At 67.0% G+C, this 57,286-nt stretch carries 48 protein-coding genes, 7 pseudogenes and 1 riboswitch (1 of these 56 cut by a window edge); of the genes and pseudogenes, 25 read left to right on the top strand and 30 right to left on the bottom strand.

Annotated features, from left to right (window positions below):
- Together FHU13_RS18255 and FHU13_RS18250 are read right to left on the bottom strand one after the other, a co-directional pair.
- Positions 1 to 79, bottom strand: a pseudogene (locus FHU13_RS18255) (transposase); its annotated part reaches 218 nt to the left of the window's first position; the annotation flags it as partial.
- Positions 80 to 253: 174 nt separating this feature from the next.
- Entirely contained in the window at positions 254 to 1,051 is a 798-nt protein-coding gene (locus FHU13_RS18250; protein ID WP_183437285.1) for an AraC family transcriptional regulator, read from the bottom strand.
- A 151-nt stretch (positions 1,052 to 1,202) separates the two neighbouring features.
- On the opposite strand from FHU13_RS18250, the gene FHU13_RS18245 reads away from it, so the two are divergent.
- Complete coding sequence (locus tag FHU13_RS18245; protein WP_183437284.1) at positions 1,203 to 2,375, top strand: MFS transporter; 1,173 nt, start codon at positions 1,203 to 1,205, stop codon at positions 2,373 to 2,375.
- A gap of 109 nt (positions 2,376 to 2,484) precedes the next feature.
- Here FHU13_RS18245 and FHU13_RS18240 read toward each other — a convergent pair whose 3' ends face one another.
- The 3 genes from FHU13_RS18240 to FHU13_RS18230 form a co-directional block, all read right to left on the bottom strand.
- A complete protein-coding gene (locus FHU13_RS18240) occupies positions 2,485 to 3,660 on the bottom strand; it encodes a tyrosine-type recombinase/integrase (RefSeq protein ID WP_183437283.1) in 1,176 nt (391 codons plus the stop codon).
- Between the two features lie 117 nt (positions 3,661 to 3,777).
- On the bottom strand, positions 3,778 to 3,921 hold the full coding sequence (locus FHU13_RS18235) for a hypothetical protein (protein ID WP_183437282.1): 144 nt from the start codon (positions 3,919 to 3,921) through the stop codon (positions 3,778 to 3,780).
- Positions 3,922 to 3,943: 22 nt separating this feature from the next.
- On the bottom strand, positions 3,944 to 4,441 hold the full coding sequence (locus FHU13_RS18230; protein WP_183437281.1) for a DUF417 family protein: 498 nt from the start codon (positions 4,439 to 4,441) through the stop codon (positions 3,944 to 3,946).
- 101 nt (positions 4,442 to 4,542) lie between these two features.
- Between FHU13_RS18230 and FHU13_RS18225 the strand changes: the two genes are divergently transcribed.
- The gene (locus tag FHU13_RS18225; protein ID WP_183437280.1) at positions 4,543 to 5,049 is read left to right on the top strand and encodes a MarR family transcriptional regulator; all 507 of its coding nucleotides are present in this window, start codon (positions 4,543 to 4,545) and stop codon (positions 5,047 to 5,049) included.
- A gap of 520 nt (positions 5,050 to 5,569) precedes the next feature.
- Here FHU13_RS18225 and FHU13_RS18220 read toward each other — a convergent pair.
- Together FHU13_RS18220 and FHU13_RS18215 are read right to left on the bottom strand one after the other, a co-directional pair.
- A pseudogene (locus FHU13_RS18220) lies at positions 5,570 to 5,803 on the bottom strand (transposase family protein); the annotation flags it as partial.
- A gap of 216 nt (positions 5,804 to 6,019) precedes the next feature.
- On the bottom strand, positions 6,020 to 6,652 hold the full coding sequence (locus FHU13_RS18215; protein WP_183437279.1) for a plasmid pRiA4b ORF-3 family protein: 633 nt from the start codon (positions 6,650 to 6,652) through the stop codon (positions 6,020 to 6,022).
- 846 nt (positions 6,653 to 7,498) lie between these two features.
- Positions 7,499 to 7,709, top strand: a riboswitch (cobalamin riboswitch).
- Between the two features lie 234 nt (positions 7,710 to 7,943).
- Between FHU13_RS18215 and FHU13_RS18210 the strand changes: the two genes are divergently transcribed.
- From FHU13_RS18210 to FHU13_RS18190, 5 genes and pseudogenes are all read left to right on the top strand, one after another.
- Positions 7,944 to 8,594, top strand: coding sequence for a hypothetical protein (locus FHU13_RS18210; protein WP_210287721.1), 651 nt, complete (start codon positions 7,944 to 7,946; stop codon positions 8,592 to 8,594).
- Positions 8,594 to 10,780, top strand: a complete 2,187-nt coding sequence (locus FHU13_RS18205; RefSeq protein WP_183437277.1) for a TonB-dependent receptor — start codon at positions 8,594 to 8,596, stop codon at positions 10,778 to 10,780. The genes FHU13_RS18210 and FHU13_RS18205 overlap by 1 nt, the downstream gene beginning before the upstream one ends.
- A complete protein-coding gene (locus FHU13_RS18200) occupies positions 10,781 to 11,665 on the top strand; it encodes an ABC transporter substrate-binding protein (protein ID WP_183437276.1) in 885 nt (294 codons plus the stop codon).
- On the top strand, positions 11,662 to 12,642 hold the full coding sequence (locus FHU13_RS18195; protein ID WP_183437275.1) for an iron ABC transporter permease: 981 nt from the start codon (positions 11,662 to 11,664) through the stop codon (positions 12,640 to 12,642). The genes FHU13_RS18200 and FHU13_RS18195 overlap by 4 nt, the downstream gene beginning before the upstream one ends.
- A 56-nt stretch (positions 12,643 to 12,698) precedes the next feature.
- A pseudogene (locus tag FHU13_RS18190) lies at positions 12,699 to 13,391 on the top strand (ABC transporter ATP-binding protein); the annotation flags it as partial.
- A gap of 101 nt (positions 13,392 to 13,492) precedes the next feature.
- Here the strand turns inward: FHU13_RS18190 and FHU13_RS18185 are convergent.
- From FHU13_RS18185 to FHU13_RS18170, 4 genes are all read right to left on the bottom strand, one after another.
- Positions 13,493 to 13,786: a DUF2149 domain-containing protein gene (locus FHU13_RS18185; protein WP_183437273.1), complete on the bottom strand. Its 294-nt coding sequence runs from the start codon at positions 13,784 to 13,786 to the stop codon at positions 13,493 to 13,495.
- Entirely contained in the window at positions 13,786 to 14,262 is a 477-nt protein-coding gene (locus tag FHU13_RS18180; RefSeq protein WP_183437272.1) for a MotA/TolQ/ExbB proton channel family protein, read from the bottom strand. Before FHU13_RS18180 ends, FHU13_RS18185 begins: the two co-directional genes overlap by 1 nt.
- Positions 14,259 to 18,176 (bottom strand): cobaltochelatase subunit CobN, encoded by a 3,918-nt coding sequence (gene cobN / locus FHU13_RS18175; protein ID WP_183437271.1) that lies wholly within the window; start codon positions 18,174 to 18,176, stop codon positions 14,259 to 14,261. The genes FHU13_RS18180 and cobN overlap by 4 nt, the downstream gene beginning before the upstream one ends.
- 141 nt (positions 18,177 to 18,317) lie before the next feature.
- Positions 18,318 to 20,615, bottom strand: coding sequence for a TonB-dependent receptor domain-containing protein (locus FHU13_RS18170; protein ID WP_183437270.1), 2,298 nt, complete (start codon positions 20,613 to 20,615; stop codon positions 18,318 to 18,320).
- Between the two features lie 262 nt (positions 20,616 to 20,877).
- Between FHU13_RS18170 and FHU13_RS18165 the strand changes: the two are divergent.
- From FHU13_RS18165 to FHU13_RS18155, 3 genes and pseudogenes are all read left to right on the top strand, one after another.
- Positions 20,878 to 21,099, top strand: a pseudogene (locus tag FHU13_RS18165) (helix-turn-helix domain-containing protein); the annotation flags it as partial.
- Between the two features lie 66 nt (positions 21,100 to 21,165).
- Complete coding sequence (locus FHU13_RS18160; RefSeq protein ID WP_056114814.1) at positions 21,166 to 21,333, top strand: hypothetical protein; 168 nt, start codon at positions 21,166 to 21,168, stop codon at positions 21,331 to 21,333.
- Positions 21,285 to 21,476, top strand: a pseudogene (locus tag FHU13_RS18155) (integrase core domain-containing protein); the annotation flags it as partial. The gene FHU13_RS18160 and the pseudogene FHU13_RS18155, both read left to right, overlap by 49 nt.
- Before the next feature lie 811 nt (positions 21,477 to 22,287).
- On the opposite strand, the gene FHU13_RS18150 reads toward FHU13_RS18155, so the two are convergent.
- Positions 22,288 to 22,503, bottom strand: coding sequence for a hypothetical protein (locus FHU13_RS18150; RefSeq protein ID WP_183437269.1), 216 nt, complete (start codon positions 22,501 to 22,503; stop codon positions 22,288 to 22,290).
- Positions 22,504 to 22,585: 82 nt separating this feature from the next.
- Positions 22,586 to 23,077: a hypothetical protein gene (locus tag FHU13_RS18145; RefSeq protein ID WP_183437268.1), complete on the bottom strand. Its 492-nt coding sequence runs from the start codon at positions 23,075 to 23,077 to the stop codon at positions 22,586 to 22,588.
- Positions 23,078 to 23,200: 123 nt separating this feature from the next.
- Between FHU13_RS18145 and FHU13_RS18140 the strand changes: the two genes are divergently transcribed.
- The 10 genes from FHU13_RS18140 to FHU13_RS18095 all read left to right on the top strand — a co-directional run bounded on the left by FHU13_RS18140 (position 23,201) and on the right by FHU13_RS18095 (position 34,986).
- Positions 23,201 to 23,383 carry a hypothetical protein gene (locus FHU13_RS18140; RefSeq protein WP_183437267.1) on the top strand — a complete coding sequence of 61 codons (183 nt, stop codon included), beginning with the start codon at positions 23,201 to 23,203 and terminating at the stop codon, positions 23,381 to 23,383.
- 1,039 nt (positions 23,384 to 24,422) lie between these two features.
- Positions 24,423 to 25,118: a hypothetical protein gene (locus FHU13_RS18135; protein WP_183437266.1), complete on the top strand. Its 696-nt coding sequence runs from the start codon at positions 24,423 to 24,425 to the stop codon at positions 25,116 to 25,118.
- A 205-nt stretch (positions 25,119 to 25,323) separates the two neighbouring features.
- The gene (locus FHU13_RS18130; protein WP_183437265.1) at positions 25,324 to 26,175 is read left to right on the top strand and encodes a helix-turn-helix domain-containing protein; all 852 of its coding nucleotides are present in this window, start codon (positions 25,324 to 25,326) and stop codon (positions 26,173 to 26,175) included.
- A gap of 134 nt (positions 26,176 to 26,309) precedes the next feature.
- Positions 26,310 to 29,291: a xanthine dehydrogenase family protein molybdopterin-binding subunit gene (locus tag FHU13_RS18125; RefSeq protein WP_183437264.1), complete on the top strand. Its 2,982-nt coding sequence runs from the start codon at positions 26,310 to 26,312 to the stop codon at positions 29,289 to 29,291.
- A complete protein-coding gene (locus FHU13_RS18120; protein WP_183437263.1) occupies positions 29,288 to 30,127 on the top strand; it encodes an FAD binding domain-containing protein in 840 nt (279 codons plus the stop codon). Before FHU13_RS18125 ends, FHU13_RS18120 begins: the two co-directional genes overlap by 4 nt.
- A complete protein-coding gene (locus FHU13_RS18115) occupies positions 30,115 to 30,678 on the top strand; it encodes a (2Fe-2S)-binding protein (protein ID WP_183437262.1) in 564 nt (187 codons plus the stop codon). The genes FHU13_RS18120 and FHU13_RS18115 overlap by 13 nt, the downstream gene beginning before the upstream one ends.
- A complete protein-coding gene (locus FHU13_RS18110) occupies positions 30,671 to 32,221 on the top strand; it encodes an AMP-binding protein (protein ID WP_183437261.1) in 1,551 nt (516 codons plus the stop codon). The genes FHU13_RS18115 and FHU13_RS18110 overlap by 8 nt, the downstream gene beginning before the upstream one ends.
- Positions 32,222 to 32,264: 43 nt before the next feature.
- Positions 32,265 to 33,056, top strand: a complete 792-nt coding sequence (locus FHU13_RS18105) for an enoyl-CoA hydratase/isomerase family protein (RefSeq protein ID WP_183437260.1) — start codon at positions 32,265 to 32,267, stop codon at positions 33,054 to 33,056.
- A 96-nt stretch (positions 33,057 to 33,152) separates the two neighbouring features.
- Positions 33,153 to 34,499 (top strand): MFS transporter, encoded by a 1,347-nt coding sequence (locus tag FHU13_RS18100; protein ID WP_183437259.1) that lies wholly within the window; start codon positions 33,153 to 33,155, stop codon positions 34,497 to 34,499.
- Between the two features lie 7 nt (positions 34,500 to 34,506).
- Positions 34,507 to 34,986, top strand: coding sequence for a TIGR02444 family protein (locus FHU13_RS18095; protein ID WP_183437258.1), 480 nt, complete (start codon positions 34,507 to 34,509; stop codon positions 34,984 to 34,986).
- A 5-nt stretch (positions 34,987 to 34,991) separates the two neighbouring features.
- Here FHU13_RS18095 and FHU13_RS18090 read toward each other — a convergent pair whose 3' ends face one another.
- The 7 genes from FHU13_RS18090 to FHU13_RS18060 all read right to left on the bottom strand — a co-directional run bounded on the left by FHU13_RS18090 (position 34,992) and on the right by FHU13_RS18060 (position 44,343).
- On the bottom strand, positions 34,992 to 36,425 hold the full coding sequence (locus tag FHU13_RS18090) for an FAD-binding oxidoreductase (RefSeq protein WP_210287720.1): 1,434 nt from the start codon (positions 36,423 to 36,425) through the stop codon (positions 34,992 to 34,994).
- A gap of 11 nt (positions 36,426 to 36,436) precedes the next feature.
- Complete coding sequence (locus FHU13_RS18085; RefSeq protein WP_183437257.1) at positions 36,437 to 37,906, bottom strand: sodium:solute symporter family protein; 1,470 nt, start codon at positions 37,904 to 37,906, stop codon at positions 36,437 to 36,439.
- A 168-nt stretch (positions 37,907 to 38,074) separates the two neighbouring features.
- Entirely contained in the window at positions 38,075 to 39,328 is a 1,254-nt protein-coding gene (locus FHU13_RS18080) for an alpha-hydroxy acid oxidase (protein WP_183437256.1), read from the bottom strand.
- Between the two features lies 1 nt (position 39,329).
- Positions 39,330 to 41,030 (bottom strand): thiamine pyrophosphate-requiring protein, encoded by a 1,701-nt coding sequence (locus FHU13_RS18075; RefSeq protein WP_183437255.1) that lies wholly within the window; start codon positions 41,028 to 41,030, stop codon positions 39,330 to 39,332.
- Between the two features lie 195 nt (positions 41,031 to 41,225).
- Entirely contained in the window at positions 41,226 to 41,801 is a 576-nt protein-coding gene (locus FHU13_RS18070; protein ID WP_183437254.1) for a UbiX family flavin prenyltransferase, read from the bottom strand.
- Positions 41,798 to 43,246 (bottom strand): aldehyde dehydrogenase family protein, encoded by a 1,449-nt coding sequence (locus tag FHU13_RS18065; RefSeq protein WP_183437253.1) that lies wholly within the window; start codon positions 43,244 to 43,246, stop codon positions 41,798 to 41,800. The genes FHU13_RS18070 and FHU13_RS18065 overlap by 4 nt, the downstream gene beginning before the upstream one ends.
- Before the next feature lie 170 nt (positions 43,247 to 43,416).
- Entirely contained in the window at positions 43,417 to 44,343 is a 927-nt protein-coding gene (locus FHU13_RS18060; RefSeq protein ID WP_183437252.1) for a LysR family transcriptional regulator, read from the bottom strand.
- A gap of 182 nt (positions 44,344 to 44,525) precedes the next feature.
- Between FHU13_RS18060 and FHU13_RS18055 the strand changes: the two genes are divergently transcribed.
- From FHU13_RS18055 to FHU13_RS18045, 3 genes are all read left to right on the top strand, one after another.
- Positions 44,526 to 45,914: a UbiD family decarboxylase gene (locus FHU13_RS18055; RefSeq protein WP_183437251.1), complete on the top strand. Its 1,389-nt coding sequence runs from the start codon at positions 44,526 to 44,528 to the stop codon at positions 45,912 to 45,914.
- 84 nt (positions 45,915 to 45,998) lie between these two features.
- The gene (locus FHU13_RS18050; protein ID WP_312889610.1) at positions 45,999 to 46,442 is read left to right on the top strand and encodes a GMC oxidoreductase; all 444 of its coding nucleotides are present in this window, start codon (positions 45,999 to 46,001) and stop codon (positions 46,440 to 46,442) included.
- Positions 46,423 to 47,232: an alpha/beta fold hydrolase gene (locus FHU13_RS18045; RefSeq protein ID WP_183437249.1), complete on the top strand. Its 810-nt coding sequence runs from the start codon at positions 46,423 to 46,425 to the stop codon at positions 47,230 to 47,232. Before FHU13_RS18050 ends, FHU13_RS18045 begins: the two co-directional genes overlap by 20 nt.
- A 336-nt stretch (positions 47,233 to 47,568) precedes the next feature.
- Here the strand turns inward: FHU13_RS18045 and FHU13_RS18040 are convergent, their stop codons facing one another.
- The 8 genes from FHU13_RS18040 to FHU13_RS18005 all read right to left on the bottom strand — a co-directional run bounded on the left by FHU13_RS18040 (position 47,569) and on the right by FHU13_RS18005 (position 52,970).
- Entirely contained in the window at positions 47,569 to 48,129 is a 561-nt protein-coding gene (locus tag FHU13_RS18040) for a phosphate-starvation-inducible PsiE family protein (RefSeq protein ID WP_312889609.1), read from the bottom strand.
- Positions 48,130 to 48,367: 238 nt separating this feature from the next.
- Positions 48,368 to 49,528: an efflux RND transporter periplasmic adaptor subunit gene (locus FHU13_RS18035; protein ID WP_409518515.1), complete on the bottom strand. Its 1,161-nt coding sequence runs from the start codon at positions 49,526 to 49,528 to the stop codon at positions 48,368 to 48,370.
- A gap of 143 nt (positions 49,529 to 49,671) precedes the next feature.
- Positions 49,672 to 50,076, bottom strand: coding sequence for an SPW repeat protein (locus tag FHU13_RS18030; protein ID WP_246714732.1), 405 nt, complete (start codon positions 50,074 to 50,076; stop codon positions 49,672 to 49,674).
- 142 nt (positions 50,077 to 50,218) lie between these two features.
- A complete protein-coding gene (locus FHU13_RS18025) occupies positions 50,219 to 50,971 on the bottom strand; it encodes an NADH dehydrogenase ubiquinone Fe-S protein 4 (protein WP_183437246.1) in 753 nt (250 codons plus the stop codon).
- A 26-nt stretch (positions 50,972 to 50,997) separates the two neighbouring features.
- Positions 50,998 to 51,342 (bottom strand): hypothetical protein, encoded by a 345-nt coding sequence (locus FHU13_RS18020; RefSeq protein ID WP_183437245.1) that lies wholly within the window; start codon positions 51,340 to 51,342, stop codon positions 50,998 to 51,000.
- Between the two features lie 16 nt (positions 51,343 to 51,358).
- The gene (locus FHU13_RS18015; protein WP_183437244.1) at positions 51,359 to 51,760 is read right to left on the bottom strand and encodes a hypothetical protein; all 402 of its coding nucleotides are present in this window, start codon (positions 51,758 to 51,760) and stop codon (positions 51,359 to 51,361) included.
- A 112-nt stretch (positions 51,761 to 51,872) separates the two neighbouring features.
- A complete protein-coding gene (locus FHU13_RS18010; RefSeq protein ID WP_183437243.1) occupies positions 51,873 to 52,397 on the bottom strand; it encodes an Hsp20/alpha crystallin family protein in 525 nt (174 codons plus the stop codon).
- Positions 52,398 to 52,487: 90 nt separating this feature from the next.
- Positions 52,488 to 52,970: an Hsp20 family protein gene (locus FHU13_RS18005; RefSeq protein WP_183437242.1), complete on the bottom strand. Its 483-nt coding sequence runs from the start codon at positions 52,968 to 52,970 to the stop codon at positions 52,488 to 52,490.
- 421 nt (positions 52,971 to 53,391) lie between these two features.
- Between FHU13_RS18005 and FHU13_RS18000 the strand changes: the two are divergent.
- Both FHU13_RS18000 and FHU13_RS17995 read left to right on the top strand, forming a co-directional pair.
- A pseudogene (locus FHU13_RS18000) lies at positions 53,392 to 53,676 on the top strand (helix-turn-helix domain-containing protein); the annotation flags it as partial.
- Positions 53,663 to 54,153 (top strand): annotated as a pseudogene (locus FHU13_RS17995) (IS3 family transposase); the annotation flags it as partial. The pseudogenes FHU13_RS18000 and FHU13_RS17995, both read left to right, overlap by 14 nt.
- Positions 54,154 to 54,268: 115 nt before the next feature.
- On the opposite strand, the gene FHU13_RS17990 reads toward FHU13_RS17995, so the two are convergent.
- The gene (locus FHU13_RS17990) at positions 54,269 to 56,041 is read right to left on the bottom strand and encodes an ABC transporter ATP-binding protein (protein ID WP_183437241.1); all 1,773 of its coding nucleotides are present in this window, start codon (positions 56,039 to 56,041) and stop codon (positions 54,269 to 54,271) included.
- Between the two features lie 61 nt (positions 56,042 to 56,102).
- Positions 56,103 to 57,286 (bottom strand): ABC transporter ATP-binding protein (locus FHU13_RS17985; protein WP_183437240.1); only part of this gene is annotated, 1,184 nt, incomplete at its 5' end.

Raw genomic sequence — 57,286 nt, 5'->3', positions numbered from 1 at the left:
TCTTGGTCAGCCTCCGGCGGCCGGCCGCGTCAGCCTCGCCATGACGCGCTCGACCCGGAGCAAGATAGCCCGTGATGCCCCCGATAGGTCGCATGCCTCCCGCACCGTGTCGCGCACGAAGTGCGCCATGTGCCCGGGCGGCACGAACCCGTACAGCGAGGGCGGCAGAAGCCAGCCCTGATCGACATCCCAGGAGCGAAACACCTTGGCCATGAGCCGAGTGAATCGCCCTCCGTCCCCGCCGTCGAGAGAATTACTCGGACGGGCTCCTAGGCGCCTTATCATCGAAATAGCGTGCCGGCGTCGTCCCGAGCGCCCCTTTGAACATGATGATGAAGGAGGTCGGCGACTCGTACCCCAGTGCTTCGGAAACTCGCTGCACCGATGCACCTCCGGCGAGCTGTGATAACGCGATCAGCAGATGCAATTGCTGGCGCCAGCGGCCGAAGGTCATGCCGGTCTCCTTCACGACGAGCCGCGCCAAGGTGCGCTCGCTCATCGCGAGCTGTCCTGCCCACTCACCTATCGTGCGGCGATCCGCGGGATCGGCGGAGAGCCCGTCAAGAAACTGCCTGAGCTTCGGATGCGAAGAGACCGGGAGTTCGAGTCCGCCCGTTGGCATTCGCTCGAGCTGGCTCAACAATACCTGCATCAAGAGCAAGGTATCATCGTCGGGCAATTGGTCCGCGTTGGAATTATCGGCCAGATGCAGGATCATCTCCCGGATCATCGGCGTGATTTGCAGAGTGCAACATTGTGCCGGAAGTCGCGCCGCATGCGTGTCGACAAACAAGAAGCACATACGTGCATTAGGGGTTGCCGGACTGCGGTGCTCTAGGCCGGCCGGGATCCATACCGCCTGCCCGGGCGGGACCATCCACATCGCTGCCGGCACATGACAGGTGACCGCCCCCCGCAGTGCCAGGATGAGTTGGCCATGGTCATGAGCGTGCGAAGGGATCTCGATCTGATAGTTGGCCCCTTCGACGTGAAGCGCTGCCACGGGATGCCGGACGGGATCGAGCGGGAGCGAGTCGAGCGGCAGTACCATCGGTAGCAACTTGTCCGGATTTGAATATCGAGTGACCTGGTAGGCAAGATACAGCCACCTTGGGGTACGCTAGTAAAGCGCGGAGGCAATGCGGCGTCTCCCTTGAAGGGAAGCGCAGCCAACGACCGCCTCACCAACCCGAGGAACGATCGTGCCGACGCGTAACAGGCCACCCGGCCCAGCTCTCTCCATCCTGCCCTTCTTGCTGTTGGCGGCGAACCTACGCCCGGCGCTGACCAGCGTTGGACCGCTGATCGAACCGATCCGCCAGACGACGGGCCTGTCGCTGACCGCGGCCGGATTGCTGAACAGCCTTCCGCTCCTCGCGCTCGCCGCATTCGCGCCGCTCGCGCACTTCGGACGGCGCTTTGGGGCAGAGAGAACGCTGGTCGCCGCTCTCCTGTTATTGGCGGCCGGCATCCTGATCCGGTCTTCAGGATCGACCATGGCGTTGTTCGCCGGATCGGCTTGCCTCGCCGGCGGCATTGCGATCGGGAACGTGCTCGTTCCCGGCATCATCAAGCGCGACTATCCCGATCGCGTAAAGGGCCTCACCACGCTCTATGCGGTGACGCTCGGCCTCACCGCAGCCGTGGCGTCCGCGCTTGCTGTTCCCCTCGCCACCTGGCTTCCGGGTGGCTGGCAGACGGCGTTGGCCATCTGGGCGGTGCCCGCGTTCGTCGCGGCGCTCGCATGGTCGCCGATTGCCCTTCGCACGGGCGGGGATGCCCACAGACATTGTGCCTCGAAGCGTATGCCGGTTTGGCGCTCAGGCGTGGCATGGCTGGTCACCGGCTTCATGGGGCTGCAGTCGCTCTATTTCTACGTAGCGGTCGCCTGGCTCCCCACGATTTTCCAGCACGATGGCTATGCCCCCGCCGAGGCGGGCCTGCTCATCACGCTCTTCCAACTCGTCGCGCTCGCGGTGAGCGCAATGATGCCGCTGATCCTCGGGCGCGCGAAGGACCAAAGCCGGGTCGCGTGCGTGGCCGCCCTGCTGGTCGCGGTCGCGATGGGCGGGGTGCTGCTGTTCCCTGCCGGGGCCTATCTCTGGATGATCGTCGCGGGATTGGGCGGGGGCGCCTGTCTTCCGCTTGCGCTGGCCTTCATCAGCCTGCGCGCGGCCGACCACCATCAGGCGGCCTCATTGTCGATGATGTCGCAATCGGTCGGCTACCTGCTGGCGGCGTTCGGACCCTTCACCTTCGGGCTGCTGCACGATCTCACCGGCACATGGTCTCTGCCGCTCGCTGTCCTGGTGGCGTTCGGGCTGTTGTTCGCCGCCGTCGGATACGGCGCGGGCCGCGATCGAACGCTCGCCTGAGGCGCCAACCATCCCGCGATACTCCTCGAAGGTAACCGGGGGTGCTAAAATCTAATGTACGACAGTCACTTATTAACGGGCGCTCGCAAACTCCCGCATTTTTCTCACGTCAAAGAGCGGGCTGCGAGACGATTTCTAGCGCCATCCGCTCGACTGCATCGGCCTTGTCTGTGTCGGACATCAGCTCGTGCAGGTAGTGCTGCAACGTCACGTCGAGGTGCTTGTGACCGAACATGCGCGGCAGGTCCGTGATCGGGACGTGTCTCGACGCCATGGAGACAGCGAAGCCGCGGAGGGCATGGAAGTGGTATTCGTCGCCCGGGTTGCCGAGCCCGAGGTCGTGCAGAAGCGGCTTCCAGTGGTCCTCATGGAACGATTGGAGCTTGGTCGGCGTGCCGTCCTTCGTGGTGATGAGTAGGCCCGCCTCGTTTGGGACGTGCCATTCAGCGAGCCACGCCCGCAACACTGCGGCGAGGGGCGACGAGATGGGGAAGGTCCGATAACCCACCTCACTCTTCGGCCCCTTGTGTCCGTCGTACCGCGACATGCTGTTGACAATGCGCAGCACGCCCGCTTCCAGATCCACGTTCTCGACCTTGAGCCCGGTGATCTCCCCAAAGCGCAGTCCCGCGAGCGCTGCGAGGTGGATCATCAGGGATGCTTGCGCGCAGGATCGCGGCCAGCAACGGCGCCGACGCTTCTTCGAGGCCTCAAGGATGCGCAGCACATTGGCGCGGCTCAGCCGGCGGATTGGTTTCACGCCGACGCCCCGGAGATCTTCGAGCACCTGATCTACCGGCTTGGCCTTCATATAGCCGCGGCGCACGGCAAAATCTTGGATCATCTTAAGCGTGCCGATCCGCTGCCGGGCGGTGCGCGGCGAGAGCGTCTTCGCCTGCACCGCCTCGGCGTAGATCCTCTCAATATCAGTGGCGCGCAGCTTCGACACCGCGATGGCCCCGATGACAGGAACGATGGTCTTGCGGACGTGAATGTCTACGTTGACCAACCGGCCGCGCCCGATACGACCGTCATCCGCACGCTGTTGCTGATCCTGCATGAACAGATCCGCCACTTCCTTGACGGTGAGGGCGCACGCCTCGGGCACATGCTCGCCGCGCGCTACCTCTGCCTCAATCTTGATGCGCAAGGCTTCGGCGTCGCGCTTCAATCCCGACTTCGGGGTCTCCTGCCGACGCACGCCTCCTTGGTCCACATAGTCGACGTACCAAGCCTTCTTGCCGGTCTTTTTGCTCGGCTCTTTCCTCTGACGAACCGTCGCCATGATCAGGCACTCCTCTCTGCGGTGGTGGGAAGGGCTTCGTAGGTGAAGCCGAAATCGGATTGACGCCGGCCCTCCCGCATTTCGGGGACGACGGGCAGGCCGAGGGCGAGCCAGAGGCTACCGGCAGCGCGGGTGCCGAAGGTTTGGCGGGTCGAAGACGATCGCGGTGGCCCCGGCAGCGAGGCCCACGGTGACGCCGGCGATGGCGAGCGTCACGGTCGCGACCACCGAGACGCGTAGGATCCGCTGTTCGTCGTTCACGGCTTTCACTACCTCTCGCTACTCAGGCGTTCGCGCGCAGCCGTGGAAGGCTTTCGCCGAGCACGACGAGACTGACGCCGAGCAGCGCCACGTCCTTTATGAGGAATGAGCCCAGCGCGTTGAGCCAGGGGAAGCCACCCGATCCCTCCTCCCAGATCGGAAGGGCGAGAAGCGTCGAGGATGTGACTGCGAAGGTAAGCGACCCGATCGCGCCGGCGACGGTTCCAGCGCGCGCCGACCACGGCGAAGCCACGAACAGCAAAGCCGTAATAACTTCGACGGTGCCGAGCAGATAGGAGGCGCCTGACTCACCGAAGGCGGAGTAAAGCCAAACGAGCCACGGCGTGCCGCTGATGACGGGCTTGAGCGCCTCGACCTCGACCGCGGTGAACTTGAGGATACCGATCATAAACAGCGGTAGGACGACACCTGTAAGCGCGAGAACACGGCCGACGCCGGTGACGGCGATCGCACGGTCCTGCGCCATGCGCGTCAGGCTCTGAAAGGACAGCGTTTGCATCGTGGCACTCCAATGTATGCGTCACGCATATAATCGCATCCCGCCTTGCTGTCTATGCGTGGCGCATATATTTACGTGAAATGGTCAGTCGAAGCGAAAACGTGATCGGCGCGCTGGCGCTAGGTCTCTCGGATGCGATGCTGCGCGAGGCGCAGGCACAGGCACCAGAACTCGGGCCCGCAGCAGCGGCGTTAGCACTCTTGGGTCACGATCCCGGCATGACGATCGAGCGGCTGCGCCGGTCCCTCGGGCTGTCGCATCCGGGCACTGTCCGCTTGGTCGACCGCCTGGTTGATGACGGGCTTGTGATCCGGACACCATCCGCCAAAGATCGGCGGACCGTCGCGCTACAACTGACCGCCGCCGGTCAAGTGACATGTCAGGCCGTGATCGCCTCCAGAGATCATACGGTCACACAAGCGCTGACAGTTCTGACGGTTGAGGAGCGGAAGACCTTTGGAATTTTGGCAGAGAAGGTTCTGCGCGGCTTCGTCACCGATCTCGATCGCGCCTACGCGGTCTGCCGGCTATGTGATTACGAGGCCTGCGTCGGCTGCCCCGTCGACGCCGAACTGACCTGTCGCGCGGTGGAGCCCCCAGCGGGCTGATCTTCGCCGGTGCGTCCTTTGTTCCTACCTCGACGAAGAGCGCGCGCAGGGCCGTGAGCACCTCGTCCGTTCGATAGCGGAACGCCACGTGGTAGATGTTCGCGCCGTCAGTTCGACCACTCCGTCATCGACAGCGCCCAGGGCCGCGAGCGCGGTGTGTATCACCATGTTCGAGGGCGGCGGTGAGCAGTTGCTCGGGAATGCCCGTCTTCCAGCCAAACTTCGTCTGTGAGGTCCGGGCAGTTTGCCGGTAAGCGGACCTTCCGATTGCCTGCGAAGGGTAAGAAGCCGCTGTTCAGCATCTGCGCGCTGACTGACGGCCTCGCGCCATCAGCAGACCTTCGCTCTTGTGCGGCGGCAGGTCCGCTGTTGCTTCGTAAGCAGACTTGCCTGCGGAAGTGTGGCTTCCAAACGTTCAAACTCGCGGCTGAACGATAGGCCGGCGACAGGATCTGCGGCCTGGATGAGGCTGCTTTGTGGCTCCGCTCGACCTGGGTCGAGACGACGTCAGCAATTTGATTGGGTCGCAGCAGTAGAAGCGCCGAACCTCCAACTGCAGCCGAACGGCCTTGCCGCTGGCCGGCAAATCGGCAGGCCGTCGCCGATACCGGCTATGGACCGACGTGCTGATGGCTCGGCACGTCGGGCAGCGGGCGTGGTCGGGCTTCGCTTCGGCGACGAGGGTGAGGGCGGTGGGGCCGTCCCGCGCGACGCGGACGAGGCGGCAGCCAGGCAAAGGGAAGAGCTGGGTCATGCCCCGATCTGCGAGGCTGAACCGACCACGCCAAGACCCCAACCGTCACGCACCTCGATCCACCAAACTCGGCGATGAACCACTTCGATGGGGGCGGATCAGAAGGAGGCGCAGCCGACTCCGCAGTGGGACGAGGGTCTCTGCATCCGGAGGTTCGGCCCCCGATGGGTGCACCAAGGCGGTGCGACGACCATATCGATGCCCAACCGGCGTCGGTTACGATGGGTGTCCAAGTCGCTTCGGTTTGGGCTGATGGAGGCGTCGACGGACATTGGGCTTGAGGGCGCTCTTTAGGTCCTTGTCGACGAGCGCGCGGTCGAACCATTCGGGCGCGAAGTGGCCACCGCACCAGCGCCGGATCCCGGCATGCTCGGGATCGCCGGGGTCGGCCATGACAGCCAGGAAGCGCTCGTAGCCCCTGATCCCGCCGACGTCTTCGGGCGGCCGTGCCCGCGCCCCGTCGAGGCAGGTGGCATGGCGGGGCCGCGCGCCGAAAACGAGAGGTCCCTCGATCGTGACGGTATGGTGCCAGTCGTCGCCGAAGTCGTAGAGGTAGGTGAAGGCCAGCCCAGGCTCGCGGTCGAAGTCGAGCAGGCGCACCGTGCGCTCGTCGAACACGCGGGGATCGTCGACACCGCTCCAATCAACCGTGTCGGGATCGCCGTAGCGTAGGCCGCCGATGCGGAACTCGTGCAGGTGGTAGTTCCACCAGTTGAATGCGGCTTGGATGGCCAGGTGCAACTCGCCCAGATGCCAACTGCAGGGCACCGCGAGGCGCCGCCAGACGGCAGGCTCGACGCCGTCCAGCACGACGTGGATCTGCAGGGCGTTGGGTTGTTCGAACAGCATGAGGGCGAAAGCATTCCGACTCGCCTACCAGCGTCAACTATCCGCAGCTCCGGCGGCGAAATTGCGGGATCGAGACCCGGGCTGCAGTCCGGCCTTGGGCGGGAAGGCTAAGTTTCAGGATGCGGGATGGTGGACGTCGCAGTCGATCCCCTCCACAGCCATGGCCGGATCAACAGTAGGGTCGACCCATATCTCGCTCCTCGTCCGGAACGAGCACTGAATCAGCCCGCAAAAGCCCTGTGAACCCCATCAGGCCGAATCAGATCAAACCGAAAACGCTCTAATAGAACAAAAACTTAGACCCCGAGTCAGACTTGCAGAGGTACATGTGCGAGGGCACGGCGCAAACTCTGCCAAGGTGCTTGGTGCTTGATCCCGCGCTGCGGCAGTCGATGTGCCCATCCTGCTACAAGGAATTGGCCGTGGAGTGCATTGGCACGGCACTGTACCTGTGCGAGCGGCAGCTGGGCATCGGATTCGGAGCTTGACAAGAACGTCACGTTATAATGTTACATGCAAATGAACAAAGCCCGAGCGTGCTATCCCGCATTCGGTCGAGAGACACGTGCCGCGGCGATGTCCAAGCCGGCTCGACACCTGTGTGCGAGGTATCCAGGGGTGCTATTGCCGTTCTCGAGAGTGCACATGCTGCCTCTTCCGCTTGAAGCGCCTCCATGCACAAAGATTGCCATCTGGCGCTCAGAAGGTGAGCTTCGCTTTTTCTGTGTTGCCGGCCACATTTGCTCATGAGTGGAGCTGCCGCAAACGATATCAAGCAAATTAGCTCGGCGAATTAAGTCAAAATGAGATAGTTTTCTGGCGGTTGACAACCTCAACGCCGCTTGGTCTACGAGCTGCGGTCAAGGTTCTCGCCATCCGACATGGCGAGCTAAGAGGGAATCCGGTGCGGCGCTTGCGCCCAAACCGGAGCTGCCCCCGCAACTGTAAGCGGCGAGTCATCCGTCGATCTGCGTCACTGGTGAGAGATCACCGGGAAGGCCAGACGGGTGGCGGCGACCCGTGAGCCAGGAGACCTGCCATGACCGTGAAATGTCTCGTGGGCGGGGTGTCCCAACGGGCCGCATGAACGCACGTTGCGGCAACCGCGACGTCGGCTTGCGCCCACGGTCCCCCGTCAAGGTTCGGGGAAGGACCGATGAAACAAAGTTGCACAACCATACGACCCTTCAACGTTGCGCCGCCTCAGGCGAGCGAGATCGAAGTCGATCCTCTCGAACTCTACGCGGCCGGCATCGACACATCCGACTACGTCGCGCATGTCGCTCCGCTCGTGCGTGCGGCAGTGCCGCGCATTGGCGACCTGCTTGATGTCGGCGCCGGGGGCGGGCAACTCGGCCAGGCCGTGCGCGATCCGCTTGCAGCCTGGATCGCCGTAGAGCCGAACATTGGGATGCAGCAGCGCCTGCGCGCGCTCGTGCCGCCGCCCCACCTTCTACCAGTGGGGTGGCAACAAGCCGATCTGCCGGCAGGATCCGCAGACACCGTGCTAGCCGCCAACATCGCTGCCCCGCTCACGGATGCGGGCGTCTTCTTGCGTCAGTGCCGCGCTTGGGCCCGCAACAATGTCATCTGGCTGGTTCCGGCCCAGCGCGGCCCGCGAGGCCTTTGCCTCGCCGGCTGTCTGCCGTCTGCCTGGCACGGTGAAGACGAGACGCCGGGCATCGACGTCGTCCTGCGCAACCTGCCGCCATGTGATCAGCCATCCATCGCGGCGCAAACAGAGTGGACCTTCAGCGCAGTCGTTCGAGACGTGGAACGGACTTCCGGCTTCCTTGCCGACCGCCTCGGTTGGGCCCTCGATGACGGCCGCCGACGCAAGCTTTACGAACATCTTGCCGCCCAAGCCGTGCCCGTTCCTGGCGGACACCGCCTGTCCGTTCCCCGAGCTTCCGCCCTCCTCGTGTGGAGGACCGCCTCGTGATGCCTCGCGCCTTTTTCCCTCTCGTGCTTCTCCTTGTCGGCAGCACGCACTCAGTCGCCGCGATGGCACAGGAAGGCACCACCGTCGCCGGCAGCGCCGCGGTGAGCCTCGATGAGCTCGTGGTGACCGCTACCGGCCGACCCGAGCCGCGCTCCGAGATCGCCGGCACCGTCCAGGTTATCGATCGTACGATGATCGAGAACACAACCGCCAAATCGGTGACCGATCTGCTGGCCGAGAACGCCGTCGGCTTTTTCTCGGAATGGACGCCGGGCCAGACCTCGATCAACATCCGCGGCGGTGCCACCGACGGCCAAGGCAAGGACTTCCGCAGCCAAGTCCTTGTCCTCATGAACGGCCGCCGGGCTGGTACGGCGAACCTTTCCAAGCTCTCCATAGCCGATGTCGAGCGGATCGAGATCGTGCGCGGGCCTTCCTCGGTGATCTACGGCAGCCAGAACATCGGCGGCGTCATCAACATCATCCTGAAGACCGGCCGCACTGCGCCTGGTACCCTTGCCGAGGGCATCGGCGGCGTCTGGGGGTTGGCACAGGGACGCGCGCAGACCGGTGGGGTCGTCGGCCCGTTCGACTATTATCTCGGCCTGTCGGGCGCCAAGCGCGACGACTACTATGCTGGCTCCGGCGATCGCATGGCCAACACCCAGTGGAACCGGATGGGCATCACTGGCGCGCTCGGCTTCCAGATCGATCCCAATCAGCGGCTCGACTTTACGCTTCGCACGGACGGCATCTACGGGGTCGGCTTCCGCGGTTCCGGTGGCAACCTCTACAGCCGGGACAACCGTATCAACGGATCGTTTGATGCGAGCTATACCGGGCGCACCGATGACGGGCGCGCGAGCCTGTTTGCGCAGTTCTACAGCGTCACTGACGAGGACCATTTCAAATGGGCCTCGCCGGTCCAGCGCGGCGGCACTGGGCAGCCGGTGCCAGGCACGCAGGCGGACTTCAACACGCGCAACCTCGACATCCTCGGCACCCGCTTCCAGCCGAGGGTGAGCCTGTTTGCGGGCAACGACCTGCTTCTCGGTTGGGATTGGGAGACGAGCCGGCTGCGCTCCGATCGCTTCCGCGTGGGTCTGCCCGGCAACCCGTTGGCTCAGGTCTCGCCGCAGGATAACAACCAGACCGACCAGTTCCACGCCCTCTACGTCGAGGACACCCAGCGCCTGTTCGACGATCGGGTGACGCTGCGGGCTGGCATCCGCCAGACCTACGGCACCACGAGCTTCGATCCGACCCCGTTCCTAGCCGGGCAGATCACTGGCTCGCGCCCCTACGAAGCCACGACCTACTCCGCCGGCGCGACCTACCGGGCAACTGACTGGGCCGCCTTCCGCGTCGGTGCCTCGTCGGGCTTCCGAGCGCCGACCGCAACAGAAATCGCGGCGGACTACAACACGCTCGGCGGCGGACGCATCTTCGGCAACGCAAACATTCGGCCCGAGACGAGCGAGCAGATCGAGATCGGCACCACCTTGACGAACGGGGTCTCGCGCCTCGACGTGGCGCTGTTCCAGAACATCATCTCGGACCGCATCATCACCCGCTCGCGCGGGCCCAACAGCAACACCTCGGACTACGTGAACAACGCCGGCGACGTGCTCATTCGCGGCATCGAGGTCCAGTACGAGACGGACATGATCCGCACCCTCGGCTGGGAACCCGGCAGCTGGCGCTGGCGGGCTTACGCCAACGGCAACTACAACTTCGACATGAAGGACGAGGGCGCCGTCAGCGTCGCCAGCGCCAACACGCGCCGGGTCGAGCGCGTCTACGAGTACCAGCTTGCCCTCGGCACCCGCTTCGGTCAGGCCGATATCCCCTATCCCTGGGCGATCCAGGTCCAGGGTGTGCTCAACGGTCCGGTCTGGTACAACACGGAGGAGAACCTGCTCGTGCCTACGGCCGAGCCCTACCGCGAGTACATCTGGCGCAAGGATCCGTTCTTCCTCGTCAACATACGCGGTGAGGTGGACCTGATGCCGGGGGTGAAGCTGTTCGCGCAGGTGCGCAACCTGTTCGACGTGAACTACCACCCGCTCTTCATCGCCATCGCCGGGCAGCAGTCGACCCTGGCCGACCTGCGCCTCTACAACGGCGGAGGCGGCACCTCCGCACCCGGTCGGGATTTGCAACTCGGCCTGCAGGCGCGCTTCTGAATGCGCGTGGCGATCATCGGGGCTCTCACCGGACTGACTGCGGCCAGTCCGGCTATGGCCCAGCCAATCCGCCTGACCGATACCCTCGGTCGGGCCGTGGAGCTGCCGGCAGCCCCGCGGCGGGTCGTGACGATCTTCTCCTCGAACACGGAGTTGGTGGCGGTCCTTGGTCTCACGGACCGCATCGTCGGCATCGACGCCTTCACCCGCTACCCGCCCGAAGCCGCAAACAAACCCGTCGTCGGCGGTCGCCTCGGCTTCTCGGTCGATGCCGTTGTGGCGCAAAACCCGGACCTCGTGCTCGTCACGCCGGCCCGGCAGGCGGTGCATCAACTCCTCGCACCGATGGAGCGGCTGGGCCTGCCGGTGATCGTGCTGACGAGCCGCAGCCTCGATGAGGTGCTCGGCAACATTCGCCTCGTCGGGCGGGCTCTCGGAGAGGCGGAGCGCGGGGAGGCGGTCGCGGCGGGGCTGGAGGCACGCCTCGCAGCAGTAGCCCGCAGGCTCGCAGGCACGGTTTGCCCCCGCACGATCCTCGTGACCGGACGCCTCGGCAATGGGCTGCTGCTGGTTGCGCGTCAGGATACCTACACCGGTGATGCCCTCGTCCGCGCCGGCACTTGTCCGGCGCTCGCCATTCGCGGAATCGCCCAAGTCTCGCCGGAGGCGGTCCTCGCCGCCGATCCGGATGTGCTTCTTCTCGCTGGACAGGAGTGGGAGCTGGCAGAGCTCACCGCCCGTCCAGGCTTTCGTGAGATGCGCGCCGTGCGAGCTGGCCGCGCCTACACTCTGCCGCGCGCCGAGTTCCTGATTCCGGGACCGCGTACGGTTGGCGGGATCGAGCGCCTTGCCGCCCTTCTCCATCCGGCGCAGGCCATGCCGTGAGGCTTATCCCTCTCATTGCTGCCATCCTCCTTCTCGCTCTGACTTTCGGTCTCGCGGCCGGACACGACTGGGCCGGGCCGCTAGAGATCGTCCACGTCCTCGGCGGAGCCGATGACCTGCGGGCGCGCCTGCTCCGTGACTGGCGCCTGCCGCGCGTGCTCGCTGCCGGTCTCGTCGGAGCCATGCTCGGCCTGGGCGGCGCGATCTTCCAGGGGGTGTTCCGCAATCCCCTCGCCGAGCCCTACCTGCTCGGCGCCTCCGGCGGTGCGGCGATCGGAGCGACCGTTGCCCTGCTCGTGCCGCTCGGCCTTCCTTCCAGCCTCGCTCTTGGCGGCCTCGCCTTCTTGGGGGCTTGGGCCGCAGCCGTGCTGGTGCTCGCCGTAGCGCGAGGCTCGGGTGCGGCGGATGCCGCTGGCCTGCTGCTGGCAGGTGTCGCGGTGGCGGCGATGCTGGGCGCAGCTCGCTCGTTCCTGATGCTCGCTCTTTCGGATGAAAGCGTCAGCCTACAGGTCGTTCTGAGCTGGACGCTCGGTGGCATCCAGACCCCGGACTGGACTGGCCTCGCCCTGCTCGCCGGCCTAGCGGCTTGCGCCCTGTGTGTGAGCCTTCCTTTGTCCCGCGGCCTCGACCTCCTCGGTCTGGGTGAGGATCAGGCTCGTGCCTTCGGACTTGTTGCCGACCGCTTCACTGCCCGCGCCGTACTGGTCGGCGCCGCCGTTGTGGCGCTCGCCGTCGCCTATGGCGGTCTCGTCGCCTTCGTCGGTCTTGTCGCCCCCCACATCGCCCGCTGGTGGGTCGGCCCGCGCCACAGCGCGCTGCTACCAATTTCGGCCGCGACGGGCGCCGCCCTGGTCATCGTCTGCGACGGGCTCGCCCGCGCCGTTCTGCCGCCGGCCGAGTTGCCGCTCGGCCTCGTCACCGCCGCGGCGGGCGGACCATTCTTCCTCGTCCTGCTGCGCCGCAGGCTTCACGCATGACCCACCTTATCGCCAAAGGCATCACTGTGACGGCAGGCGCTCACCGTCTGCTCGATGCGGTCGATCTCGACATCAAGCCCGGCGCCCTGATCGGATTGATCGGCCCGAATGGGGCGGGCAAATCGACCCTTTTGCGCACGCTGGCCGGCCTTTCACGCCCGCAAGCCGGCGTCGCGATGCTCGATGGCCGACCCGTCGTGGACCTGCCGCCCCGGGAGCGCGCCCGCCGCATCGGGTATTTGCCGCAGTCGTTCCAGCCGGCCTGGGACTACAGCGTGCGCACGATCGTCGAACTCGGCGCGAGCCGGATGCCGGGTGCCGAGCGCCGTCTCGACGAGATCCTATGCACCCATGATCTCGTCGATCTTGCCGAGCGCCCCTGGTCGCGCATCTCCGGCGGCGAACGGGCGCGGGCGCTGCTCGCCGCAACCATGATCGCCGAACCGGAGGTGCTGCTTGCCGATGAACCAGGAGCGAGCCTCGACATTGGCCACCGCATCGACCTGATACGGCGACTTCACGCTTATGCCCGCGACCGGATCGTCGTCCTCGTCTTACATGACATCGAGCAGGCCGTGCGCGATTGCGATCGGCTCGTGCTGCTGGGGCGAGGGCGCATAATGGGAGACGGACCAGTCGCGGAGATCGCTCGCGGGAACGATCTGGACCACTTGTTCGGCGTTCGCTTCGCTCGCACCTATCTCGATGGAGCCGTCGACGCCGTGCTGCTGCTCAAATCGGAGGCCTAGATCAGAGTTAGATCGGAGCCGCATCATCGAATCGACGGCGCAAATTTCTTCTTGCGGAACCCTCAGCAACGCGAGGAATCCAGCATATCGCTAAGTTAAGATTAGTCAGGGACGTAGATCATTCGGCCATCGGGAAGGCGGTAGGTTGTTCCGGCTCGAACTCCTTTGCCCTCTCCCATTTCGGAGCTGGTCTGATAACGTGTCAAATCCTTGCTGTTCTGGATTGTCATATTCTGTTCCGATGCCTGGCCACTCGAGGCTTGCGAAGCAAATCGGTTGCTCGGGTTTTGAAGAATGGCGATCATCAGCATCGCAATGACGACCAGGAAAACGTCGATGAGATTGATGACCGACAGCAAGGGATCATCGGCTTCGTCATCCTGTAAGAACCTCATCAGACGATCCCCTTTGCCCGCTCGAACGACCGCAGTTCCTCCAGCAGCCAGCGCCGCCGAACGGTGAGGACAAAGAAACTGATGGATGCACTCACGAGGGCGAGGATCACGGACGAAAAAGCGACGGCTAGGTTGGCGCCTACGGCGCTGGCATCGTTGCCGGTCAAGGCCAGCAAGGCCGGCCCCATCGGGATCATCGTCGCGACGAGGCCCAGCATTGGAGCCGAGCGAGAGACGATGCGCAGCCATTCGAGCCGGCGCATGATCCACAGCTCCAGATCGTCGCTGCCGACATTCGCCTCGGCCTGGAAGGCCAGCAGACTGGACCTGTAGGTGCCGCGCCGTCGCTGGAACGCTTCGACCACGAACGCCCCCAGAGTCGCGAAGGCATAGGCCAGAGACACCATGATGAGGAGCGTCACCGGCACGAGGAAGATCCGCGCGAGGTCGTAGAGGGTCGTCTCGAATGTATTCATGCCGTGGATCCGAAGGCAGTTCGCCGGTTTGTGATGGCTTGAAGAACCATGCCCGCTGCGAAGAGGAGCAGTGGGAGCAGAGCGATGAGGCGGCGGTACCAAGCCTGCGGTTCCGCAGGGGCGGCCTTCATGACCTGGCCACGAACGGTTTGTGGCTCGCCCACTATCGCCGTGGATGGGTTCGGCTCAGGCGCCCCGCCCTGCGCCTCGGACGCTGCCGCTTGGAGCCCGAAGCCGGCAGCCATCTCGCCGACGAACGCCTGCGTTGTCTCTGGTGCGGTCGGTAGGCCGTCAAGCGCCGTGAGTTCCTGCCACCGTTCAACGATCTCGCGTCGGGTGCGATCAGGGGCGTCCCAGTAGCCTTTCCGGATTGCCTCCACGAGCCGCTCAAGGAGCTGCTTTTGGGCTGTTGGATTGGTGTTTGCGAACCACTGATTCAGGCCGAGTTCGCGGGCGTCTCGCACAAAGGTGTCATGGATCGACTGCCACTGGTCGGCACGAACAGTCGAAGGATCGACGACTTGCCAACCCCAGAGGTTGTTGACCGCGTTCAGGATCTCCAGCGTCCCGGCGTAGCCTTCCCGCTTCATCCCCTCGATCCAGTGCGGGTTGAGATAGCGGGCACGGAGTTCATCGGAGAGGAACTGCCCAGCCGTCGCCACACGCGCATCGGGCCGACGCAGATCTGAGACGTAGAGGGCCGGCGCCTGCCCATCGAGGCGGCGGACCGCCAGAGAGAGGCCACCCAGGAACTCATAGGGATGATCGGTCGACAGCAGTCCGTGCAGGTTCGAGCTGCGGGACAGCGTCGCCGCGCTGACACCCCGAAGCTGCTCTGCCAAAAGGTTGCCCGCCTCGGCACGGATGCCCCAGCCCTTGGAGCCGTAGGCGTATTGCGTTCGGGCGAGGAAGGCATCGGCGAGGCCATCGTCCTTCTCCCAGGAGGTGGAATCCAGCACCGAAGCCGAGAGGCCTGTTGTGTAATCACCCGGCGCGTTCGAGAAGATGCGCATCGAAGCGAACCCCTCTGCCGCTTCCTGCGAGTTGCCAGCAGCGAGAAGCCGGGCGAGCGCGCTGCGGGAGTTGGCGGCGATCGGGTTGCCGGGCTCGTCGAGCCGGGAAAGCCGCTCGATTCCATCCGCAAGCAGTCGCAGGAACCCATCGAACTGGTCCCGGTAGAGCCCTGTCACTTGAATCACCGCGTCGATGCGCGGCCGACCGAGTTCGGCGGCGGGGATGATATCGAGCCGTGCGACGCGGCCTCCATCCTTCCAGACTGGACGCAGTCCCAGCGCGTGAAGGATCTGCGACTCGAGCGTGCCGAGGTGGCGCATCGTCTCGGAGGACCAAAGGCTGAAAGCAAGCTTCGTCGGCGCTGTGCCGCCATGACTCGCCTGATAGCTTTCGATGATCTGCCGGAGTGCCGCGTCGCCGGCCTCATAAGCAGCCTGCGTCGGCACCTTGTCGGCCTCGAAAGGATAGAGGTTCCGGCCGTTCGGGACCTCGGGATTGCGTATGGGGTCGCCCCCTGGTCCCGGCGCGACGAAGCGGCCGGCGAGCCCTGCGAGCAAGGCGTCGCTCTCATCGACCTGAGCCAAATGCCCGTCGAGTTTCCGGGCCCGCTCGATCAACGCGGCGAGCTTCGGCTCGGTGATCGGAGGGGGGCTGTCTCCGTTCCGCAGGTGCGTCTGGAGGAGGCGGTAGGCCGGGGTCTCGGCGAATGTCCTCGCCTCTGCCGCATACGCTTCCTCCGGGTCCGTGCCTGCCTGGCGCTGAAACTCCGGTCCAAGCTGCTGAAGCACCGTCATGAGCCGGTGATCCGGCGCGGCGGCCTCTCCGAAGGTATGCAGGCCGAGCGGCGTCACCGAGGCGGCGAGGCCGTGCAGATGATCGTGCAGCTTGGACAGGAAAGCAGGGACGTCGCGCCGCATGGTTTCCACGTTCAGGCCGAGATCGCGGTCGATGTGGCTTGCAGCCGCCGCCTCTTGGATCCGTTCGGCCGTTCGGTCGCGGGCGGCGCCCGGCTCAAGCTGCTGATACTCGTGGATCAGGACGTGAAGATCCCGCAGCTCGTCATAGAGCCCAGAGGGAGCGAAGGGCGGTGTCTGATGACTGATCGTGACCGCCCGCCCGCGCCGCTTGGCTTGGACGGCCTCGCCGACATTGTCCTGGATGTAGGGGTAGAAGACCGGCAGGTCGCCGGGAAGCAGATAGGGGTAGTCGTCCACTGACAAGCCGCGGTCCTTGCCCGGCGTCCACTCCTGGGTGCCATGAGTTCCGAAGTGGATGAGAGCGTCGGCGCCAGAGACCTCACGAAGGTAGAGGTACTGCGCAAGGTAGAGGTGACCGGGCGGCACCGCCGTATCGTGATAGGCCTCGCCCGGTCTTTCTCCGCGCGGCAGCTGCGGCATGATCACGAGCTTGCCGGCACGGATCAGCGGCAGGACGAACGATGGTTCGCCGTGCACCTGACGCAGCAGCGCGCTGTCCTCGGGCTTGCCCCAGGCTTTGACGATCTCGGTCTGATGGCCCTTGGGCAGGCTCGCAAACCAGGCTTGGTAGCGCGCCAGCGGCAGCGCAACGGCCATGTTTCGCGCCAACAGGTCCGTAACCCGGTCGGGATGGTAGACGGCACCGAGCAGCGCCTGCATGTCCGTGATCAAACTTTTCTCTCGCAGGGCAGGGACGTCGTAACCCGCTTCTGCAAGGGTACGGCTCAGCCGTTCGAGGCTTCGCGGCAGGTTGAGGTTGGACGCCCCGAGGTTCTTCTCGCCGGGGGGATAGTTCCAGAACATCAGCGCGATTTGCTTTTCCGCCGCCGGCTTCTGTTTCAGGGCGGCAAGGCGTCCTGCCTTGGCGACCAGGGCGTCGATCTGGCGGGTGAGCGGCACGAGTTCGCCGCTCGCCACGGCCTCGATCACCATCGGGTCGGTCGCTCCCCAAGTCTCAGGGACGATCAGAAAGGGGGCAACCAGCGGCGTCGGGATGCCGCTCGCCGCGCTTGCCCAGGCGGCCGGATCCCCCGCTCGGTACCCGACCGTTTGAATGACCGGGATCCCGAGCTTGAGGAACTCGGCCGCACGGGCGGCGCCGTTCTGGAGATGGGTCGCAACGATGAGGATGTCGGTCCGAATCGGCCCGAGCGTCCGCTCAAGTCCGGACGGATCGGCCTGGTCGAACCAGAAGGGAACGGGCGCCAAGCCCGCGGTTTCGCTGCGTCGGACGATCTCATCGACCACCCGTGTTTCCATGTTGGACACAAGGCTGCTCGGGATCGCCACCGCGATGCGCGGCGCCCCCTCCTTCCAGCGCGACCGAGCCCAGTCCTGATAGGCTTGCGCGTCCGCAAAAACTTTCTCGGCCTCAGGATGATACAGGCCGGACGCCGGCAGCGGGACGGCGGGAGGGATGGCCGATGGATCGCGGCCATCGGCCCAGCTGCGCAGATAGGTTGCGAGCAGGGCGAAGTTCGCTTGCCCCCCTGACGCATAGTAGGCCGCGATCCGGCGAGCTGCACCGGCAGCGATGTTGGCAAACGCCGGTGGGCCGCCGCCGACCCTCACCCATGGGCGCGTCGTCTTCGCCAGGGTATCCGCCATCGACGCCTGCATCGCCGCGACATCGCCCGGGCGCGGCGTATCGATGATGACGATGTCATTCTCCGCGAACGGATCCGGCGCACCACCGTTCGTGCCGAGCCGCGTTTCCTCGACCGCAACGCCCTCGGCCTCGGCGATACGGCGGATGCTCGCAATCTTACCCGGCAGCACGAGGTCCGTTGCGACGATGCGCAGCCGGACAGGCCTCGACCCGGCCGGTGCATCCTCGGCGCCAGCCGGAATTGTCGAAAGCAGAACAGCAGCAAGCCACAGTAAGCCGGCGCCGACGATGGCCTGCACACGCGTCGCCGACATCCGGCACGACGCTCTCCGCCTCCCTCGTTGGACCTCACCCGAACGGCCGCCTTGCGGGATGGGTGATGCACTCTCCGACGAGATCGCGCGGCGCCGTGCACCCTGGCCTTCCGGCTGAACAAGCATGATGTCGCGAGCCGGTCAGAAGCGGTGGGTGATGCCGGCATAGACGGCGCGGCCGTCTCCCGGACGGACCTGGGGCGTCACGCGCGGTACTACACGCGGGCCTTGCTGCACGACCGGGATCGTCGGCGTTGCGGAAAACTCCGAGACATAAACCTCGTCAGTTAGGTTGCGTCCTTCCAAGAATACGCTCCACGACGCATCCGCCGAGCGCCAGCCTGCCCGAGCCCCCAGCAACGCGTAGGAGGGCACGATGAACGCCTCTCCCCCCGTTCCGTCGAAGGTCGTGCGGCGTTCGCTCAGCGCCCGCACATTCACCGACACGAACCAGCCGGCCGGATGCCGGTAGCCGCCCTCGGCAAAGAGCTGATGACGCGGGATGACGGGTAGGCGACCGCTTCCGAAAAGCGGATCCCCGTCGAAGCGGAAGTCGGTGAGATTGTAGACGAGGTTTACAAAGATGCGATCAGCCGGCAGCAGGACATCGACGAACGGTTCCGTGTTGAGACCGAGCTCGATCCCGTTGTGGACGGTATTGCGGGCGTTGAACGCGACTGTCGTCGCGCAACTCGGATCGACCTCGTCGGCACACCGCGTCAAAATCTCGTTACGCAGGCGCATGTGGTAGAACGTGACGTCGTAGGAGAAACGATCCCATCCGCCACGCGTGCCGGCCTCCGCCGTCCAGGCGCTCTGCGCTTCGAGTGGGGAAAGGCTGCGGCCCGTACGAGCCTGCACGCTCAGGAGGTCGGTCAGGTCAGCGCCTGAGGGGACTTCGTAGCTCCGCGCGATATTGGCGTAGATGAACTGGCCGGGCGTGTATTCCCAGTTTGCTCCAAACTTCGGGTTGATGGCACCGAAATCCCGATCGTACTCTTGACGCGCCGCTGTGCGCCCAGGTTGGGGGCCGCCCGGTGCTGTTGGGCCAAGGGCCGGGACTACGCCGCCACGATAGAGATCATTGAGCGTGCGCGTTGTGTAGACAGCCTGCAGGCCGAGGAAGGTCCTGACGCCCGGCAGGACCTCAATGGCAGCCTCGCCGTAGCTCTCGGCGAGCCACGAGCCAAAGCTGTTGTCGAAGATCAGCCGTCCCTTGTCGCGACCGTTGTTTCGGTGTTGGAACCGATCAAAATCAGCATCGGTGTAGTTGATCCGTGCGCCGGCCACGAACTCCGTCGGGAAATCTGCAAGCGTCGATTTGTGCTCTACGCGACCGGAGGCTCCGAAATCGCGCCACCCGTAATCAATGACGCCGGCAAAGGGGGAGGGCAGATGGTCGAGCCGCGTGTTCAGGAAGTAGGTCCCGATTTCATAGTTGGTGTCCCCATCGCGGATCGTGGTGCGATTGGCGATGCGCTGGTAATCGAGATTCAGCCGCTCATTGAAGAGATAGGAGTTGGGCGGCGCCGTGCGTCGCTGCGTGCGCAGGGTATTGAGCGGCAGCGGCTCGGCCAGATCCTGCAGGAGATGACCAGCGGCAAAGAAGGTCCGGCTCTCGATGTTCGGCGCCAGTCGCACGCCGACATTTCCGCTGAAGCGAAAATTGCGCTCGCGCGTATGATCCTGAAAGCCCTGATTGTTGAAAATATTGCCTTGTAGGTACCAGTCGACGTTTTCGTCCTGCCCGCCCGTTTCAGCCTGGGTCAGCAGGTTGCCGAAGCTGCCGCCGGAGATCGTGACAGCGTTCCACGGGGCGGTCAGCCCCGTCTTTGAGACGAAGTTGAGCGCGCCGCCCGTGGCGATGCTGCCGTATCGGAGGCTGTTGGCCCCTCGGTAGACTTCGACAAAATCGGTCGCGAGCGGATCGATTAGGGCGCTGGTCAGGCCCGCATCGGTCCGGCCGAGGGGAATCCCATCGATGTAGCCGCGAATGCCGCGACCGTTGCGTGAGCCCTCAGCAGCGATGTCGCTGCCACGAATGGAGATGAAGCCGAGTGATCCAGCACCGCGCTCCGTCACAAACACGCCCGGCGTTCTGATGAGCGTATCATTGAGATTCGTTCTCCGGCCCGGCTCGGCGTCCTTGACCGTGACCACGACCTCCGCTCCTGGGCGGCGCAAAAACCGCTCCTTCTGGCGTTCGAAGGTTGTACCGCCAAGGCCTCCGCCCGACGCGTCTCCAGTAACGCTCAAGGTTTCGAGGAGTACGTGCTGTTCCGGTCCAGTGCTGGCGGAAACACCACCACCAGCTTGAGCGACAGCTTCTTTGGGGTCGATCAGACAGACTCCTAGAAGCAGGCCCGTAAAGACGCAGAAGTCGACATTCCTGCCGAACACAACGTGAGGGTGCCGACGTTCGGCGTCTGACTCAACCATGACCCTACCGACGAGAACGCGAAAATCGCAGCTGTTACGTTATGACATTGCAGAACCTAGAACGACCACGCCTGTCAAGCTTGCTTATGCGCCGGACGCTGGTGTCAGCGTTGTAGCCAGGCTTGTCAGTCGGTGAGGTCTACCCTTCAGAGACCGGTGGCACACTCGACCTGCGCACTGGCCCGCTCGGACTGCTAGAGCTGTTCCCGGCGGTGTTGCGACGGGACGGTGGTTGGGGCGTTGACTGGTGAAGGAGCCAGCGATGCCTTTACCGTTGTCTGTCGATCTGCGCGAACGCGTCGTAGCGGCCGTGGCCGGGGGCGCTTCCTTCCATCGGGCGGCGGCGCGGTTCGGGGTGAGCGTGTCGAGCGCCAGCCGCTGGTCGCAGCGGTTTGCGCAGAAGGGTCACGTCGCGCCCAAACCGATTCACGCCGACGACAGCCTGCCGGCGATCGAGGCGCATGCGGATCTGATCCTCTCCCTCTGACCTGACCGGCTGGCTTTGGACCGGGCTGATTGAGAGGATCAGCGTGGATCAGAGGAGTTGGGAATGAAGCGAGGACAGAGGCCGAGCGCGGAGCAGGTCGTGCTGATGCTGCGCCAAATCGAGGTACAGACGGCGCAAGGCAAGAGTATCACCGTCGCGTGCAAGGAGGCGGATGTCTCCGAGCAAAGCTTCGTGACGAGTGCCTACGCCAGGAGATCTTCTACTCGCTGAGAGAAGCACAGGTCGTGATTGGCCTATGGCAGAACACCTACAACCGTGTCCGGCCGCATTCGTCGCTGGGCTACCGGCCGCCGGCGCCCGTCACCTTCCCGGATCTGGCCTTCCGGCTACCCATGGCCACGACCATGCAGTAGCCTCACAACTGGCCCGGTCCGAAATACCGGTCAGGTCACGCACCGCGCGTGGATATGGCCGTTGCCGGCGTCCTTGATCCACCGGACCTGGCCGGCGCACTTGAGGTGTGTCTCCTCACCGTCTGCAGCTGAGTTCCGCGCGATACGACCCACCATGGCAGGCCTAGAGTCATCCGGCGGGCGGTCTGTTGTGGCGGCTGTTAAGCCTGTCCACCAATCGGTCGGATCACCCTCTGCGCAGAGACGTTGTCTCAGGGCGGTGGAGGAAAGATCAAAATTGGGTTGTGACGTGTATCCTGGGGCAACTGTAAATATATCGCTCGGCTCTATCAAGTTGCAGGGCACTATCCGCGCAATCGGAGCGTCTGTGTCGATGCCGAAGCCCGGAACGATGACCGAGGCAAGCTTCAGGCAAGTCGTGGTGGACCTTGAGGGCCATGCCGCGCCGCTTGAGCTTTGGTTGTCCGACGAGGAGATCGGCCGACAGCGGCAGCAAGAGGATTCCGGCGCTCTCACTTTGCGTCCCCGGCCATCCTGGGATCGGAGAGTGGTTTCCAGTTCCGGCAGGCTGGTGCGGACGCGAGCACGCCGGTGCCCTTCTCGCCCTTCCAGTACGGACGCATGAGTTCGCACTTCCGATAGACCTTGGAGAGGTGCTTCCACACGAGGTGCTCGCAGGTGCTGCGGGTCTCGCTCTCTGGTCCGGTACCAAGCAGTGCTGCGTACCTCTTCGCATGGGTGCCTCCGCGTAGCCGACTGCGCCCGCTCGGCGTCAGGGCGCGGTCGAGATTGAGGAGGTCCCCCATCCCGGTCACTCCGCTGCGACGGTGAAGAGGGGTATGTTGGCGGCGGCGATCCGCCGACCGACCCAGGCGAGCACAGGGCGCGGGTAGGCGTTGCCGAGGGCGCAGTAGCGCAGGCCGTCGAGGCATTCCTCGGCCAGGCGGCCGGGCGCAGCGGCAGGACATCGCGCAGGAACGCCTCGATCTCGGAGACGAGCACCGGCCGCCAGCGGAGCGACACCCATGCGAGCGCGGCAACCTCGATGCCGGAGCAGACGGAGAGGTAGGACGTTGCGGGATGCTCCCATCGCTCTGTCGCTAAGGCGGTCACGCGGAGGCTCCATTAACCGTGCCGCAGAATGCAGCTGCATCATCGAAACCACAGGTGGAATTGTGTGATTGACCGCTTGTGCGGATTGACAGCTTCAACTCTGGCAGGAGGCGCGCAATGCCCAACGAGTGCAGGAGGATCACGGACTTAAGCGCTTCAAGAATTGGCAGTCTCATCCTTCCCGGCAGTTCCGATTGGAAGGAATGCTTGGTATGGGAACATGCCGAATCCCGATCTATCGTGTGGGTTGATTTTACTTCGAGGCTTCCAGCAAATTTGATACTGAGCGTTGGCAGTATTGGACTTGCAAGAGCCTGCAGCGTAGTCTGGTCGAAGCGCCATATCCACGTCCTGGAATTCATCCCGTAAGCTTTTCGGCCGAGCACGGCCCAGATGTCCTGGGACGTGCAGCCGCCGCCGGCAAGGCTATCGATATCGGCGGCGTGGCAGATACCGGCGCGGAAGATGGCGAGATCGCGCGCGTTCATTCGGCACATGACCGGCGTTGAGCTGCGCGCGCCTGATGACAGTCGTATGAAGGACAGTTCTTAAAAAGGAAGTATTATACGGACAGTCTCGGGCTCATTGTCCCGCACTACGATTATGGCATCGTGCCTGAAGAAAAATTCGATCAGGACGGCAACCAGATTGAAGATTTCAGCGGAGGAAAAAAGATCAGAATCACAGACCTAATGATGGGCCCATCTCGGCATCAGGAGCTGAACATCAAAGCTCTTGAGACAATGCGCCTAGGCCTGACCATAGAAGCATCGGAGATCCCCTACAGAGCTTGATTTCCCCATCTTCAGCCAAATGTGGCCGAGCCCGTGAAGCTCGACGGAGCCGATGAGGTCGCGGCTCGTGGCACCGGCGAGGGCACGGTTGGATGCCTTCGCTTCTCGTCGGCGCGTTTGGCTTCGTCCTCTCCCCCGCGGGGTAAAGGTCAACGAACCACGTCCGCACGCTGGCGAGGCGCACGGCGCGCGCCTCGGCGCCCCCGTTGCCGAAGGGCCATGCGCGGATGCCGCCACTTCCGAGCTGTCGAAGAGGACCTGACGGAAGACGCGGAGTGAGGCAGGCCAGCACTGCCGCGTCAGCACGGCCGGTTTGGGCGCGCGGTCCACACGCAAGGCATGGACAGCATCTTCCGCCCGCCCGAGAAACCCAGTGTCCTCGTGCGTCCACAGCACGTGGAAGCCGATCCCGAGTTCGAACGCCTCATGGAGCGCCACCGCGGCGACCGCCTCCTCGTCTCGGGTCAGGACGGCGGACGCGACCTTCCTCGGCGGAAATCTAGTGGGCTGAGTCTAACGCTTGGTGCCCACGTTGTTCGACGAGCGTACGGTGTGGCGCCAAACCCGCGGGTCGCGCAGCAAGCCTGGACCGAACAGCGCGGCAAACCACAGGGTGCCTGCCATGGCACCCATCGCGACTGCGCCCGGGACCAAGCCTGGTTCAGGAGGCGCAGGGCGCACCTCGACCGCGACGGGTAGGGAGCGGCAGCGCAAGCGGGACGTCGGCCAACAGGGCGGAGGTCATCCGAGCCCACGGCTCGATCGGCTCGGTGCGTTACCAACGAAACGACACGTTTCCATGCCGGGAGCCAATTCACGAAACTGGCTCTATCTTTGTCGTGTCTTCAGAAGACGCGGGTCGATCTTGCGACTCGAGACCTGATCCGAGTTCCGATGAGTGATCCAGAAATCGAAGAGATCGGTTTCATCGTCGAGTTGGTCGAGTTGTCCTACTTGCTCAGTTTCGCCTTGCTTGAACGGCGCTTCAAGGCCAATGACGGATGAGGCATCACCAGCCACGACATAGGTGAATCGCCGCATGTCCTCCTCTGCCACGCTGATGTTTCGCCCTCGGTGTCACCACGAGGCAGGACACGCGCTGGCACGATGGTCCTTCGGCCACAGGCAGGACTCCGTCACGATCCTGTCGGTGGACGAGTTGCTCGCCGGCGTGCGGATCGAGGATCGGGCCGGCCAACAGTTGCTCTGCGAGGGCCATGTCGATGCCTACGACATCTGTGGTTGGCCATATGACCCGATGCGTGTCGCGGGGGATGCCCGCGCCCAGGAGCGGAGCGACCGTCTGCGAGGTATCGCACGCGACATCGCTCTCATCGATTGCGTCTCGGGCATCATCGCGGAGGCACGCTTCCGGAAAGTGGCCGTGGCGACCTGCACGTTGGCCGGTGGCGATGCGGACATGCAGCACGCGTCCATGCTCCTCGATGCCTGGAACTTGCACGGGGTCGAGCGCCGGGCCGCGAGCGTTCTTGCGGCCTGGCGGGCGACCACCCTCATCCGGTCGCGGCCAGGCGAGGCGGCAATCCGAACCATTGCCGACGCGCTCCTGGAGCGAGGCAGGCTCACCGGAACCGAGACTGCTGACTTGTGCCGCCGCGCCTACGGTGGATGCGCAACCCAACTCCCGCATCGTGCCGCGGGATACCGTCGATTGACACAGTGCGCGACCCTTACCATGGCAGGCCCACGAACGATCGGCTGCAGCGGAGCATGACCGGAAGCTGCTGGTCCACTTCGGTGGTTTCGTCGCAGCACAGGTGAAGCGCTTGACGTGCCCCCTGCCGGACCTTCCGCCCTGCCGAATCTGGATGCCCGCTCCGAAGGAGAAGAGCGGCGGCACGTCGTGCTCCTCGTCCGCCGCGGCCCTTGACCGGCGCCCGCGATTGGCCGCCCCTCGGGCGGTGTGTTATTCGGGACGGATGTCCGAAGCTCTCGAGATTGCCCACGGCGATTTCGGCCGGGTGGCCCTGCTCGACATGGACCGCGGCCTCGTCCGGCACGCGCATCATCACTGCCACGTTCTGCTGAAGGTCGAGGGCGACGATACGCAGTTTCTGGTCGGCGAGCGCGTCGTCCGCCTCACCGACGAGCAGGCTGTCCTCGTCAACGCCTGGGAGACGCACGCCTACCTGCACGACCCGGCGCGCGACAAGGCGATGATCCTCGCGCTCTACATCGAGCCGGCCTGGCTCGGATCGTTCCGCAACAACTGGGCGGCCAGCGGCGCTCCAGGCTTCTTCGAGCAGCCGGTCGGCCTGATCACGGCTCAGATCCGGCGGCTCGCCCAGGATCTCGCGGCCGAGATGGTCTACACGCCGGAATCACACTACATCCGCGAGACCCTGCTGCCCGGGCTGATGATCGCCCTGATCGAGCGGTTCACCGCGTGGCGCGAGGCCAGGGCCTCCCTGCGGGCGGCGAGCCGGAGCCGGGACTGGCGCGTACAGCGGGCCATCGCCCGGATCCAGGCCGAGCCGGGGACGGAGACTGGCATCGACACGCTCGCGCGCGAGGTCGGGCTCTCGCGGGCCCATTTCTACCGCCTGTTCGAGCAGACGACCGGCGCCTCGCCGAACGTCTTCAAGAACGCCATCCGGGTCGAGCGCGCGGTCCGGACCATCGTCGGCACCGACCAGGGCCTGACGGATCTCTCGCTCGACCTCGGCTTCTCCACGCCCGCGCATTTCTCGCGCTTCTTCCGCGATCATGTCGGCGTCCCGCCGAGCGTTTTCCGCAACATCGTGCGCCGCGGCGCCCTGCCGCTCGCCTGAGCGTCTCCGCGCGCCTCGGCGCTTTATGAGACGTTTGGGTAAGTCGTGAGACGCGGCGGGATCCACCGCCGCGCGCGACGCTGTGCATCCTCGTGGAACCGGGCCGGCAAGAGCCCCGGGCGAGGAAGCGAACGTTGGGCATCGAGCACATCCCGTTCGTCGGGCAGTCGGTCGAGCGCGTCGAGGACGCGGGCCTGCTGTCGGGGCGCGGGCGCTACATCGACGATCTGGGCACGAAGCCGGGCACGCTGCACGCGGCGATCGTGCGCTCGCCCCACGCGCACGCGGACATCGTCGCGATCGACGTTGTGGCGGCGCTGGCGCTTCCCGGCGTGGCGGCCGTCGTCACCGGACGCGATCTTCTCGACATCACGGCGGGCCTCGTTCCCGCGGTGCGCGCGGCCGTGGATGCCCGCGCCATCGCGGTCGACCGGGTCCGCTACGTCGGCGAGCCGGTCGCCATCGTCCTGGGCCGCGACCGCTACGTCGCGGAGGACGGCTGCGACCTGATCGAGGTCGAGTACCGGCCGCGCCCGGCCGTGGTCGATCCGCTCGCGGCCCTGGAAGCCGGGGCACCCGTCCTGCACGAGGGCGTCGGCGCCAATCAGGTCAGCGACCGCTCCTTCCGCTACGGCGACCCCGAGGCGGCCTTCGCGCGGGCGCGGCGCACCCTCGTGGTGACGGTCCGCTACCCGCGCAACACCGGCTCCCCGATGGAGACATACGGCGTCGTCGCCGAGTACGACCCCACCGACGACAGCTACGACGTGTTGGCCAATTTCCAGGGGCCGTTCAGCATCCACGCCGTGGTCTCCCGCGCTCTGAAGGTGCCGGGCAACCGCCTGCGCCTGCGCACGCCGCCCGATTCTGGCGGCAGCTTCGGCGTGAAGCAGGGTGTCGCGCCCTACGCTGTCCTGATGGCCGCCGCGTCGCGCAAGGCCGGCCGGCCGGTGAAATGGGTGGAGGACCGGCTGGAGCACCTCGCGGCCTCGGTCTCGGCCACCAACCGCATCACCACGCTCCGAGCCGCCTTCGACGACGAGGGACGGGTCGAGGCCCTCGACTGGGATCAGGTCGAGGATTGCGGGGCGTATCTGCGCGCGCCCGAGCCCGCCACGCTCTACCGGATGCACGGCAACATGACCGGCGCCTACGCGATCCGGAACCTGCGGATGCGCAACCGCGTGGTGCTGACCAACAAGACGCCGACGGGGCTGGTGCGCGGCTTCGGCGGCCCGCAGGTCTACTATCCCCTGGAGCGGCTGATGCAGCGCATCGCCGTGACGCTCGGCCTCGACCCTCTCGCGGTGATCCGGCGCAACCTGATCCCGGGCGACGCCTTCCCCTACCGCACCGCGACCGGGGCGCTCTACGATTCCGGCAACTACCAGCACGCTCTCGACGTGGCAGCCCGCGACGGCGGGCTCGAAGACCTCGTCCGCCGCCGCGCCGAGGCCCGTGCCGCGGGCCGCCTCTACGGGATCGGCTACACCGCGGCGGTCGAGCCCAGCGTCTCGAACATGGGTTACATCACCACCGTCCTCACCGTGGCCGAGCGCGCCAACGCCGGCCCGAAGAACGGGGCGCAGGCCACCGCCACCATCACCCTCGATCCGGTCGGCGCGGTGACTGTGCAGGTCGCCTCCGTGCCGCAGGGCCAGGGCCACCGCACCGTGCTGGCGCAGGTGGTGGCGGACGTCTTCGGCATCGCCCTCGACCAGGTCCGGGTCATGGTCGACCTCGACACCGCCAAGGATGCGTGGTCGATCGCCTCAGGCAATTATTCGAGCCGCTTCGCCGCCGCGGTGGCGGGTGTCGCGCATCAGGCGGCCGTGCGGCTTCGCGAGAAGCTCGCGGCGGTGGCGGCGGCCCAGCTCAACGTGCGCGCCGACGACCTCGTCTTCGCCGGGGGTCGCGTCGGCTCGCGCACGAACCCCGACGCCTCCTTGCCCTTCGCCCGGGTCGCGGCGACCGCCCACTGGTCGCCCGGATTGCTGCCGGACATGGACGGCGCGCCGATCCGCGAGACGGCCTTCTGGACGCCGCCGCAGCTCACGGCGCCGGACGAGGCCGATGCGGTCAACTCCTCGCTCTGCCACGGCTTCATCTTCGATTTCTGCGGGGTCGAGATCGACCGGATCACCGGCAAGCTGCGCATCGACCGCTACGTCACCATGCACGATTGCGGGCGCATCCTGCATCCCGGCATGGTCGAGGGGCAGGTGCGCGGCGGCTTCGCTCAGGCGCTCGGCGCGGCGGTCTACGAGGAACTTGCCTACGGCGAGGACGGCGCCTTCCTGTCCGGCACGCTCGCCGACTACCTCCTCCCGACCGCGACCGAGATGCCGGAGCTCACGGTCCTCCACGTCGAGAGCCCGTCCCCGTTCACGCCGCTCGGCGCCAAGGGCGTCGGCGAGGGCAACTGCATGTCGACGCCGGTCTGCCTCGCCAACGCGGTTGCCGACGCGCTCGGGCTCGACGCGATCGACCTGCCGCTGACCCCGGCCAAGCTCGCCGCACTCGCCGCCGGCCGCGACGAGCCGGCACCGCCCGCCGGGCTCGCCGGGAAGGGCTCGCCCTCCCGCGTCTCGAAGCCCGGCGACCGCACGATGCGCGGCGAGGGCTCGGCGAGCGTCGCGGCACCGCCCGAGACCGTCTGGGCGATGCTGCTCGATCCCGAGGTGCTGGCCTCCGTGATCCCGGGCGCGCACGGGGTGCGCAAGCGCTCGGACACGCATTTCACCGCCGAGGTCACCCTCGGCGTCGGGCCGGTGAAGGGCCGCTACAAGGCCGACATCCGCCTATCCGACCTCGACGCGCCGCGCGCGGCGACGCTCGCCGGCACGGTGACCGGCGCGCTCGGAAACGGCGGCGGATCCGGCCGCATCACCCTGACCCCTGAAGGAGGCGGGACGCGGATCGGCTACGCGTACGAGGCCGCGGTCGGCGGCAAGGTCGCGGCGGTGGGCGGCCGCCTGCTCGACGGCGCCGCCCGCGTGATCATCGGCGGCTTCTTCGCGGCGCTGGCGCGCAGAGCCGGGCAATCTGCGGGCGGGCGCGCGAATGCCCCGGGCCTGCTGCGCCGCCTCCTCGCCCGCCTGGGGATCTCGCCATGAAGCCCGCCCCCTTCGGCTACCTGCGCGCGACGAGCCTCGACGAGGCGCTCGACGCGCTCGGGCAACATGGCGACGAGGCCCGCATCGTGGCGGGCGGCCAGTCCCTCTTGCCCATGCTGAACATGCGGCTGACGAAGCCCGCGATCCTCGTCGACGTGATGCGGATCGAGGCCCTGCGCGAGCCGAGGCCGGAGCGCGGCGCCCTCGTGATCCCGGCGGGCGTGCGCCAGGCCATCCTGCTCGACCGGCCGGGGCTTGCGGACGACCTGCCGCTCCTCGCCGCAGCACTGCCCTGGGTCGGCCATGTCCAGACCCGGGCGCGGGGCACGCTCTGCGGCTCGGTCGCCCATGCCGACCCGAGCGCGGAGATCCCGCTCTGCCTCGTGGCGCTGGAGGGCGAGGTGCGGCTGCGCTCGCGCAAGCGGCGCCGCAGCCTGCGCGCCGAGGACTTCTTCACCGGCATGATGGTGACGGAGCGCGGCGACGACGAGCTGATCGAGGCCATCGCCTACCCGACTCGGGTCGCGGATACCGGCTACGCCTTCGCCGAGGTGGGGCGCCGCCAAGGCGACTTCGCCATCGTGGCCTGCGCAGCCGTGGTCGATGCCCGGCGCATGCGGCTCGCGGTCGGCGGCGTCGCCGACCGGCCGACGGCGCGGGACTTTCCTCTTCTTGACGGCTCCGCCCTCGACGACGCCCTCAACGCCTTCGCCTGGGACCTCGGCGCGGGCGAGGATCTCCATGCCACCGCCCGCTACCGCCGCGACCTCGTGCGCCAGCTCGGCCGCCACGTGCTGAGCCAAGCGCGACAGGACAGTATCCGATGCCGCAGCTAGACGTCGGCGCGCGCCATCGCGTGCGCTTCACCCTGAACGGCGCGCCCGCCGACGTCGAGGTCGAGGCGCGCACGCTCCTGACCGACGCCCTGCGCCACGGGCTCGGGCTTACCGGCACGCATGTCGGCTGCGAGCACGGCGTCTGCGGCGCTTGCACGGTCGCGATCGACGGCGTGCCGGCCCGCGCCTGCCTGACGCTGGCGGTCGGCGTCGAGGGCTGCGACCTGCGCACCGTCGAAGGTCTGTCGCCCGAGCCCGGCCGCCTCGGCGTGCTGCAGGCGGCCTTCCGCCGCCGCCACGCCCTGCAATGCGGCTTCTGCACCGCCGGGATCCTGATGTCGCTGGACGCCTACCTGCGCCTGCGGCCGCGTGCGAGCCGCACGGAACTCACCGAGGTCATCGGTGGCCATCTCTGCCGCTGCACCGGCTACGCCCCGATCGTCGCGGCGGCGCTCGAGGCCGCCGCCATCCTGCGCGGCGAGGACCCGTCCGAACCCACGGCCCAAGGGGTGATCGAAGGGGCGATCGAAGGGGAGAAGGCCCATGCTTGACCTCGGCACCAGCTTCCTCGCGAGCGTCTCGCGCGATCCGCACGCACTCGCCATCGTGGACGGCGAGACACGACTGACCTACGCGGCCTGGTACGAGCGGGTCTCCGACACCGTGGCCGGGCTCGATCGTCTTGGTTTGAACCCAGGCGACCACCTCGTCACCGTGCTGCAGAACCGGCTGGAGGCGGCGACGCTGCACTGGGCCTGCCAGTTCGCCGGCGTCGTGCTGACGCCGATCAACTGGCGCGCGAAGCCCGACGAGATCGATTTCGCGATCGAGAATTCCGACGCCCGGGCGCTCGCCTACGAGGAGGTCTCCGCCGCCGCGGTGCGGGCCAGCACCGCCGCCCGGGCGCTGCCGCGCATCGCGGTCGGCCACGCCACGGCGTCCGGAGCGATGGCCTTCGCGGATCTCGCGCAGCCCGGAGCGGTGCCGGCCAAGCCTCGCGTCGGCGCGGACGCCACCTCGCTGATGCTCTACACCTCGGGCACCACAGCCAAGCCCAAGGGTGTGCCCCGCCGCCATCGCGCCGAGCGCGCCGCCGCAATCGCCCATGTGGCGCAGAACCTCTACGCGCGCGGCGAGCGAACGCTGGGCGTCATGCCGCTCTACCACACGATGGGCGTGCGCTCGCTCATCGCCATGTCGCTGATCGGTGGCGCCTTCGTGTGCCTGCCGCGCTTCGACGTCTCAGGGGCGCTCCGCCTGATCGCCGCCGAGCGCGTGACGAACCTCTACCTCGTGCCGACCCTCTACCACGACCTCGTGCACCACCCGGATTTTGCGCGGACGGACACCGCCTCGGTGCGCAAGCTCGGATTCGCCGGCGCGCCGATGACCGACGGCCTGCTCGCCAAGCTGACCGAGGCGTTCCGGCCCGACCTCTTCGTCAACCATTACGGCTCGTCGGAGGTCTACACCTTCACGATCAATCAGGACGCCGCCACGAAGCCCGGCTCCGCCGGCCGGGCGGGCCTCAACACCATGGTGCGCGTGGTGCCGCTCAGCGCCTCGGACCCGGAAGCTGTCGCCGCCCCAGGCGAGGAGGGCGAGATCGCCGTGATCGCCAGCGGCGACGAGGTCTTCGAGGGCTACTGGAGTCGCCCAGAGGCGGACGCGAAGGCTTTTCGAGGCGGCTGGTACTTCACCGGCGACACGGGCTTCGCGGATCCGGACGGCGACATCTTCGTCACGGGTCGCGTCGACGACATGATCATCACCGGCGGCGAGAATGTCTCCCCGGTCGAGATCGAGAGCTGCCTCTCGCTCCACCCGGCCGTCTCGGAGGTGGCGGTGGTGGGCCTGCCCGACGAGCGCTGGGGCAAGCTCGTCACCGCCTTCGTCAAGCGCCGCGACGCCACCGGCGGACCCGCCCTCGACGCCCATTGCCGCGCGGCCGGCCTGCCGAGCCACAAGCTGCCCCGCTCCTACGTTTTCGTCACCGAGATCCCGAAATCGCCGGTCGGCAAGCTCCTGCGCCGCCAACTCGTGGCGGGCGAGTACCAGCCCGAAGCGGCGGGCGAGCCGCCGGCCGCCGCCTGACCCAGCTCAACCCTCCCCAACCTGTTTCCTAAAGAGAGAGCCGATGACCGACGATCCCCGCTTGACGAACCTCGACGGCTTCCGCGTCGAAATCGATCCCGCCCGCGAGCGCGCCGATGTGATCCTGAACCGGCCGCCGATGAACGTGATCTCGATGCCCCAGCGCGACGAGATCCGGAAGGTGTTCGAGGCGCTAGACGAGGATCCGCACGTTCGCGTGATCGTGCTGCGGGCCGAGGGCGAGCATTTCTCCTCCGGCGGCTACATCAAGGGTTTCCTGGAAGCCTCGCCCGAGCACGTCTCGAAGCTCGCCTGGAACATCGCCGCGCCGGCCCGATGCGCAAAGCCGGTAATCGCGGCCAACCGTGGCTACACCTTCGGCGTCGGCTTCGAGATCTCGCTCGCCTGCGACTTCCGCATCGTCTCGGAGACCTGCCGCTATGCGCTGCCCGAGCAGAAGCTCGGCCAGATTCCCGGATCCGGCGGCTCGGCCCGTCTACAAAAGATCGTCGGCATCACCCGCACCAAGGACATCGTTATGCGCTCCAAGCGCATCCCGGGCCGGCAGGCGCTGGACTGGGGCATCGCCACCGAATGCGTGGCCGATACGGACCTCGAGAAGGCAGTCGACGCCCTCGTCGACGAGTTGCGTGCCTTCTCTCCGATCGCCCAGCGTACCGCCAAGAAGCTCCTCAACGACACCGAGGATTCGAGCCTCGCGATCGCTATTGAGCTTGAGGGACACTGTTACAGCCGCCTGCGCCAGTCGGACGATTTCCGGGAGGGCGTCGAGGCCTTCCACGAGAAGCGGCAGCCGAAATTCCGCGGCAGCTAGGGCTCGGACGGCCACCTGCGAGAGTCCGCCGCGCCGGCACAAAGACCGGCGGGCGGATCCGGAGCGGGCTCGTTCGAGCCCGGAGGGAGGCGAAACATGGACGCCACCACGACGCTTGCCGCCCCCGCGGCCCTGCCGAAGCCGACTACGCGCCAAACCGTGACGGCCGCCCTAGCCTCGCTGTTCGGCTGGGGCCTCGACCTGTTCGACCTGTTCATCCTGCTCTACGTGGCGCCGGTCGTCGGAGCTCTGTTCTTCCCGGCCGACAAGCCGATGCTGTCGCTTGCCGGTGCCTACGCCTCCTTCGCTGTGACGCTGCTGATCCGGCCGCTCGGCTCGGCCCTGTTCGGCACCTACGCCGACCGCTTCGGACGGCGGCGCGCCCTGATGGTGGCGGTGATCGGGGTCGGCCTCTCGACGGGCGCTTTCGGCCTCCTGCCCACCGTCGGCCAGATCGGCTGGGCTGCCACCGCGATCTTCCTCGCATTCCGCTTGATTCAGGGCATCTTCGTCGGCGGCGTGGTCGCCGCCTCGCACACGATCGGCACGGAGTCGGTGCCCGAGCGCTGGCGCGGCCTGATGTCCGGCTCGGTCGGCGGCGGCGGCGCGGCGATCGGCGGCCTGCTCGCATCGCTCGTCTTCTCCCTTGTCTCGCTGCTGGCGCCCGGCGAAGCCTTCGCGGCCTGGGGTTGGCGGGTGATGTTCTTCTCCGGCCTCCTCACCTCGGTCGTGGGGCTCATCCTGTTCCGCAACCTCGAAGAATCGCCGATCTTCCGGCAGCTCCAGGCCGCGAAGGCGGCGAGGCGTGCCGACACCACGGTGGTCGTCTCACCCGTGCGGGCCCTGTTCTCGGCTGAGCATGCCCGCAGCTTCGTCCTCGCGGTGCTGCTCTCCTTCGGCGGCGGCGCGGCCTACTACCTGACCTCGGGCTACCTCCCCACCGTCCTGAAGCTCGTGAATGGCCTGCCCAACGCCACAGCCTCGCTGATGTTGATCGGCGCGAGCCTTGCCGCGGCGGTCGGCGCCTGCGGACTGGGCGAACTGAGCCAGCATATTGGCCGCAAGCGGAGTTTTCTCCTGATGGGCGCCGTGCGGCTCGTCGCCTTTCCCCTGCTGTTCCTGGCCCTCGGCCGGACGACGGACCCGATCCATATCGCGATCTACGCCATGCTGCTCGCTTTCGTGGCGAACGGGAGCTACGGGCCCCTCCTGATCTTCCTCAACGAGACCTTCCCGACGGCTTTGCGCGCCACTGGCACAGGCCTGAGTTGGAACATCGGCTTCGCGCTGGGCGGCATGCTCCCCACGCTGGTCTCTCTGACCGCCGACGGACCGGGCCAGATCACGCTGGTGCTGGCGATCTTCTCGACCCTTGTGACGGTGGTCTACCTGATCGGCGCGGTGCTGATGCCGGAGACGCGGGGCAACCTCGATCGCGGGTAAGGCTATCATGTCCGACAATGCGCTCTGGGACTTCTCCCTCCGCCTCTACGGCCGGCCCGGTGTCGCGCCCGCCTGCCTCCCCCTCCAGGACGAGGCAGGAGCGGACGTGAACCTCCTCATGTTCCTGCTCTGGTGTGCTGTGACCGACAGGCCGCTCGACGCCGCAGCGGTGGCGGCGGCGGATGCGCGGATCGCGCCGTGGCGCGCGGCAGTGATCGAGCCGCTGCGGACGGTTCGGCGAGCGCTGAAGGTCGCTCCCCTCGCGGAATTCGGGTCCGAGGCCTACCGCGCGCGGATCAAGGCGGTCGAGCTCGAGGCCGAACGCTTGGTCCAGGACACGCTGTTTCGCGCTGCTCCGCTGCCCGGGGCGCCGCTCGACCGGGTCGCGGCCGCCCAGGGGCATCTCGGCCTCTACGCCCACCATCTCGGCCGGCCTATCCCGGAAGGCTCCCGCGAGGTCCTGCTCGGCGCGCTCGCGAGTGCCTGACCGTTTCAGTCCGGCACGATCTTGCCCGGGTTCATCAGGCCCTTCGGATCGAAGGTCGCCTTGAGGGCCGCCATCATCGCGCGCTCGACCGGCGCCTTGTAGCGCTGGATCTCGTGCGTGCGCAGTTGGCCGAGCCCGTGCTCGGCGCTGATCGAGCCGCCGAGATCGACCACGATGTCGTGCACGATGCGGTTTACCTGCGGGCGCAGGCGCGCGACCTCCGCCGGGGTCGAGCCGGCGGGCCCGAGCGGGTTGTAGTGGATGTTGCCGTCCCCGAGGTGACCGAACGCGAAGGGCCGTATCATGGGGAAGGCCGCCGCCAGCGCGGCGTCGGCCCGGGCCAGGAAGTCCGGGACGGCCGAGACCGGCACCGACACGTCGTGCTTGATGCCGGGTCCGGCCGCCTTCTGCGCCTCCGCCTGACCCTCGCGCATCGCCCAGAGGCGCCGCCGCTGCGTCTCGGAGGCGGCGAGCGTCGCGTCGGAGACGATCCCCTCGGCGATGGCCGCCGCCATGCTCTCCTCCATCGGCAGGGCCAGGGTGCCCGGCGCGCTCTGGCCGGTCGCCTCGATCAGCACGTACCAGGGATGGCACGCGGCGAAGGGCGAGGTGCCCCCCAGTGCCACCAGCGCCCAGGCAAGGCATTCGTGCCGCATCAGCTCGAAGGCCGTGAGGCTCTCGCCGAGATGGCGGCGCGCGTGGTCGAGCAGGCGGAGCGCAGCCTCCGGATCCGGCACGGCGGCGAAGGCAGTGGCCGCGTCGCGCGGGCGCGGCAGGAGCCGCAGCACTGCCGCCGTGATGATGCCGAGCGTGCCCTCCGCGCCGATGAAGAGTTGCTTGAGATCGTAGCCAGTGGCGTCCTTGCGCAGCCCGCGCAGGCCGTCCCAGACCTGCCCGTCGGGCAGCACGACTTCCAGGCCGAGAGCCATGGCACGGGCATTGCCGTAGCGCAGGCACTGCGTACCCCCGGCATTGGTCGAGAGGTTGCCGCCGATCTGGCAGGAGCCTTCCGAGGCGAGGCTCAGGGGGAAAAGGCGGTCCACCTCCGCGGCCCGCGCCTGTAGCTCGGCGAGCGTCATCCCGGCCTCGACCGTGATGGTGTCGTTGACGGGATCGATCGCGCGGAGGGCCCGCATCCGCTCCAGTGAGACGATCACGGCGCCGCGCCGCGTGGGCTGGGCGCCGCCGGCCAGCCCGGTATTGCCGCCCTGCGGGACCACGGCGACGCGGGCCTCGGCGCAGGCCGCGAGGGTCCCGGCCACCTCCGCGGTCGAGCCGGGCCGGACCACAAAGCCGCCAGGCGCCGTGAAGCTGCCGCCCCAGGACTCGTGGTAGCGCGAGCAATCCCCCTCGACGACGCCGCGCGCGCCGAGGATCGCACTGAGGCGCTCGCGGAGTTGTCGCGGCAGCTCCGCTCCGGTGTCGGCCGGGATCCGCATCGTCGCCCCGGCTACCTGGCCCGCGGCGCGGTTGCGTGCAGCGACAGCGCGGACTCGCCCGCCTGCTCGAACTCGCCGGTCACCTCCTCGGGCAGGTGCCCGGGCCTCTCCGAGCCGGTGAGGCCGCGCAACAGATGCGAGACGCTCATCACGACGATCGGGATGGCGACTGCAATGTAGGTGTTGTCGATGCCGAAGGGGTCGCCGAAGAGGAACCAGGCGATCGTCAGCACGAGGGAGGCCAGGATGCTGATCAGGGCGCCAAGGCGCGTACCGAACCAGGGTGCATAGAACAGGAGCAGCACCAACACGGCGAGCGTCGCGCGGAGCGCCTTGGCCAGGAAGGTCACCTTGACCACATCCGGCGCCAGGATCGCGAACGGCAGCGGGATCAGCCCGACCACCACCGTCGCGACGCGCACGAACAGGAGTGAGCGCTGCCCGTCGCCGCGATCCTTGAACAAGGGCTGGTAGAAATCCTTGAACAGGAGCGTTGCGGTCCCGATGCTGACGGCGGAGATCGTGCCGAACAGCGAGCCCGAGAGACCCGCGACCACAAAGGCGGCGGTGACGGTGTCCATCCGCGCGATGATACTCGGGAAGGCCTGGAGCGGCGGGATGGTCGGCGAGAGGACGGCGGCGCACATGCCGATACCGGCCGCCAACAGGCTGAACCCGATCAGCAGGATCGCCGAGTAGAGGCTCGCCCGCTGCGCCTTGGCGCCGTCGCTGACCGTGCTGATCGCCTGGATCACGTATTGGGTCGAGAAGATCGCACCCGTCGCCGCGATGAACCAGGCGATGATCTGCGGCCACCCGACCGTGCCCACCTCGAACATTTTCTCGGGTAGCCGCGCCTGCAACTCGCCCATCCCGCCGACTTGGTTGAGCGCGAACACGAAGGCGATGAAGATGCCGAGATATTTGACGAGCGCGTGAAGCACGTTGGTGTAGATGACCGAGCGCATGCCGCCGACCGTCACATAGAGCACCGCCACGATACCGGTGAGGACAATCGCCACCGTACGGTCGATGCCGAGGATGCTCGACAGGACGGCACCGCCGCTCGTATAGACCGAGATCGCCACGATCTGGATCGCGAAAATCATGATTACCGAAGTCGCGACTTTCACCTTCGTCCCGTAGATCCGCGACAGCGCCCCCGAGATCGTGTTCTCGCCGAGCGCCTTGAATCGGCGCGCGAGCAGCATCGAGTAGAGAACGAACCCGATCCCGAGGACGGCAAGGCTCCAGGCCCCGGAAATCCCATGGGTGTAGGCCACCTGCGCGGTGCCGATGCTCGCCGTCGTGCCGATGAACTCCGACATCAGCAGGAAGCCGATCAGGATGGCGGGATAGGTCGTCCCGCCGGAGGTGAAGCTCTTGGCGCTGTTCGCGTACCGCTTCGCCGCGAAGCTGATCACGCCGAGAACGGCCATGTAGAGTCCCGTCAGGGACAGGACGGTCCAACTCGCCTGCATAATGTGCCTCCTCAGCAGCCGAAGGTCAGCAGGGGGCGTTCCGGCGGGGCTCGGCGGCCCGCCGGTTTCAGGTCATTTAGAGTCGTCATCGGTGTTCCTCCGGATAGGGCGGATCGGCGACCTCATTGGACCGGGTGCGGTCGTGGGTGCCGTTGGCCGCGCCGTGATTCACATCGTCGTGCCCGCTCCGCGCGCCTCCGCAACGGAGACGGCGCCGCTCTGGGCGAGAGCGAGGCGCAGTTCCTCCTCGAAGAGGCGCGCGACGTGATCGCCCCCCTCCTCGCCGAGGGCGCCGTAGCCGAACAGGAAGGCTCGGCCCGCGAAGGCCGCCTGCGCGCCACAGCGGAGCGCCCGCAGCAGATCGAGGCCGTGCATCATGCCGCCGTCGACGATCAGGCTCGTGCTGTCGCCGACCCGCGCCGCAATCTCGGCCAACGCGTCGATCGAGGCCGGCGCCGCGTCGAACTGGCGTCCGCCGTGATTGGACACGACGATGCCGTCGACGCCGAGCGAGACCGCCTTCTCGGCGTCGTCCGGGTGCAGCAAGCCTTTAACCAGGAAGGCGCGGGGCCACGCCTGGCGCAGGCGCGCCACCATTTCCCAGGTCATCGGGCCGGCCATCTTCTGGAAGACGTAGCTCGCCAGATCCGTGGTGTTCGCGTCCGCCCCGGCATAAGCCAGGAAGTTCTCGAAGCGGGGTTGGCCGTGGCGCAACATCGCAAGGCCCCATTGCGGAGCGCGGGCGGCGTCGAGAGCCGTGCGCAGAGTGGGGCGGAAGGGCACGACGAGGCCGTTGCGCACGTCACGGGTGCGCTTCGAGCGCACCGGCACGTCCATGGTGACCACGAGGGCGTGCGCGCCGGCCCGCTCAGCGCGGGCGACCAGGTCGAAGGAGACGGCGTGGTCGTTTCCCGGAACGCCGTAGAGTTGGTACCAGAACACGTCGGGCGCGAGTTGGCCGACGCGCTCGATCGTGGTGTTGGCCACCGTCGAGAGCACGTAGGGGATCCGGGCGCGCTGCGCGGCACGGGCGAGAGCCTCGTCGACACCGGGCCAGAGCAGCCCGGCGAGGCCCATCGGCGCGACGCCGAAGGGCGCGCGGTAGTCGCGCCCGAACAGCGTGATCGCCGTATCGATCCGCGCGACGTCGAGTCCGAGGCGCGGAGTGATCACAATGGCGTCGAGGGCGGCGCGATTGCGGGCGAGGCAGAGATCCTCTCCGACCCCGCCGGCCACGAAATCGTAGGCGAAGCGCGGCGTGCGGCGCCGGGCTCGGGCCTTCAGATCGTCCACCGTCGGATATCGACGGCGCAGGGCGGCGGCCTGTCCGCTGAAGCCGCCGCTGCCCCAGCCGGCGGCGCGTGCCGGAGCCGCACCCCGTCCGGCGCCCCCCTCGGCCACGCCCGGGTTCGTCGCCGTCATCTCAGTACTCGCAGATGACGTTGACGAGGGCCTGCCGGCCGCCGCGCACCGCCGCGACGGCCTCGGCGAGCGCGCCGGGCAGGGCGTTGGCGCTCTCGACCCGCAGGCCGAGGCCGCCGCTCGCCTCCACGACCCGCTCGAAGTCTGGGGCGGGGCCGAGATCGGCGAGCATGCGCCCGCGGTTCTTCGCGGCGAAGCCCTCCCGGTACATGGCGAGCGTCGAGTTTCGGACAGCGCCGTAGAGTGCGTTGTTGAAGACGACCGTGAGGACAGGCAGGCCGTGGGTGGCAGCCGCCCAGTGGCTCGCGGTCGGGTTGGCGAAGATGTAGGCTCCGTCGCCGAGCGTCGCGACGACGAGCCGGTCCGGCGCCGCGAGCTTTGCGCCGAGCGCCGCTCCGAGTCCCCAGCCAAGGCCGCCGGCTGGGCTCAGCCCGAAATAGGTCCCGGCCTGCCTGCGCGGGCAATGGTCGAGGCGCAGTGGGTACTCGTTGACGATGATTGCCTCAGGCCCGACCGCTTTGGCCACGCAGGCGCTGATCCATTCGGGGGTGATCGGATCGCGCGCTTCGGGTAGCGTGAGCGAAGGCCTGCGCCGCCTGATCTCCGCGCGACGCTCCGAGAGGCAATGCTCGGCGATGCGGCCTTCGAGAGCGCGCTCCAGGCCGCCGAGCAGCACGGCGGCCTCACCGGGCAGGCAGAGATCCGCCTGGAAGCTACGCATCGGGTAGCGTGTATATGCCGGATCGATCCCGAGATGGGCCACCCGCGCGCCCTTCGGCGGGTTCTGGATCGAGGGGATCCAGGGTACGTCGCAGTCGAGCGCGATGACGAGGTCGGCGTCATGGATCCAGGGACCGGGCTCGAACCCCGCGAAGCACGGATGATCGGACGCGATGTTGAGGAAGCGCTGGTGAAAGGACACCACCGGCACCGCGAAGCGCTCGGCAAAGCGCGCCAGTGCTCGGAAGCCGGCCTCGCTCCGGCCGGCGCTCGCCGTAACGATGACCGGCTGCCGGGCCAGCGCGAGCCAGTCCGCGAGTTGCGCGATGGAGGCCGGGTCCGGGTGGGGCGCCGGGACGAGCGCGAGGGGGGCGGTGGCAGAGGAGCCCGGCAGCGCCGCGGCACCGGCCAGGGTATCACGGGGTAGCGTGACATAGACGGGCCCGCGTGGGGCCGACATCGCCACCTGATGGGCCCGGGCCACGATCTCGCCGGCCTGCTCGGGGAGGTGGAGCTCGTAGTCCCACTTCACCGCCTCGCGCAGCATACCCGCCTGATCGAACATCTCCTGCGCCCAGTGAATGTAACGGGTGCGCGACCCGTGGCGGCCGGCTTCGGAATAGGGCGAGCGGCCGGCGAACAGCAGCACTGGGGTCTCGTCCCGGCTGGCGTCCAGCACGGCGTTGACAGCGTTGGCGGTGCCGACATTGACGTGCACCATCACGGCCTGGGCTCGGCCGGAGACCATATAGACGCCATGCGCCATCGCGACGGCGAGGTTCTCGTGCGGGATCACCAACGGTCGCGGCGCGGCCTCGCCGGTCGCCTCGGCGCGGGCGAAGGCCTCCGCGATCGGCGGGAAATCAGTGCCGCCGTTGGCGAAGAAGTAGTCGACGCCGCAGACGCTGAGCTGCCGGAGCAGAACGTCAGCGGCGCTGCAGACCTCGCTGGTGCGTTCGCGCGGCTCAAGCTCGACTCTCATCCGAACCTCCCATGTCCCGCTCCGTTGCCATCCGGTCGACCGGGAGCATTGCGGGGTATTCGGTCTCACTCGTGACTGCGAGAGACCGATATTCTGCATTTGGATTCAACGCCGGAACAATATTTCTGGCAAATAATCTTGTTTTATTGATCCGATCACCGCCGATGATGGGCCTCACATCGCCGCTTCTGCGAGTCACTTCGCATCCTCGCGCCATCGCCGTACGCAGCCGGCCTCGATCTCGAACAGGTCGAGGACGCGGCCCACCGTGTGATCGACCATCACTGCGAGGTTCTCCGGCCGCGCGTAGAAGGCGGGAACAGGGGGCGCGATGATCGCGCCCATCTCGGAGAGCGCCGTCATCGTACGGAGGTGCCCGGTATGGAGCGGCGTCTCGCGCACCATCAGGACAAGGCGCCGGCGCTCCTTGAGCACCACGTCGGCGGCCCGCGTCAGCAGGCCGGTGGTGGTGCCCGCGGCGATCTCCGACATGCTGCGCACCGAGCAAGGCGCCACGATCATACCGCGCGTGCGGAACGAGCCTGAGGAGATCGCCGCGCCGATGTCGGACTGCGCGTAGGTCTTCGCCGCGAGAGCGCGCACGTCGGCGACCTTCAGGTCGGTCTCGTGGGCGAGGGTCACCTCGGCCGAGCGCGACATCACGAGATGGGCCGGGATGTCGAGGTCGCGCAGTATCTCGAGCAGGCGGATGCCGTAGATCGCGCCCGAAGCGCCGGAGATGCCGACGACGAGGGGCAGGTTGAGGCTCACGCGTCAAAGCCTTCGATGAGCCCCGGCGCCTGGTAGACGTGCTTCAGCTCGGTGAAGTCCATGAAGGCTTCGTAGCCGTGCAGGCGTCCGAGGCCGCTCTGACGGTAGCCGCCGGTCTCGGCCTCCGCGAAAAGCTTGTTGTGGTCGTTGATCCAGACCGTGCCGTTGCGTAACGCCCGGGCCATCCGCAGCGCCCGCGCTCCGTCCCGCGTCCAGACGCTCGCTGAGAGCCCGAATACGGTGTCGTTCGCCTTCTCGACCGCCTCGGCCTCGCTCTCGAAGCCTTCGAGGACGAGGAAGGGGCCGAAGATCTCGTCCTGCACGAAGTCAGCGCGCGGATCGCCGTGCTCCACGAGGGATGGCGTCAGGAATGCGCCGGGCCCGTCGGGAATCGTCGGCCTCAACAGGACAGCGTCGGCACCGGCGCAGGCCGCTTCGACGCGGGCCGCGACAGCGTCGCGCGTCGCGCGGTCGATGAGCGGGCCGACCTGTGTCGCCGGGTCGAGACCGGGTCCGACCCGCAACTCCGAGAGGGCCGCCGTCAGAGCCTCGCGCATCTCGGGTAACCGGGATCGGTGCACGAGGACGCGCCGCGCAGCCGTGCATTGCTGGCCCGAGATGATGGTCGCCGCCTCGGCCAGCTTGACCGCCACGGTGCCGATCTCGGCATCCGGGAAGACGAGGCAGGCGGACTTGCCTCCGAGTTCGAGCGAGAGCTTCTTCATACTGTCGGCCGCGGCCCGCATGATCGCCTTGCCGGTGGCGGTCGAGCCGGTGAAGCTGAGGACGTCGACGTCGTGCGAGACCGAGAGGTGCTCGGCCCCGGCGTGGCCGATTTCAACGATGACGTTGACCACGCCCGCGGGCAGTCCCGGTGCGGCGAGCAGCGGGGCCATCAGGGCGGCGTTGAACACGGCGGTCTGCGCAGCCGGCTTGACGATCGCGGTGCAGCCCGCGGCCAGTGCCGGCGCGAGAGAGCGCACCAGCAACACGGCCGGTGCGTTCCAGGGCACGATGATGCCGGTGACGCCCGCGGGCTCGCGCAGCATGGTTGAGAGCACGCCCGGCTCCGGCTCCAGGACGTGGCCAGGGATGTGGCGGGCAAGGCCCGCGTAGTAAAGCACCTCCGAGATCGCCCCCGCGATCTCGCCGCGCGACTGAGCGATTGCCTTGCCGTTGTCGCGAGTGAGGAGTTCGGCGAGGCGCTCCCGATCCGCTTCTAGCGCTGCGGCCCAGAGGAGCAGTACCTGCTGCCTGAGTCGTGGGGTGGAGGCCCAGATGCCGCAGTCGAAGGCCCGGCGCGCCGCCGCGACCGCCGCCTTCGCCTCGGCCAGGCCGCCCTCGGCGATCCTGCCGACGCGGCTGCCGTCCGCTGGGTCGAGGCTGTCCGCCCGCGGCGTGCCGCAAACCTCGCCATCGATCCAGTGATGCGCGCTGCCGTCCATGGTCGTTTCCTCGCCCTCGATCGTGGTTCCCCCTCACCCCGGCGCTGGGCGGGCGGCTTCCGGCGATCGTAGGGACGTCCGGACGGCGCTGTCGAATAAGGATGGTTGATAGTCGCGATCACCGGGACTGCATGCGCGATCGTTGCACGGGCGCGATCGGGCAGGCCGAATCAGGACCCAGTCACGATATGCGCCTGCAGGGCGTCCGCCGCCGCCGAGAGTTCCTCGGACAGCATTTCGATGAAGCGAAGGGCTGCCGTGGTCAGCGGATGCTTCGGGTGGTGGATGATGACGAGCTGGCGCGTGATGCGTGGCGCGACGATGCGGTAGGCCTTAAGGGACCCCTCGGCGAGCTGCCGGCTCACGGCGACGCTGGGCAGGACTGTGAAGCGGTCCGAGCGCGCCACGAAGTCGGCGATGGCCGGCGGAAGGTCGAGCTCGAGCTTCGGGCTCAGCGCGATGTCCTCTGAGCCAACCCGCCGGTCGAGCTCGAGCCTCAGGCCGTGCCGCTGCGAGGGCAGGATCAGGTCGAGTTGCGTCAGGTCGCGCATGCGGACCGGGACCGGGATCGGCAGCGGCGTGTCGCGCCCGCCGACCACCACCATCTCCTCGTCGAGCAGGGGATCGACGAGGAGGCCGAGGCGTCGCGGCGGCTTGTTGATTACCGCGAGATCGAGGCCGCCGGTGCCGACGCTGTCGATGAAGGTGCTGCTGTAACCGTCCGCCAGCGACAGCTCGACCTGCGGATAGGCGACCGAGAAGCGGGCGAGCACATTCGGAACGACGCTCATCGCGAGCGAGGACAGGATTCCGACGGTCAAGCGGCCGGACACGCTCTCGGACAGCCGCGCCATCGTTGCCCGCGCCTCGGCGACGTCGCGCAGTATCGGCGCTACGAGCTGGTGCAGCGTCCGGCCGGCGGCGGTCGGCACCATCGCCTTGGGCTGCCGGTCGAACAGGCGTTGGTCCAGTTCTCGCTCCAGCTTGGCGATCTGCATGCTGAGCGCCGGCTGCACCACATTCATGCGTTGTGCCGCGCGGGTTACGCTGCCCTCCTCGAACAACGCGACGAAGTAGGAGATCTGGCGTAGGTCCACCGCTTGCGCCTCCCAGGTCCGGCTCTGCGGCCACACCCTCTTAAACTGGACCACGCCGATGCCAACGGGGCAATTCAGACTGTCTGATCGCGGGTATCAGCAATCTTTATTTTGGCGCGCCCCGTGGACACCCTAACCAGGGAGGAACGACGCCGACGACCCGCGGCGAACGGGAGGACATCATGAGCGACCCGGTTCCCGTGCGCTCCCTGCGCGCCTGGCTCGACCGTCTCGACGGAAGCGGGCGCCTCAGCGTCGCGCGGCCCGGCATCTGTCTGCGCCACGAGGCGGCTGCAGTCGCCAACCGGCTGGACGGGCGCAGTGCCACCCTGTTCCCGCGGCCAGGCGGCCAGCGCGGCACCATCGTCTCCGGCCTCGTCTCCAGCCGGGCCTGGATGGCCGAGGCGCTCGGTACCCGCGAGGACCGCCTGATCGCGCATTTCCAGCAGGCCTGCGCCGAGCCACTGCCCTGGTGCGAGCGCGAGACCGGCCCGGCCCAGGAGGTGGTGCACCGCGGCGCCATCGACATCCTGCGTCTGCTGCCCGTGCCCACGCTGAACGAGCACGACAGCGGCCCCTACATCTCGGCCGGGTTGATGATCTCTCGCGATCCCGAGACGGGCGCGCAGAACGTCGCCATCCTGCGCTGCCAGATCAGCGGGCCGGATCGGATCGGCGTCCTCGTCCTGCCGCGCCACACCGACAACTTCTACCGGAAGGCCGAGGCCACAGGCCGTGGCCTTGAGGTCGCCCTGGTTGTCGGGGTTGATCCGGCCTGCCTGCTGGCCTCGCAGGCGATCGTGCCGCTCGGCCACGACGAGCTGGAGATCGCAGGCGCGCTCTCCGGCGCACCCCTCGACGTGGTAAAGTGCCTGACGAACAACGTGCGCGTGCCCGCGGAGGCGGAGATCGTAATTGAGGGCCGGATCCTGCCGGAGGTGCGCGAGTTGGAGGGGCCTTTCGGCGAGTTCCCGCAATATTACGGCGAGCGCGCCAAACGCCATGTCATGACCGTCGACGCGGTCTCCCATCGCGAAAACCCGATCTTCCACATGATCGTCGGCGGCGGCTTGGAGCACCTCCTCCTCGGCGCGATCCCGCGCGAGGCCACGATCCTCGCCTCGCTCCAGCGCAACTTCCCCAGCGTCGAGGACGTCCACCTGTCGCTGGGTGGCGTCGGACGTTACCACCTCTACATCAAGTTGCGTAAGTCGCAGGAGGGCGAGGCCAAGAACGTGCTGCTCGGGGCCTTCGCCGCACATTACGACATCAAGCACGCGGTCGTGGTCGATACGGACGTGGACATCCACGATCCCCGGGAGGTCGAGTGGGCGGTGTCGACTCGCTTCCAGGCCGATCGCGACCTAGTAGTGATCGCCGGCAGCCAGGGCTCGAAGCTCGACCCTTCCACACGGGAGGGGTTCGGCGCCAAGATGGGCCTCGACGCCACGGCGCCGCTCGACGCACCGCCAATGAAGTTCACGCGCATCCGCGTGCCGGGCGAGGCCGAGGTGGACCTCGCGGCTGTGATCGTACCCGAGGCCGACTGGCGCGCGGAAGTAGGCGGCTGACGGGCAAGGGGGAAGGGGGGCCTGCCAGACTCGGTCGACGGCTGATCGCCGGTGGCGGGTCCGCGGGCTGCGTCTTAGCCAACCGTGTGTCCACGTATCCCGGGCGCCGCGTCTTTCTCGTGGGGGCCGGGATCGATACCCTGCCCAGCGCCGTGCCGGGTCGGCCGTCGCTGCCGCCATGTCACGGCGGAGCTCGCACGCCTACTCGACGGGCCGCGCCCCTTACGCTGGCTAATGTTGCGCAGCCTCACCGGCGGGCGCGATCTCGCCCGAATCGGTGCCGACGAGACGGCCCTCGCGGACGACGTGTGCGACGGCGTCTTCTGGGCTTGGCACGCGAGAGTGACCTGCAGGATGGGCGATCCGGCGGATCCCGGGGCCGTTGTCGATCCGACAGGAAGCACAATCAAGACCGACGGATTGACGGTCGCAGACGCCTCCGTCATGCCGCGTCTGCCGAGCGCCAACACCAACGTTCCAACCCTTATGATCGCCAAGAAGATCGCCGATGACATCCGAGCCGGGTGAAGCCCCCGATCCGCCGGAAGCGGGCTTCCTCGATCTCGGTTCGCAGCGCCTCGAATATCGCCGCACCATACCACGACGGGCCGGCGCCACCACGATCGTGCTTCTTCACGAGGGCCTCGGCTCGGCCGATGGCTGGTGGCCGTTTGCGGACGGGCTGGCAAAGGCATCCGGATGCCCGGTCTTCGCCTATTCCCGCGCGGGCTACGGGCGTTCGAGCCGGATCACGCGGCCACGCCCGCTCGACTATCTCGAGCGCGAGGCGGCGGAGGTTCTGCCGCACGTGCTCGAGGTGGTCGGCATCAGCGACTGCATCCTCATCGGCCATTCGGACGGTGCGACCATCGCAGCCCTCGCGGCCGCTTCCGGTGACCCGCGCATCCGCGGAGCGGCCTTGATCGCGCCGCACGTCGTGGCTGAGGCCGCGACGATCGAGGGTGTCGCGCGTGCCACGCAGGCCTTTGAGGAGGGCGACCTGAGGCGGAGGTTAGCAACACGACACATGGACGTTGACGGCGCATTCAGAGGCTGGAGCGACGCGTGGCTCGATCCCCAGCGCAGCGGATGGGACGTCCGGACGACTTTGGAGACCGTGATCGTGCCACTCCTCCTCGTTCAGGGCGAGAGTGACCGCTACGGCACCGTATTGCAGATCGACGGCGTGCGCCAATCCTGTCCGCAGGTAGAGGTTCATCATCTACCGGAAAGAGGTCACTCTCCCCAAGATGAAGACCCCTCAGGCATAATGTGTATGATTATAGAATATTTTACAAAAACTGAAGTTCTTAGATAATATCTATTACAATGACGCGATGTATTTATTAGCTGCTACTGTTTCCGGATTCGTCCACAGGTCCGAGGATCAGCGTGCATCCGATCAGACCCGCCTCGACCGAACACGGCAACCAATGGAACATCGACGTCGTCGATCTCTCCTCCCGTGTTCGTGCGCGGGGGCAGACGTCCAGTTCTCGGTCCCTTGGCACTTGATGATGAAGCGGTACAACGGCGATGAAGAGCGTGGGACAAAACTGGGCCGAGCGGGTTGGGAGGGCATGGACACCCTCGCACCTGACGACCTCTGAGCGGTGGTCGAGCCACTTCTGCTGGAGCTGGCAGACACGCGGCGCTAGGAAGGGCTCTCGCTCCTCGTTTGCGTGTCCTTGCGATCCTGGTCCCGCACCAGCCAGTGGACGGCGCCAAGCGCCAGGACGGCGGCTGCCAGCCCAATGATGGTCAGCGGCTCGGTCTTGCTGGCATCCAGGATGATGAACTTGCGGGCGAGCGCCAGCAGCGCGATCAGGATGACCGTGCGCAACTGGATGATGCTTTCTTGGCGGTGGAGCACGCTCAGGATCGAATGGTTGAACTCCAGCGCGATCAGCACGGTGAAGATCATGCCGAACACGGCCTGGAACACGCTGTGCTCGGCCGGGTCGAGCAAGCCGTAGACCACGAGTAAGACCACCCGGAAACAGAGGTTGATCACCGCCGCGACGATGACGAGGCCGATGAGGCCGGTCAGAACCACAACGATCCCCTCTTCGAAACGCTCGTAGAGGCTCAGGCCCGGCCACGCCTTGCGCGTGTCCCGCAGCGTGTCCGCCGCCGCCGAGACGTGTCGCGAGAAGGGAAAACGCCTTTGGCCCTGGTTCGGATCGATTGGATCCTGGGTTGTACGTTGATCCACCCTGCGAACTCCTTCGTACCTTCCATGCCCAGAACGCGATCTTCCGTTCCTGTTAACGAACTTCGGGCGGAGCATGCCGGCTCAATGCGGCCACACTGACCCCCCGCCTCGGAGAGCGGCAACCACGACTGGCTGCCATAGGCCAGTCGGGCCCGAAGCGAGCTGATCGCTTTCTCTCCGCCCTGTTGGAAGGCAGTGGCTACGACACGCTGGCCTGATTTCCCGAGACAGCGATCCATCAATACTGCAGCATATTCATAGAGCCGGCGCTTCCAGGCGGATCGGGTTCGGATCGGCCGGGCGGGGGGATCTTCCATTCCACGGGCGTCACTTGTGTGCCTGGACTGATCTTCTGGACACCCTCAACGACGACGCGGTCGCCTGACTTGAGACCCTCGCGAACGATCCACCCCTCATCGATAACCGGCCCAACCTCCACCGGTTGGAGCATGACCTTATCACCGTCGCCGACGACCCAAACCTCAGGCTTACCGTCGCTAGTGCGGTGGACCGCCTGCTGAGGCACGACGATGGCGTCCGCGTCGATACCCTGCGGAAGGCGCGCCCGCACGTACATGCCAGGGAACAGCTCGTCCCGGGGATTGGGGAACAGCACGCGCATGGTGACCTGACCGGTGCTCGGGTCGGTTGTCACATCGGAGAACAGGAGCTTGCCGGTTTGGCCATAGGCCGTTCCATCGTCGAGGAGGAGCTCGACATTGGCGACATCGTTCGCAAGGCTCAGTAGCTCGCCTCTCGCAAGGTCGCGCCGGATCTTGTTCAGCTCACCGACCGACTGAGTGATGTCGACGTAGATCGGATCGAGCTGCTGGATGGTCGCGAACACCTGCCCGCTGCCTTGCTCGATGAGGTTGCCCTCCGTGAGCAGCGCTCGCCCGATACGACCCGAGATGGGAGCGCGGACGTCGGTGTAGCCGAGGTTCAACTTGGCCCTATCGCGCATGGCTTTCGCCGCTGCGACTTCCGCCTGAGCCTGCTTCTGTGCCGCGGAGGCACCATCATACTGCGCCTGGCTCGCGGTACCTCGCGCGAGAAGAAGCCCAAGGCGCTCCGCCTGCTGCGTTGTGAGCGTGAGGGCTGCCTCGGCCTTGGCCAACTCCGCCTCGCTTCGCGCGAGTTCAACCTCGTAGGGAGCCGGATCGATCTTGTAGAGAATGTCGCCTTCCTTGACGTGGCTGCCTTGCTCGAACAGACGCTTGGTCACGAGTCCGGAAACTCGGGAACGCACCTCCGCGACCCGCAGCGGAGCGACCCGACCGGGAAGGCTTCTCACGTATGGGAGCGGCTGCGCCTGGACCGTGACGATGCTCACCTCCGGCAAGCCGGCCGGCATCGGGGCCACAGCCTGCTTCTGATTGCAGGCCGAGAGCGCGATCATGAGCACGCTTGCAATGAATCGCCGCGGCTTGATCATGGTAGCACTGTATGTCCCGTGGCCTCTCTAGTCGTCACCGGCGCCTGAAGACCCCGCTCGCACTTGGCTCCTGACACTGCGGGCTCGGAACAGCATCGATCCCATCTCTATGAGCGATATGAGCCGCTCAAATCACAAGGGTGACGCGGCTGAATTGCCGTCGGGCCGGCGCGGTGCAGGAGCCATGCTTCCGCTGCTGCAAACGCCATGACACCAGCACCCACGCAGACATGTGTCCAGAATGCGCTGGAGCTTTCGGTGAAGTGCAGAGCCCAAGGGGCGAGGATCAACCAGAGACCGCCGAAGAGGTTGGCACGCTCCGCACGTAGCGGCGGCCAAGCCCAGGCGACGACGGCCAAGCCTGCCACGACCATGGCGCTGATCCAGGCGCTCCATGACGCTCTTGGCACGTCCGAGTAGCCCCAGACCCAGGGCGCTGCGAACAGGAACACGGCAAGTGCAATGATGCACGACGTGTAGGATTCGATGTATTCTCTCCAGTTCGTGACCATGATCCGCCTCATGCTTGCAGATCGCTGATGTTGTCCGCTCAGGAGCGGCAGTTCGGATGGTTCAGTGAACAACCGGCCATGATTTTCTCTGTCGCTCCTGATGGCTCCGGCAACCGAGATGGCCGTCCATGACCAAGCATGCTCAAGCAGCGATGGCGGCGAGCTCACCAAGTGTGCTCGACACGGCCGCCGCTGGCGCGCTCGGCCTCGGTCGCCAAACCTCACTCAGGGTCAGAAGGGCCCTCTTGACCTCTTCGAGCCGGGAGGGCTCGCCTCCCGCCATCCCTTCCGAGGCAGAAACCTCTTTCAGGTACTCGTCCCAGGCCCAACGCCGGAGGATCTCCCGCTTGTACTCCTTCGTCAGCTGGGGCTGGTTCAGAACAACCTCAGGAGCCGAAAAGATTGCGGCAGGGGCCAAGAGGGCATGCTCCAGGTCTGGGCTGCTCGTCCCAGGTGCCGTGTGGTCCTCGGGGTTCTGGCCCACCGGAGATCGAGTGCGGGTAACCAGCGGCCTGCCGAAGGCATGCCTGCCGTACCGGGCCCAAAATCGCGGCGTCACGAAGCTGGCCTGCGGGACGCCTTCAGGCTCGGCCTCGACGTCGTAGTCCAGCCCCTGGCGCTCGGCATAAGCGATGGCCTCGGCTCGCGAGGCGAAGGTCAGACGAACCTCATTCGCCAGGGTGTCGTCGCCCCCGGTCCAGCCCATGAGCTCGTCAATCTCCGGGGGTTTGCGCCGCTCGAAGCTGAGGATCCAGTCGTTCTCGCGGGCTCGACCTGCGGTTCCGACCGGACGCTTGCGGCGCCGTATGATCGCGTGTGCGCCGGCAAGCCAGGGTGCCGGGTTGCACGCGACCGGCGGATTGTTGTGTCCAATCCCGGCTGCGGTTTCCTGCATGGCTGCGTCTCCATGTCTTGATCCGATCAGGGGCTGAACGCTCCGAGATACGCTGCTGTCTGCACACCGAAGCTGGCGGCAAACGACAGCAGGGCGGCATCCCAGGCGGTGAGGTGCGGGCTTGCGGCAGGCGGACCGGCTTGCGTGATGGCAAGGGCGAGCCAGACGTAGCCTGCCACGGAGGACAGGGACGCTAGCGCCCAGACTGCGGCCGATGCCGGCAGGATTGACGCGAGGCCGACGCAAAGGCTCATGGTGAGCAGCCAATCCGTCAGCAGCGCAGCGTTCGTACCTCGCGCCGGAACCATGAACCACCGGCGTTGCACCCAGGACCACCGGTGGCGCCAATCCTTCAGGTGTAAGGTCGTCATGTGATCGCTCCCCCTCTTAGTGGAAGCCGTTCCGCCAGGACGCTGCTTCGCGATTGCCGCGGCTTCCGACCGTGAATGGCAAGCGTGGCTTTCCCCTCGCTTCCGGCCGGTCGATAGGCCCTTCATCCAGCGCCTGCAGCGCGGCAAGGACGGCATCGAATGGGACGGGCTCGGCCCGACACCCTGGCAGGCAGCGCATGGTCGGGCAGGATTCGACCGCGCGGGCATCGGACGCCCAGGACGCAAGGACGACGCGCTTCTCGGCCGTGGTCAGGCCGGGATAGGTCAGCACCTCGCGGGGATGCCTGAAGACGTCACCCGGTGCCACGAAGGCCTCGAACGCGTCCTCGGCCGATGGCCGGAGCGTCACCGAGGCCAGCGGGCCGAGCCGTTCGACGGGTGTCTCAATCTGCTGCATGGGACCCTCCTCAATCGAGCAAAGGTTCAGCAGCCGACGTGACCCGCTGGTCCACGCCGGCCACCGTTTCAGCGTTCAGTCGTTGGCTCTCTCCGAACCGGTAGAGTGCGCGTCAGTGCGCCGTCGTCTGCGGCGTGCCGCCGTTGATCGCGATGCGCCGTCCGCGCTCCGGTGCCTTGGCCGAGCGGGGCAGCGTCACACTGAGCACGCCGTTCTTGAACGAGGCTTCGGCCTTGTCCTCTTCGACGGCGAAGGGGAGGGCGAGGCTGCGTTCGAAGCGGCCGTAGGAGCGCTCTGTGTAGCCGCGCTCCTTGTCCGTCTTCTCCGCTCGCTTCTCGCCCCGGAGCGTCAGGACGCCATCATCAATCGTGAGCTCGACATCCTTCTCGTCAAGGCCTGGCAGTTCGGCCGAGACGCGTAGGCCCTGCTCGGTCTCGACCACTTCGACGCTCGGCCAGCCGAGGCCGCGCATAGCCGGCGTGAGGGCTCCGGCGCCAAGGCCGCTGAACACGTCATCGAACAGACGGTTCATTTCGCGGTGGAGCATCAGGAACGGGCTCGCGGACTCATCCCGCATCCGGCTCGGCACGGGCGCGCTCGTGCTGCGACCCCAAGGGATCAGATCTCTCACACTCATAGCTTCTGTCTCCATCAGCATGGTTGGGGGCATGTGACCTTCAGCGCGGGCACAGGACCCGCGCGGGATCCGTGTTGCTCCTAGTCCTGATCAGGCAGCTTTGACGCGGTCCTCGACCTGTGCGGGCGCGTTGTCCTGCCCGAGGGCGGCCTGTGTCCCGTCGATGGCAATGCGGTGGGGCTTGAGCGCCTCCGGCACCTCGCGTTTGAGATCCACGGTGAGCAGTCCGTTCTCCAGGGCGGCGCCCGTGACCCTCACGTGCTCGGCCAGATTAAAGGTCTGGCGGAACGTGCGGGCGGCGATGCCGCGATGCAGGTAGTGGCGCTCGCTCTCCTGGCTCTTCTTCTGGCCGGAGACGACGAGGGCGGTGGCGTGCTGAGTGAGTTCAATCTCGTCCGACGTGAAGCCGGCCACCGCCATGGTGATGCGGTACTCGTCCTCAGCCACTTTCTCGATGTTGTAGGGCGGCCAAGCGGCTGTCGCTTCGGCCCTTTCGGCTTGGCTCAGCAGATCGAGCAGCCTGTCGAAGCCAACGGACGAACGGAACAGGGGCGCAACGTCGTATGTCCTCATAACCACATCCTCCAATGAGCAACGTGACTACAAGGGACGCCGGACACCGGGTGTCCGGCGCCCATGGTGCGAGCCCATTCAGGGCCTCGCACGCGCGTAACGCAGCGAGCGCAAGCCAGTTCCGAGGCGCGCCGAAAATTTCATTCCGGCGTTCGGAAGCTGTTGGCCGGTGCCACGGGACTTGCGGGCCACCCGACGTCGCCCTGAGCTGTTCACCGCTACGCGGTGTCCTCACAGCTTGGATCGGGTTGCGACGACATGCTCCGATTAGGGGACGTGGGCGCACGAGATCAGATAACTGGTTACCCAGCTTCTCGTGTGCGCTGGCTGCCGCCGTCACGGCAAAAGCGATTTAGAGCCGTGCCCGAGCGGGTTGGGACGGCTGGAGAGTCGGGACGTTGAGGAGTGAAGGAGGATGCCGATGCCTTCACCCTTGTCTGTCGATCTACGCGAGCGTGTCGTGTCGGCGGTAGCCGCGGGCGCGTCCTGTCATCAAGCCGCAGCCCGGTTCGGGGTCAGCGTGTCCAGCGCCAGCCGCTGGTCGGATCGGTTTCGCCAGGAGGGACAGCTCGCGCCCAAGCCGTCGGGTGGCGATCACGCCTCGCACCGGATCGAGGCGCAGGCCGACCTGATCCTGACGACCTACGAGGCGCGGCCGGCGATCTTTCTGCGCGAACTGCGTGACGCTTTGGCCGAACGAGCGTTGGTCGATGGACTTCGTCTCCGACGCGCTGTTCGACGGCCGCCGGCTGCGAGCCCTAACGATCGTCGACGCCTTCACGCGCGAGGCTCTGGCGATCGAGGTCGACCAAGGCATCAAAGGCGAGCAGGTCGTGGCTGCCGTCGCCCGCTTGGCACTGCTGCGCGGAGCGCCGCGCGCGATCCAGGTCGATAACGGGCCTGAGTTCGTCTCGAAAGCGCTCACCGCTGGGCCTACGAGAACGGCGTCACGCTGGACTTCTCGCGGCCTGGCAAACCGACCGACAACGCGTTGGTCGAGTCGTTCAACGGCCGCCTGCGCGACGAGTGACTAAACGCGAACTGGTTCTTGTCCTTGGCCGACGCGAGGAGCAAGATCGAGACGTGGCGGCGGCAGTACAACGAGAGCCGTCCTCACACAGCTCTGGGGTGGCTGACGCCCCAGGACTTCGCCTTGGCGGCGGCTCGACAAGTCGCCGAATAAGACCCGGAGGCTCACCTTTAGGTGTTTGATCCCGCGATGTGGTCGTAGATGTGACCACCATGCAGCGAGGGATGGTTTCGTCCGGTTCCAAAACGTTCAGCCTGCGAACGACAGCTTAGCGTCCGTTGTCCGCATTCAACGGGGAAGCGGATATCCCTTTCGAGAGGCGCCAACGCTCGGTGTCGTGATAGGCGGCCCAAAGATTGCGGTAGAGGGCGCAGCGCACCTGCAGCTCCGCCGGCGGGCCGCTGTCGACGACGCGGCCCGCTTCCATCACCACGATATGGTCGGCCTGGGCCACGGTCTGAAGCCGATGGGCGACCATGACCACGGTCCGGCCGCGGAAGAGCGTCCGCAGGCCCTCGCCGACGCCGTGCTCGCTCTCCGCGTCGAGGGCGGAGGTCACCTCGTCGAGGAGCACGATCTCCGCATCCTTCAGCATGGCGCGGGCGATGGCGACCCGCTGGCGCTCGCCGCCCGACAGGTCGCGCCCCCCCTCGCCGATCCGGGTCCCGTCTTTTTCGGGAAGGTGCGCGACGAAACCGGCGCAGCAGGCGCTCTCGGCCGCCGCCCGACACTCAGCCTCGGTAGCCTCGGGCTTGGCAATGCGCAGGTTGCCCGCGAGCGTGTCAGCGAACAGAAACACGTCCTGCGGCACCACGCCGAGCCGAGCGAGATGCCGGTCGAGGGGGACCGCACGGATGTCCTGGCCGCCGATGGTGATGCAGCCCGCTTCCACGTCGAAGGAGCGGGCCAACAGCGACAACAGAGTCGATTTGCCGGCGCCGCTCGGGCCGATCACCGCCGTGACGTGACCATGGGGAAGGACGAGGTCGAACTCGTCGAGGACGGGCCGACCGGGGGCGTAGCCGAATCGGACCCCCTCGAAACGGATCTCGCCCGTGCGCGGTGTCTCGGCGCCCTCGGTGAGCGGCGGCTGTGCCAGAATTGCGGCGGCGCGGACATGGGCATCGCCGACGAGGCGCAGCATGAACCCCTCACCGACGGAGGCTTCGAGGGGAGGGAGCAGGAGTAGCACCAGAACAAGGGCGACGGCCAAGCCCGGTGCCCCGATCGCGCCGAGCGCGAACAGGGTCACCGCGACCCCCACCAGGGCGAGCAGCGCCAGATCGAGCAGAATGCGGGTGGCGCTGACCAGTGGCGCGACCGTGCCGATCGTTGCGCGATAGAAGGCGTGCAGCGCCTCAACTTGGCGGCGATATGCCCCCTGCCGCGCACCGACCTGCCCTAGCGATCGCAGCACCGGCAGGCCTGTGAGGTACTCGACCATGCGCTCGGCGCTCTCCGCGACGAGGCTGGCTTGGTCGCGCGCAAGCCGCGCGAAGGCGCGGTCCAGTCGGTGGTAGGCGAGGGCGGCGGCGCCTGCGAGAACGGCGACGATGGCGAGAAAGGCGAGATGGACGCTCGCGAGCACCAGGATCAGGACCAGGACGAGTGCCGCGTGGCCGATCTGGCGGCCGAGACCGTAGCCCGCCTCCTCCTCGATCCAGCGGAAGCGGTGGGTCACGAGATCGGACAGGCTCGCCGCGCCGATCCGGGACAGGGCACCGAGGCCGAGGCGACGCAGATGCGCGAACAATGCGAGCCGCAGCTCGGCGACCGCGCCGTAGCCGGCCTCGAAGCCGCGGGCGAAACCGACCGGCATCACGGCGAGGCGAGCGAGGAAGGCACCGACCACGATCGCGGCGGCAATCCAGGCTTTTCCGCTGGTCCAGGTGTCGGCGGCGAGCTGACCGATCACCCAGGCCGCCGTCAGGAGCGGCAGGGCGGCGAGCCCCGCATCCGCCGCCAGCAGAGCGAGCCCGACGCGGTAACGGCGGCGCAGCCGGGGCTCGATCCGGCCGGTCAGGTCGCGCCACCAGGGCACGGCCCGGGCCTCCTTTCCCGCCCCGCTCTCTCTCGAAGCGGTGTCCGCTTCGGACAGCACCCTAGGCACGGGCGGCATAGGCGCTCTCCTCCTGAGCGGAGCTCCCGCTCGGCGTGCCGGGGTTCTGCAGCGCCCAATAGCGGGCATAGCGGCCGCCCTTCGCCAGCAAGGCCCCATGATCGCCGCTCTCGACGATCCGGCCCTCGTCGAGCACGACGATCCGGTCGGCATCGACGATCGAGGCGAGGCGGTGGGCGATCACGAGCACCGTCCGGCCGCGGGCCAGGGCACCCAGCGCGCGCTGGATCTCGCGCTCGTTGATCGGATCGGCCGAAGCCGTCGCCTCGTCGAGGACGAGGATCGGCGCGTCGTGCAGGAGCGCGCGGGCGACGCAGAGGCGCTGGCGCTCGCCGCCGGAGAGGGTGGCGCCGCCGTGGTCGAGCGGGGCGTCGATGCCGCCCGGCAGGCCGGCGACGAAGGTCTCGGCGCGGGCCAGTGCCAGTGCCTCCGACAGAGCCGCCGGGCCGGCCTCCGGTGCGGCGAGGCGCAGGTTCTCGGCCACCGTGCCGGTGAACAGCCAGGGATGCTGCGGCACGGTGCCGACCAGGGAATAGAGCGTCTCCGGTGTCATGGCGCGCAGATCGACCCCGCCGATGGTGATCCGGCCCGCCTGCGGGTCGTGGAAGCGCATCAGCAGGTTGGCCAGCGTCGTCTTGCCGGCCCCGCTCGCGCCGACGAGGGCCGTGACCGTGCCGGGCTCCAGCACGAGGTCGATCCCGTCCAGCACCGTTCGCTCACCGCGGCGGAAGCCGACTCCTTCGAAGCGCACGGTCCGGTCCGCCGGACGGGCGGGGGCGTCGGCTCGGGGCAGCGGCGGTTCGGCGAGTAGGGCATCGATCCGGCTCAGCACCTCGCCCTGCTGCGCGAAGCGGAAGGCGAAATTCGGCAGGCGGGTGATCAGACCGCCGAGGCTCGGAACGAAGACCAGGAAGATCACGAGATGCGAAACGGGCAAGTCCCCCCGCGCCGTGAGCCACAAGCTCAGCGGGAGCACGAGCAGCAGCCCGGAACCGACGCAGACCTGAAGCACCGCGCTTGCCAGCAGGACCCGGCGGACCCAGTCGCCGATCACGGCGAGGTAGCGTTCGCTGACGGCACGGAAGCGGAGGAGCGAGCGGCCTTCTCCGTCGAACAGGCGCAGGGTGGGGAGGCCGGCCGCGTACTCGGCCGCGCGCGCTGCCAGCT

This window comes from Methylobacterium sp. R2-1 (assembly GCF_014191355.1).
In the GTDB taxonomy this organism is placed as follows: Bacteria; Pseudomonadota; Alphaproteobacteria; order Rhizobiales; family Beijerinckiaceae; genus Methylobacterium.
This window is presented reverse-complemented; position numbering and strand designations above follow the sequence as displayed.

Bases quoted from the DNA above. Each gene is read 5' to 3' on its own strand.
- FHU13_RS18250 (WP_183437285.1), bottom strand. From the start codon at position 1,051: ATGGTACTGCCGCTCGACTCGCTCCCGCTCGATCCCGTCCGGCATCCC.
- FHU13_RS18240 (WP_183437283.1), bottom strand. From the start codon at position 3,660: ATGGCGACGGTTCGTCAGAGGAAAGAGCCGAGCAAAAAGACCGGCAAG.
- FHU13_RS18230 (WP_183437281.1), bottom strand. From the start codon at position 4,441: ATGCAAACGCTGTCCTTTCAGAGCCTGACGCGCATGGCGCAGGACCGT.
- FHU13_RS18215 (WP_183437279.1), bottom strand. From the start codon at position 6,652: ATGCTGTTCGAACAACCCAACGCCCTGCAGATCCACGTCGTGCTGGAC.
- FHU13_RS18205 (WP_183437277.1), top strand. From the start codon at position 8,594: ATGCCTCGCGCCTTTTTCCCTCTCGTGCTTCTCCTTGTCGGCAGCACG.
- FHU13_RS18200 (WP_183437276.1), top strand. From the start codon at position 10,781: ATGCGCGTGGCGATCATCGGGGCTCTCACCGGACTGACTGCGGCCAGT.
- FHU13_RS18185 (WP_183437273.1), bottom strand. From the start codon at position 13,786: ATGAGGTTCTTACAGGATGACGAAGCCGATGATCCCTTGCTGTCGGTC.
- FHU13_RS18180 (WP_183437272.1), bottom strand. From the start codon at position 14,262: ATGAATACATTCGAGACGACCCTCTACGACCTCGCGCGGATCTTCCTC.
- cobN (WP_183437271.1), bottom strand. From the start codon at position 18,176: ATGTCGGCGACGCGTGTGCAGGCCATCGTCGGCGCCGGCTTACTGTGG.
- FHU13_RS18170 (WP_183437270.1), bottom strand. From the start codon at position 20,615: ATGGTTGAGTCAGACGCCGAACGTCGGCACCCTCACGTTGTGTTCGGC.
- FHU13_RS18160 (WP_056114814.1), top strand. From the start codon at position 21,166: ATGAAGCGAGGACAGAGGCCGAGCGCGGAGCAGGTCGTGCTGATGCTG.
- FHU13_RS18150 (WP_183437269.1), bottom strand. From the start codon at position 22,503: ATGGGTGTCGCTCCGCTGGCGGCCGGTGCTCGTCTCCGAGATCGAGGC.
- FHU13_RS18145 (WP_183437268.1), bottom strand. From the start codon at position 23,077: ATGAACGCGCGCGATCTCGCCATCTTCCGCGCCGGTATCTGCCACGCC.
- FHU13_RS18135 (WP_183437266.1), top strand. From the start codon at position 24,423: ATGTCCTCCTCTGCCACGCTGATGTTTCGCCCTCGGTGTCACCACGAG.
- FHU13_RS18130 (WP_183437265.1), top strand. From the start codon at position 25,324: ATGTCCGAAGCTCTCGAGATTGCCCACGGCGATTTCGGCCGGGTGGCC.
- FHU13_RS18120 (WP_183437263.1), top strand. From the start codon at position 29,288: ATGAAGCCCGCCCCCTTCGGCTACCTGCGCGCGACGAGCCTCGACGAG.
- FHU13_RS18115 (WP_183437262.1), top strand. From the start codon at position 30,115: ATGCCGCAGCTAGACGTCGGCGCGCGCCATCGCGTGCGCTTCACCCTG.
- FHU13_RS18110 (WP_183437261.1), top strand. From the start codon at position 30,671: ATGCTTGACCTCGGCACCAGCTTCCTCGCGAGCGTCTCGCGCGATCCG.
- FHU13_RS18105 (WP_183437260.1), top strand. From the start codon at position 32,265: ATGACCGACGATCCCCGCTTGACGAACCTCGACGGCTTCCGCGTCGAA.
- FHU13_RS18100 (WP_183437259.1), top strand. From the start codon at position 33,153: ATGGACGCCACCACGACGCTTGCCGCCCCCGCGGCCCTGCCGAAGCCG.
- FHU13_RS18095 (WP_183437258.1), top strand. From the start codon at position 34,507: ATGTCCGACAATGCGCTCTGGGACTTCTCCCTCCGCCTCTACGGCCGG.
- FHU13_RS18090 (WP_210287720.1), bottom strand. From the start codon at position 36,425: ATGCGGATCCCGGCCGACACCGGAGCGGAGCTGCCGCGACAACTCCGC.
- FHU13_RS18085 (WP_183437257.1), bottom strand. From the start codon at position 37,906: ATGCAGGCGAGTTGGACCGTCCTGTCCCTGACGGGACTCTACATGGCC.
- FHU13_RS18080 (WP_183437256.1), bottom strand. From the start codon at position 39,328: ATGACGGCGACGAACCCGGGCGTGGCCGAGGGGGGCGCCGGACGGGGT.
- FHU13_RS18075 (WP_183437255.1), bottom strand. From the start codon at position 41,030: ATGAGAGTCGAGCTTGAGCCGCGCGAACGCACCAGCGAGGTCTGCAGC.
- FHU13_RS18065 (WP_183437253.1), bottom strand. From the start codon at position 43,246: ATGGACGGCAGCGCGCATCACTGGATCGATGGCGAGGTTTGCGGCACG.
- FHU13_RS18055 (WP_183437251.1), top strand. From the start codon at position 44,526: ATGAGCGACCCGGTTCCCGTGCGCTCCCTGCGCGCCTGGCTCGACCGT.
- FHU13_RS18045 (WP_183437249.1), top strand. From the start codon at position 46,423: ATGACATCCGAGCCGGGTGAAGCCCCCGATCCGCCGGAAGCGGGCTTC.
- FHU13_RS18035 (WP_409518515.1), bottom strand. From the start codon at position 49,528: ATGATCGCGCTCTCGGCCTGCAATCAGAAGCAGGCTGTGGCCCCGATG.
- FHU13_RS18030 (WP_246714732.1), bottom strand. From the start codon at position 50,076: ATGGTCACGAACTGGAGAGAATACATCGAATCCTACACGTCGTGCATC.
- FHU13_RS18025 (WP_183437246.1), bottom strand. From the start codon at position 50,971: ATGCAGGAAACCGCAGCCGGGATTGGACACAACAATCCGCCGGTCGCG.
- FHU13_RS18020 (WP_183437245.1), bottom strand. From the start codon at position 51,342: ATGACGACCTTACACCTGAAGGATTGGCGCCACCGGTGGTCCTGGGTG.
- FHU13_RS18015 (WP_183437244.1), bottom strand. From the start codon at position 51,760: ATGCAGCAGATTGAGACACCCGTCGAACGGCTCGGCCCGCTGGCCTCG.
- FHU13_RS18010 (WP_183437243.1), bottom strand. From the start codon at position 52,397: ATGAGTGTGAGAGATCTGATCCCTTGGGGTCGCAGCACGAGCGCGCCC.
- FHU13_RS18005 (WP_183437242.1), bottom strand. From the start codon at position 52,970: ATGAGGACATACGACGTTGCGCCCCTGTTCCGTTCGTCCGTTGGCTTC.